The sequence below is a fragment of the Pseudomonas sp. J380 genome (assembly GCF_009827115.1).
Taxonomy (GTDB): Bacteria; Pseudomonadota; Gammaproteobacteria; order Pseudomonadales; family Pseudomonadaceae; genus Aquipseudomonas; species Aquipseudomonas paracarnis.
Genome location: NZ_CP043060.1, coordinates 2,061,302 through 2,118,972 on the forward strand (window position 1 = coordinate 2,061,302; position 57,671 = coordinate 2,118,972).

Here is a 57,671-nt window from a genome sequence, read left to right on the forward strand (position 1 = left end):
CCCCCCCCAGAAAATAGCGTTCGAGCTTTTTACGTAATACCGCGATATAGACCCGGGAGTGACCGGGTTCGGTCTCCTCATCCAGGCTATACACGAGAAAGTTGGACCCGGTTTGCGTGACAGCGAACCCACACAGCAACGCGCCGTTAACGGGCGCGTCTTCGTCGTTACGTTCAAGAACAAGAGTACGTAGAAGCATCATGGCAATCAGGCCTCATTACAAAAGAAAAAACCTTATATAAACACCAGATAAACATCCGAGCTTTAATAAGTCTTCCAAACAAAACAATTGTTTCAGCGAATTATCGAGCCGAACGTAGGATTCTTCTTATTAGTTACGCCTCGCGTTCCCAAGCCACTTTATTGAACGTACCCTTTTTAAAGCTCTCTCCCATACGGCCGGCACCTCTCACACGCCCTGCAAAACTTATTCGGTAAAAATATGATCGAGATAAGCAACTTGACAAAACAGCTGGGCAAAAAAAGCGTTATCACCAACCTCTCCTTCTGCGCCCAGCGCCAGGAGTGTGTGGCCCTGCTGGGAGAGAGTGGTGCAGGAAAAACAGCACTGCTGAGTTTGATTGCCGGGGCAATCAAACCTACTTCAGGACAAATCACTATCCAAGGCTTCAGTACCCAGACCCATTCACTCCAAGCCAAAAAAGTCGTTGGCTATCAACTCCAGGACGGCCTCAATCATCACAGGATGTCCGTCAGGCATATGCTCAATTTTATTGCCGCTATTCGCGGTTTGAGCGGTGTTGAAAAGCGCAGTCGAGTCGAGCAAGTAGTCACGCGACTGGAACTGCTGCCCGTGCTCAACTGCCCGATCGATGTGCTTCCACTTGGCTTGAAGCGCAGAGTCGCAATGGCCCAGGCACTCCTGCACTCCCCAAGCCTGCTTCTGCTGGATGAGCCTACGGAGGGACTATGTCCTGATCAACGGCTCAAGTTCAGGGCACTCATCCAATCCCTGACCGAGGAAATGACGATCATCATCGCCTCCCGCCGTTACCAAGAGTTAGCGGATACCTGCACCCGTGCCTTAGTCATCGCCGACGGCCGCCTGGTGGCCGACGCTTCACTGCCGGATCTGCAACGCAGCTCCCGGCATTTCCAAGCGGTGACCCTGGCGGCGGACACCCCGCTGGATTTGCTGGCGCTTGCCGTATTACCTGGCGTCGCAGGCATCGAAGAAGACCGGCATGCCCCCGGCAAGGTGACTGTTCTGGCCATGCCCGGGCACTCCATCTTCCCTTCAATCAACGCGCTCATTACCCACCGTGGCTGGAACATAACGTCAATGAATCTGGAGCCGGGTCGCCTGAACGATGTCGTTCACCATCTGAGCCATGAGGTAAATCCTTGAGACTGCTAGCCATCATTTTCAAACGACAACTCGCCAGCTTTGCCTCGTCACCGAGCACTTATCTGAGTGTGGCGGTTTTTCTCGTGCTGGGTGCGACGATGGGGTTGCACAGCCGTCACTGGCTGGAGCAAAACAGCAGCGATTTGCAGGCTTTCTTCGAACTGCATCCATGGCTCTATCTGCTACTGGTACCGATTTTATCGACGCAGTTATGGTCCGACGAATCCAATACCGGCTTTTGCGACACATTGAAATCCTTACCCGTCACTCCGACGCAGCGAGTGGTTGGAAAGTTTATGGCGGCATGGATCGTCTGTGGCCTCGCTTTGATGCTTAATTTCCCTTGGGTGATGGCTGTCAATTATCTTGGCACCCCCGACAATACCGTTATCGCATCACAGTTCTTCGCCAGTTGGTTGTTGGCGGGAAGCTATCTCTCTGTAGGTTGCTTTGCCTGTGTGCTGACGAACCAACGCGTTATGATTTCCCTCTTGACGCTGTGCTTGTTGCTGGCCGCCAGTGGGATATCTTCCATGTTGGATGCACTGGAACAGCAGACCCCCATATGGATTATCGACAGTTTGATATCCCTTGATCCGATTTCCCGCTTCAGCGCGATGGATAACGGCAAGTTGACATTGCATGACTGCCTGTACTTCATAAGCATGATCTTGGCTTTTCTGTTTGCGACCACCCTCACACTCAACTACAGAAACAGCTGACATAGGAACGCCACTGATGGGATCCGCTTTTCGCGCGGGTATGACATTGATCGTCATATCACTACTGTTTCTGGCATTCAATCTAGTCTGGGTACCCAAACTGCCAACTGTCCGTTGGGACTTTTCCCAAGAAACCACCCACACCCTATCGCCATCGGCGCGGCAATTACTCGTTTCACTTGAAAGCCAACTGGACTTATATTTCTTCAACACCCTCAACGCACCGCAAAAAAAACCGGTATTGAAACGTTATGGCCGGCGCGTGGAAGACTTGCTCAAGGAATTCGAAAAAGCTGCCAACGGCATGATCAACTTACATATTATCAACCCCACCCCGTTCTCTGAGGACGCCTATAAAGCCAGCTTGTTTGGCCTTGATGACACACAAGGATTCCTTGGCCTTATCGGTACGCGTGCCGGCCAGGGCGCCCAACGCATCCAAGCGTTCAGCCCTGAGCATGAATCATTGCTCGAGTATGAAATCAGCCACCTGATCTACAAGTTGATGCACCCTGATCGCCCCACTGTTGGCCTACTGTCGGGACTGCCCTTGGACAAATCGGCCGGTGGGTTACTGGAGTTGATGCGCGAGCAATTCAGTGTGGTGGAATTGGCAGCGAACATCACCCAAGTACCGCCCACCATGAACACACTGATGGTTGTACAGCCACACGCTCTATCTGGTCGAGCCCTATATGCCCTTGAGCAATGGGTACTCAAAGGCGGCAAGCTGATGATGTTCATCGACCCGGTGAGCGAGATAGGCGCCGACGCCATATCCACAAACGCCAGGCTGGATGCGCTGCTGACCGCATGGGGTATCCAGATGCCTGCGGACAAGTTGCTGGTCGATAATCTTTATGCCTCATCAGCAACGCCCGACACCGGAATGCCCGCGGTACTGCACCCGGCCAGGCTACATCTGCCAAGGCAGGCAATGACCAGGTCGGATATCAGCACCTGGGGACTGCATTCGGTCATCGTATCGAGCAGCGGCGCGCTCTCCTTGGCCCCCAAAAGCCGCTCGCTGTTGACCCCGCTTCTGCTGAGCTCACGCCAATCGGCATTGGTGGACGCAGAACGCTTTGCTTCCGCTACCACGTTCGACTCACTCATAGATGAATCAGCGACTTCAGGACAGCGCCATGTCATCGCCGCCCGCCTTGACGGGCCCGCTTATTCAGCGTTTCCCGACGGCCTGGAGGGCCAGCCGCCCGGGCTGCAGAGGGCAGAACAGATCCAGATGGTGATCGTGGCCGACACGGACTTGCTCGCGGACACGCTCAACAACGCCCTACCCAACGGCAACGCGCAGTTTGTATTGAACACGTTGGATAATCTGGCGGCGCCCGAGGCACTCAGAAATATTCAATCCCGTGTGATGCGCCAACCACTGCGCAGGCTAGAACACATGCGCGACGAAGCCGCACAGGCTTATCGCAAAAGTGCGACTGCGATGGAGCGACGACTTGAGCAGACAGAACAAGCATGGCGCAGGTTGAACCCACCCCACACCAGCCTCATGACCCAAGCCGTGGATACCACTACCCAGTTGCAGGCACTCAACAAAGAGCGCCTGCAATTGCCTATCGAGTTGCAGGCGCTCAAGACCCAGGCATACGCCCCGCTGCTGCGTTTCGAACGATATCTGCAATGGCTGATGGTCGCCACAATACCGCTGCTGCTGTGCCTGATTGCCTGGGTACTTTTCCTATACCAGCGAAGGCGTCGAACATCTACGTTGGCGGCCTATCACCACTCGCTCAGCGACGAGTAATCAGGCCTTGGCGGGCAATGCGTGTCAGTTGATGGATCACCTCAACGGCGTTGCTGGCATTCGGTGCCTGGATCACTGCCAGGTCGAAACTATCGCTGGCAAAACGGGCCAGGGAATCGCCGTCTTCAACAAACTGGATCAGGAACGCCGAAGGTCGACCGGAACGGCGTGGCCAGCCGTCCAGATAACGCAGCAGCGTCGGCTGGTGCTTACCGCCCAGAAGGATTTTCGGATTGCGTTGAGTCAGGTCCGCGGTGATCGGGGCCAGGCGTATGAGAGGGCGTAGTGCATTCATCGTGTCGTGTCTCTGCCTCAAAAGTCTGCGGGCAGGTGAGAGGCAACACCGAACCAGCGCTTTAGCGGTATTTCGAAGAACGCCCTGCGTGAGCAAGCGTGCTTCTGTCGGGCTGCATTGAGTCCCAGTGGCGCCCCGCAATTAGCTGTTTAAATCGGCGCATGAGCAGCATCCTAGAGAAGCCGGTGGGGCAGTGTCAAGAATCCCGGGCAACGAAAAGGCCCGCATCAGCGGGCCTTCTGTACAGCTTGCTAAACGATCAGTGAGTGATCGCGCGGTCGACAGACAATTTGCCCGCACCTTCCAACAACACCGCCAACGCGCCGCCGAGCAACGCCAGTGCGAACTCATAACCGTTGTTGGCCATGAACAGCCCGTTGTGGATGTGTACAGAGAAAATCGCCACCAGTGTCAGGAAGGTCAGGCCCAATGCGGCAGGGCGAACCAACAAACCGATGATTAGGGCCAGGCCGGCGAAGAACTCGGTACCGCCCGACAGCAGCGCCATCAGCGTGCCCGGCGCCAGGCCGATGCTTTCCATCCATTGTGCGGTGCCCGCCAGGCCACCACCGCCAAACCAGCCGAAGAGTTTTTGCGAACCGTGGGCAGCGAAGATGATGCCGACGAAAATTCGCAGAATAGTCAGGCCATAACCGGCGCGAGTGGACAGTACACGGGTAATCATTGGGCTCATGGGGGTAAATCCTTTTCCAGGTAGGGGTTGGTTGGCCGCTATATTAATCAGTTTAAACAATGATAAAAGCCAAAATATTGCCTAATTGACATCTAAAAATTCGATTATTTACGCGATGCAATTTTAGCCGCGGGCGGCTCCAAGGACTCCCGCTGCCGATCGAACGCCAAATAATACTTGTTGACGCTATTAACATAGCTGACGCCGCCCATCCCTACCTGCTCCATGGCAATGCGTTCAACCTGGAAGAACCACTGATTGGGGTTAAGCCCACGGCGCTTGGCCTCGGTGCGCATGCCCTGTACTCGCTCCGGCCCCATGTTGTACGCCGCTAGCATAAAGGCCATGCGCTCACGCTCATTGAGCTTGGGGCTGGCGAAAAACTTGCGGCGGATCATCGCCAGGTAACGTGCCCCCGCTTGCACATTATTGTCGAGCGTCTCGATATTGTTGACCCCCACCCGTTGGGCCGCCGACGGCGTGATCTGCATCAGGCCGGTAGGGCCGCCGCTGTTGCGTGCGCCTGGGTCCAGGGAAGACTCCTTGAACGCCAACGCCGCCAGGTTCAGCCAGTCCATACCTTGCTCACGTGCATGTTTTTGCAGGACCGGGCGCAGTTTTTCCAGGCGCTGGCGGTCAGCCCGCGCCAACGGGTTACGGACCTGGTAGAGGCGTCGATAGATACGCTGGAATGCCACATCCTGGTCGGAAGGCGTGTGATAGGTCTTGAGAAACCGATCAATGCTGGCGCGCAGCATCGAGGCATCCTGGCGCACAAACCAGAACTCGTCGCCCGGCTCGCTGATCACCACCTGCTTGTCAAAGCGCAACTTGGGCAGAATTTTCGACCAGCGTTGGGCAATGGGTTTTTCCACGATCGTCAGGTGAAAAATCCCGGCCTGCACCATCTCCAGGACGTCTTCCACCGCCAGGCTGGGGTCAACCCATTCGACTTTCACGGGGGGGCGCTTGTGCAGAGCCAGTTTTTGATTGACCTGACTGATGGCATCCGCCGCCGCACTGCCCGTGGTCAGCGTCAGCGTGCGACCTGACAGTTGCTCCAGCCTGGTAAAGCGTCGTTCACCCTTGACGCCCACCAGCCACAACGGCACATCGCTGACAATCGGGTCGCTGGCGCTGACCTTGTGCACGCCCTTCACGTCCAGCAACTCACCGGGCGCCACCAGGTCGCCCTCGCCACGGGCCAGCGCGCCGAGTAACTGGTCCTTGGCCTTGGGGATGATCTTGAGATTGATGGCCTGCCCATCACGGGCATGGCCATTGAGGTACTGCTCGAAGGCACGCAACCGATGGTATTCGACACCGATGGCCTGGCCCTGCACTTCACCGGAACTGTTGCGGCTCTGGTTGACCAATACGCGCAGAGTGCGGCTGGAGCGAATTTGCGCGAGGTCGCGGACCTTGCCGGGCTTGGCCACTTGCAGCGGCCCATCCAGACGTGCGACCGCCGCCATGGGCAGCAGCAACGTCAGGCACAACATAAGCAACGCCGAGGGTCGGATCATCCGCTCTCCGAAAAGAAAACTGGCCAGCACCTTCGCGAATAACGACGTGCTGGTGGTCAGAAACAGAGCGCTTTATGCGCTGGCAAGGCGTGCAACGGCGCCACGGTGGTAGGCAATCGGCCCACCACAATGTCGCTTGCGACGTTCAAAGACAGCGTTAACGCGTTGTAGTTCTTGGTTTTTCTTATCAATCTACAGCTCTGATATGCTTTCCGGCCGCAGGCGGAGATAGCACCATGCAACTCATTGATATTGGCGTCAACCTGACCAACCCCAGTTTCGACGAGAGGCACACGGCCGTTCTCGAACGCGCTTACGCCGCTGGCGTGCAGCAATTGGTACTCACCGGCACCAGCGTCGAGGGCAGCGAACAGGCCCTGCAACTGTGTGTAAAGCTCGACGAAAGCGGCCAGCGCCTGTTCAGCACCGCCGGTATTCACCCTCACTCTGCCAGCGACTGGAACAGCGACAGCGCCCAACGCCTGCGCAGCTTGCTGGGCGACAGCCGAGTGCGCGCCGTGGGTGAATGCGGGCTGGATTTCAACCGGGACTTCTCCCCTCGCCCCCAGCAGGAAAAAGTCCTCGAAGAACACCTCGCCCTGGCCGTCGAGCTGCAACTGCCGGTGTTTCTCCATGAGCGCGATGCCAACCAGCGTCTGCTGGAGATCCTCAAGGACTACCGCGACCACCTGCCAGCCGCCGTGGTGCACTGCTTCACTGGCGAACAGGCAGCACTGTTCAGCTACCTGGACCTGGATTTGCACATTGGCATCACGGGTTGGATCTGCGACGAACGCCGTGGCACCCACCTGCATTCACTGGTCAGGGATATTCCCCGAGGCCGTCTGATGCTGGAAAGCGATGCGCCCTATCTGCTACCACGCACCCTGCGCCCCAAGCCGAAGAATGGTCGCAATGAACCGGCTTACCTGCCCGAAGTACTGCGCGAAGTGGCCTTGCACCGTAACGAAACAATGGAAGACCTGGCGCTGCACAGCACCGCGTGCGCCCGGCGCTTTTTCGGCTTGCCTGCCATCGATTGATGCGGCGCATTGACCCATATCAAAAGCGCTGTTCTGAATAGCGGCACAATAATGGCACCTTGCCAATACCGTTTCCGCTATCAGAGAAAACCTTCCATGGGTGCCTGGCTTAGCAATATCTCGCTCAAATACAAATTCTGGGCCGTCAATGCGGTCGCCTTCATCACCACCCTGCTGCTGGTGCTGTACGCGGTACAGCTGGAACAACAGGCGCGTAGCCAGGCGTCACAGGCATCGGCCCAGGCTCAGGGACGCTTGCTAAGCGCCTGGCCAGCCGACAGAACCTTGCCCACTGGTGAGCACTGGCTCGCATTTTCCAAAGGCCAGATCCCCCAGGACCTGCCCGCCCTGAACACTGCCAACGGCTGGACTGAACTCAACCCTATGCCGTTGTTCGGTGAAAACCCGCTGATCGGCGCCGAGGTGATCAGCCGGGCCGACGGCCAGCAGGTCGCAGTCCTCGCCTACGCGCCGAGCCTGAGCCAGGTGTTCAGTGAACGCTTCGCCAATTACGCCGTTGCCGTGGCAGTCCTGATGCTGGCCATGCTCGGCGCCTCGCAGTTGTTGATCCGCTTCCTGCTCAGTCAGCTCAACACCCTCAAGGATGTAATGCTGCACGTTGAAAAAACTGGTGACCTGTCGGCGCGGGTGCCGTTGGCCTGCAAGGATGAAGTCGGCCAGATGGCCAGCGCCTTCAACGCCATGCAAGCCGGTTACCAGCGCGTGGTCAATACCGTGGCACGCACCGCCCGGCAACTGGACGACGGCGCCGCACGCCTGGCCAGCAGCATGAACGAGGTGCAACACGGCATGCTGGGCCAGCAAAGCGAAACCGACCAGGCCGCCACCGCCATCAACGAAATGACCGCCACCGTCTACCACATCGCCCAGCACGCGGGCGCCACCCGTGACTTGTCGCAGTCCGCCGACACCCTCGCCGGCAGCGGCCAGGCAGTGGTCACCCGGGTACAGCATTCGATCGCCGGGCTGTCCAGTGGGGTACAGCAGACCGCCGAAATGATCCAGAAACTGGCCGAAGACAGCCAGAAAATCAACGGCGTGGTCGGTGTGATCCACAGCATCGCCGAACAGACCAACCTGCTTGCCCTCAATGCCGCCATCGAAGCCGCCCGCGCCGGGGAAATGGGTCGCGGTTTCGCGGTAGTCGCCGACGAAGTGCGCAACCTGGCCAAGCGTGTGCAAAGCTCCACCGACGAAATCACTCGCATGGTCTCGGCGCTGCAAGCCGGCACCCGCGACGCCGTGGACTTCATGCAGGAAAGCTCATTCAAGGCCGATGACTGCGTCCAGCAGGCCCAGGAAGCTGGTGTGGCCTTGGCTGAAATCACCGGGGCCGTGGCACAGATGCGCGAAAGCAACACCCAGATCGCCGTGGCCGCCGAGCAGCAAAGCCATGTTGCCGAAGAGATGAACCGCGCCGTGGTGAGCATTCGCGATGTGACCGAAAACACCGTACATCAAACCGTGGCATCGGCGACTACCAGCAATGAACTGGCGACGTTGGCCGGGGAGTTGAGCAAGGCGATTGGGCAGTTGAAGTTGTAAGACTGTTCCAGCTGTAATCCGACTCCTACGACCAAGCCTCGGTTTAACTGAAGTTAAGACGAAATTTCCTCGCTATTTTCGCGCATAACGCCGACTTCTTTTACCTGACAACCGCTGCAAAGTCCCTCGCCTGATCAAACAGTGCGAGGGATTGCAGATGCTGGTGTTCGTTAGAGCCCTGATGAATGGGACTGTCTCTTGATCTCGGTGCTGGCCAACCTGATGCTGGTGCCGATGGATCCCGAAGCGCCGAAGGTTGAGCGCGTATTCGCGGACTTCCGCACCTGCCTGAATACCTTTGATAAGTGGACCGACAGCTTTTTAAGTGGTTCGGCACTTAGCGTGGAGCAGGTGTTCAAGGTTGGGGAAGACGTCGCACTGGTCGCGCCGATCTCTTCCGACAAACCCAGCCGCACCGTCGCTCAATGCAAAGCCCAGGGTGGGCTGACGCTGGTGCATCTGTTCGAAAGCACGCAGTTCGTGCCTATCGGCAACACGCCCGTGAGGCTGCAAGCCGTTGCACAGGACGGCAGCCCGGTAGGCGCGCCACTGCATCGGACCATTGGCCCCAGCGGCATTCTTGAAGTCAGCGACTGTAGCCGCGACCAACAGTACGAAATCACCTTTTATCCCACTGTTTCCAAGGTTCACGTCCAGGCGCTGTATGCGTCCTATGAGTCTGTGATCGCCGGGCTGGAAACGGATTTGCGCACGGCATGGGCCGAGCACTTCAAGCCTCGATGGGCAGACTTTGCCAAAGCGCCGGCTTACAAGCGCAGTGCCTTACAGGGCGTGGCCTTTGCTGCCGGGCTGGGCAACGCGCTTTATAACCTGTGGGACAACATCACCGAGCTGTACGACCTGCTCGCCAACCTCAAGACCAACAGCGAAACGTTGCTGAAATACCTGTCCGAGGCCGAGCTGAATGCGCTGCTCAAGCTGGGCAAAGACACGCTGTCCAAGGGGTTGCTGGTACTCAGTGATGAGCCGCTGTTGTTCATCTATCTATCGGCACTGGTGGCCTGGATACGCATGCTGCCGCCGCCCGACATATATGAACTGCTGGGTGAAATCACCGGCGAAGTGCTGATCAACTTGCTGCTGATCTGGGCCACGCGAGGCATTGGGGTGCAGCTGCGCCTGGGTGCTCAGATGCTTAGTGGCGTCAAGTCCGGGCGGGCGCGGGCGTTGTTGGAATTGCTGGCCAAGCAGGTGGCGGGGCCTCGGCTGGAGCCCCATGTGGAGGCCGCAAAGCCGGTGTTGCTGAGCAGTGCGGCGACGCCGGTCAAGGCGGTGCCAGTGGTGCCGTTGAAGGCAGGCGACACGCTGGTTTCGAACCCGGTGTCGATGGTGCGCGGCAAGACCCAGCGCACCACGTTGGTTCGTCAGGAGCCTGTCGATGATGTGCCGGCTGTGGCGTCGAACCCGAAGGGGGATGCGGCGGCGCCAGCGGATAAAACCGTCACCCACGGTTGCCCGGTGTCGATGGTCACCGGCGAGGAATTGCTGACCCTTACCGACGGCGCGCTGGATGGGATCTTGCCGTTTGAGTGGACGCGGCTGTACCGCACCAGTGCGGTGGAAGTCGAGTGTGGGTTGGGGTTTGGCTGGAGCCATGCGCTGGCTCATCGGCTGGTGGTGTCGGGCGATTCGGTGGTGTGGACCGACCATGAGAACCGCTCGACTACCCTGCCCTTGCCCACCGTTTCTCGGCCGGCGATCACCAATAGCCTGGCCGAAGCGGCGATCTATTTGGGAGCCTCGCCTGATGAACTGGTGCTGGCCCAAGCCTCGCGTTTCTACCACTTCCGCGACGGTGTGCTGACAACCATCAGCGATGCGTATGACAACCGGCTGCGCCTTTGCCGGGATCGTTCTGGGCGGATTGAACGGCTGGATAACGGCGCGGGGCGCTCGTTGCTGTTGCGTTATGAGCTGGATCGCATTGTCGCGGTGGACTACCAGGTGCATCGCGCCAAAGGGCGTGAGCCCTACGTTTGGGAAACCGAGCAGAACATCGTTTCCTACGCCTATGACGAAGCTGGCCGACTGGTGTGTGCGACCAATGCCGTCGGTGAAAGCGAGCGTTATCGGTACGACGATCAGCACGTCATTCTCGAGCGGCAGTTGGCCGGAGGCGCGAGTTTCTATTGGGAATGGGAACACGCGGGCAAGGCGGCGCGCTGCGTTCGGCATTGGGCGAGTTTTTCGCAGATGGACACGCGCTATGCCTGGGGCGATGACGGGCGTGTCACGGTGCATAACGCCGATGGTAGCCAGGAGGTGTATGTCCATGACCAGCGGGCGCGGCTGGTGCAGAGGATTGATCCGGACGGCGCCACGCACTTTAAATCCTACGACGACCAGGGCCGGCTGACCGTCGAGCAAGACCCGATGGGCGCGGTGACGGCCTATCAGTACGACGATGCCGGGCGCTTGGTCGCGCTGTTTCCGGGGGATGATGAGCCAACGTCCTACGAGCATGACAACGGTTTTGTACGGGTTGTCAGGCGTGGGGAGGCGGTCTGGAAGTATGAGCGTAATGAGCAAGGCGATGTTACGCGTAGGACCGATCCCGATGGAGAGGTTACTGACTACAGCTACAACAAGCACGGGCAACTGACTGGAGTTTGGTACCCGGATCACAGTTGCCATCGACTGGTGTGGAACGAACGTGGGCAGTTGCTTGAGGAGCAATTGCCCAATGGTGGGATCAAGCGTTATCGCTATGACGATCTGGGGCGGCAAGTTGCCTGTGAGGATGAGCATGGTGCGCTGACGCAATATCACTGGGACTGCGTCGGCAGGTTGATTCGTCTTGTATTGCCAGGCGGTGGTTGTAGGGAATTCAGCTACAACCCCTACGGCAAAATCATCGCCGAACGCGACGAACTCGGCCACGTCACCCGCTACGAATACGCCGATGGCCTGCACCTGATCAGCCGCCGCCTCAACGCCGACGGCACCCAGGTCAAGTACCGCTACGACAACGCTCGGCTATTGCTCACCGAGATCGAAAACGAAGCCGGCGAAACCTACCAACTCGACTACCACCCCAACGGCCTGATCCGCCAGGAAACCGGCTTCGACGGCCAGCGCACCGCCTACGCCTACGACCTCAACGGCAACCTGCTGGAGAAGACCGAATACGGCGACGATAACAGTCAGCTAATCACCCGCTACGAGCGCGACCACGCCGGGCGCCTCGTCCGAAAAACCCTGCCCGATGCCAGCGTTGTCGACTATGCCTACGACCGCCAGGGCAACCTCCTTAGCGTCGAGGACGGCCACTGGGCGCTGGCCTACGAATACGACCGCCAAAACCGCCTCACCGCCGAACACCAGGGCTGGGGCACCCTGCGCTACGGCTACGACGCCTGCGGGCAACTGAAAAACCTGTGTCTGCCGGACAACAACCGCCTCACCTTCACCCACGAAAAAGGCGGCCACCTCGCTACCGTCGAGCTCAACGGTGAAGTACTCACCTCACATCTATTCAAGAGCGGCCGAGAACATCAGCGCCAGCAAGGCCAACTGCTCAGCCACTACCACTACGACGACCAGAATCGTCTGCACGCCCACGCCGTTACGCAGCAGCAAAACTACCTCTACCAACGCCAATACGACTACGACAAAAGCGGCAACCTCACCCGCCTGCTCGACACTCGCAAAGGCGAACACCTTTACCGCTACGACCCGCTAAACCGCCTGACCCGCGCCGACCACTCCCAGGACGTACAGGAACGCTTCGCCCACAACCCGGCCGGCAACCTGCTGATGCAAGACCGCCCCGGCCCGGACATCGTCGCGGCGAATCGTCTGATGATCCAAGGCGACCGCCATTACGACTACGACGCCTTCGGCAACCTCATCCGCGAACGACGCGGCAAGGGCCAGCAACTCGTTACTGAGTACCGCTACGACTGCCAGCATCGGTTAATCGGCATCACAAAACCGAACGGCGAAACCGCCAGCTATCGCTATGACCCGTTTGGGCGGCGTGTCAGCAAAACCGTGGAGGGCAAAACCACGGAATTTTTCTGGCAAGGCGACAAGCTGATAGCCGAACACCATGCAGAGCGCCATCGCAGCTATCTCTACGAGCCCGACAGCTTCCGCCCCTTGGCCCTGTTGGAAGGTTTCGGCCCAAAAGAAACCAAGCCCTACCACTACCAACTCGACCACCTCGGCACCCCGCAGGAACTGACCGACACCGAAGGCGAAATCGTCTGGTCCGCCCACTACCGCGCCTACGGCCAGATCGCCCGGCTCGACGTGGGCAAAGTCGACAATCCACTGCGGTTTCAAGGGCAGTATTTCGATGCGGAAAGCGGACTGCACTACAACCGCCATCGCTACTACAATCCGGATATTGGTCGCTACCTGACGCCGGATCCGGTGAAGTTGGCGGGTGGGATCAACGGGTACCAATATGTGCCCAACCCTACGGGGTGGGTTGATCCTCTAGGGTTGAGCGCAAATTGTCCTGGCTCAGGAAAGAAAAAACCGATCTGCTCTTTGCCTGCAGAACCGGATATACCTGATGTCTCTCGTAAAGGGGCGTTCAGGCAAGCAAAAAGGGATGCCAATGTACCTATGACTCAAAACCCCGATGTGATGACACACCCGAACTCAGGAAGAACGACACAGTACAAAATAGAAAAAATGACTGATTTGAATGATGACAATATATTGGATGAAAGCGGTAGAACCATAAATTCAAGGGTTTATCAATTCACGAGAGCAGACGGCTCGAAGGTTCTTATTCAGGACCATTCTGCCGGGCATAAATTCGGCAGACCAGACGGCATAGGTGACCAAAAAGCGCATTTCAATTTGCGACCAATAGACAAGCCTCGAAACGGAACCGTAGACGGCGGCAAGGACCATTACAACTTTAGGAGAAGTCGATGAAATACTGGAACGAACTTGATCATAATATTTTTTTTGAAAAAATTTTTAGCACGCCTGTAGAAATCGGCCAAATTGCTCTTTTTTCTTTGCAAATAGAAAATGATCGACCTTCTGTGGGATTAGGATTCGACATACCCGAATTTCCAGATACTTTGCCAAAAAAATGGGAAGGGAAAGGCTATAACACCTGCAGAATGGGCATCGATTGCCATGGCATTCGCGAATTAAAAATACACAACATCCCCATTAAAGAGGTGTTTCTTGTTGATATCACTAAGCAAAATGATCTTTTTCATTTCCAAGCAAAGAATGAAAATTCTCTAATTGAATTCAAGGCTAAATTCATTTCACTTTGCGATCCGAATGTATACATAAATGGTCCAGACGATTATTTTTTCTAGATAGAGCAAAAATCGCATAATTACTATGAGCCCCATAGCCAGCCCCAATTCGCCACCTCGCCCACCTCAACCTAAACTCTGTTCAAGTTGTTTCAACGGACAGAGGATTCTCCACCATGGGCAAACGTCACCCCAATCTCCCCGCCTGGCAATGGCGTCAGTACCCACAGAACCATCAGCACCCAACCAACCTGGCGTTGCACCTGATTGCCGTGCCGCTGTTTATCGTCGGTTTCCTGCTGATCGTGTCGGGCGTGTTCAGCCTTAGCCTGGCCAGCTTCGCGGTCGGTGTCATTGGCATTGTCGCGGGCCTGGCGTTGCAGGGTCACGGCCATAGCCTGGAAGCCCAGGCCAGTGAGCCGTTCAGTGATCGCAAAGATGCGGTGCAGCGCCTGGTGGTCGAGCAGTTCGTGACCTTCCCGCGCTTTGTGCTCAGCGGTGGCTGGTGGCGCGCCTGGCGGCAGCGGCACCACCACTGACCGGCGGGTTCAGGCGAACACCACCACGGTCTGACGGCTGAGGGCGATCAACTCGCCGGTCGGGCTCCACAAGGCAGCGGCAGCGTGGCCATAGCCGTCGCGGGCGTGTTCGATATTGACGTGATACTGGCACCAGTCGAGCGTAGTCAGGTCTTGCAACGGCTGGATGAACTCGATGGTCCAGGTCAGGGTGCTGCCCGGCGCGGGCTTTTTCAGGTGTGGCAGCAACGCCGGTGGCCAGGCGTCGACCAGGGCGAGGATATGCGCCTCGGTCAGTGGCTCCTCTTTCACATCCCCCCGCAACCGTACCCAGCCGCCCATGTCGCGGGATTTATTGCCGGTAAACGGCAGGCCACCGACACTCCAGCGCATCGCCAGATGCCGCATGAATTCGGGGGTAACACCCTTGATATAGGGCAGTTCCTGGCACTCATCCCAATGTTTGAATACCGGTGGCGGCTCACTTGCCACGTCAATTTCGGAGGGGCGAGAGGCGCCAAAACTGGCCTGGACCAGGGTCGCCACTTCACCGTTCTGCACCACGCGCCCCAGCAACTGGCTGACCGCCTTGCCTTCGCGCAGCACTTCGACTTGATAGCTGGCAGTTACATCCGGCGCTACCGGGCCGACAAAGGTGATGGCCAGCGAGCGCAGCGGTCGGTCCGCCGGCACCTGGGCGCGCAGCGCCTCGTACTGCAAGGCAGCGACCAGCCCGCCAAAGGTGGCCCGGCCCTGGGCCCATTCGGCAGGGATGGTGACATCCAGCGGATTGCTACGGGCAGCGTCGAGCAAATCACTAAAGCGCATGGCGACCTCACATCAAGAAAATCGTGGAGGAATCTTAACCATCGAATTGCACAGGCACAGCGCCCATTCCGGCCAAAAACCGGACCGGTTTAAAAACACTCGGCGCTGAGCGTGTCCAGCACACGGTCGGCCTTGCCTTGCGCCTTGAGCATGGTGCGCTGCCACACTGCTACGCAGGGTTGCAGGTCTGGCTCATGGCCGGCCTGGGCCAGCCACTGCCAACAGTCATGCCAGTTACCCAGCGCACTCTGGGCCTTCTTCAAGTGCGACAGGGCGTTGGTGGGTAATTTGTCCAGCTCGGGATACGCCTCGGCGGCATAGCGCACACGTTTGATCAGCAACCGTAGCCGGTGGCGGTCATGATCGGGGTCCTTCAAGGCGCCATCGAGTGCCTGCCATTGCTTGGCCAGGCGTTTCTGGATGCGCGGGCGCAAGCCCTTGAGCAGTTTCTGATGCTGGGACGCGCGGATAAACCGTGGGAACGCATCCAGAATCAGCAGCAAGTGCGCCAACTCCGGGCTTTGCGCCACCTGGCGATAAGCCTCGGGCTGCAGACGCAGGCGTCGATCAGCCGCGTCGTGATGACCGTGCTGATGCAAATACGCCGCCAGCACCTCTCGGTCGCGTAGCGGCGTAGTCAGTTGGCCAACCGTGCTGGCGGCCAATTCAAGCTGTTCGACACCGGGCAGCCCGCGCAAAGGGCGCAACAGGCTGCGCAGGCGGCGTACCGTTGTGCGCAAATCATGCAAGGCTTCATCGTCAGTGACGGCGGCGAGGCGAGCCTGGCAGCTCAGTAACCCTACTTCCAGGCCAATGACCTGAGCGACTAACTGATTGACCAACGCTGACATCCTGCCCTCACTTTCCGATGAAAAATCCTATCCGCCCTGGGTTATCGCCCGGCGCGAGACTCACGAATGTAGAACCGCGCCTTTTCGGCCTTGTTGGAGCAACCCTCGAACGCTTCAAACTGCTGCTGAGTCTTGGCGCCAGTCAACAGCGACAAAGCCTTGGAGTAGCTGACAGTGCCAGCAAAACCTTCGGCCTTGGCCAGGTCCAGCTCTTTCCAGGCGGCGTCCAATTGCGAGCCACAGCTGTCGCGATACGCGGTTTTCCCGGCACAGCCAGCCAAGGCCAACACGATCACAGGCACACAGATCCAGGCTTTCATTGATGACACCTCAAATATACAAATTCAGTCGTAGCCTGTAGACGTTGCCTACAGGGAAAAGTGCCTTGTCCTTAGCCTGAAATCAGTAGTACCTATTGCCAGAGCATACCCGAGGCTGATCGCCAGCCTGGAAAAATATTGCGCGCTGTCAGCAAGGATTGAAGCAGGCCCCTTGATGGGTGCATTGTGGGCCCCTGTTTTGCGAAGGATCTGGCCATGAAGAAACGTGTTGCCTTAGTGCTGGGCTCCGGTGGGGCCAGGGGCTACGCCCATATCGGGGTGATCGAAGAAATCGAACGACGCGGCTATGACATCGCCTGTATCGCCGGCTGTTCCATGGGCGCCGTGGTGGGTGGAATCTACGCCGCCGGCAAGCTCGACGAGTACCGCAACTGGATCGAAAGCCTGGACTACCTCGACGTATTGCGCCTGGTAGATGTGAGCTTTCGCCTGGGAGCGATTCGCGGTGAGAAGGTGTTCGGGCAAATCCGCAAGATTGTCGGCGATATCAATATCGAGGAGCTGCGCATCCCCTACACTGCCGTCGCCACCGACCTCACCAACCAACAGGAGATCTGGTTCCAGGAAGGCTGCCTGCACCAGGCGATGCGCGCCTCGGCGGCCATCCCCAGCCTGTTCACACCGGTGATGCAGGGCAACCGCATGCTGGTGGACGGCGGCCTGCTCAACCCTCTGCCCATCGTTCCGGTGGTGTCGAGCCATTGCGACTTGATCATTGCGGTCAACCTCAATGCCACCAACCAGAAACACTACCAATTGCCGGTGATTCCGCGCCCGCCGGCGTTCAAGAGCCGCTTCAACAGCCTGGCCAAGTCACTGGGCTCCCACCTGCCATTTCGCCGCAAGCAGGCCGAGCAGTTGATGAAGCTGGAACAAGAAGCCTTGCAGGCCCAGGCCGCCGAAATCAACCCGTGGCTGGAGTCTGCCGAACCCGAAGCCCAGCAACCTGCCGCGGCGCCCGAGAAAGCCGGTGCACCGAAGTCGGCCACCGGCTCGTTCATCATCGACAACGTCGGGCCTGCCTCGTTGCTGGACCTGATCAACCAGAGTTTCGAGGTGATGCAAACCTCATTGGCACAGTACAAGATCGCTGGGTATCCGCCCGATGTGCTGATCAACGTGCCAAAGCGGGTGTGCCGCTTTTTCGAGTTCTATAAAGCGCCGGAATTGATCGCTTTGGGGCGGGAGATTGCCAGTGATACGTTGGATCGGTATGAGAGTGAGCAGAGTTGAGCGTGTAAGTGTTGCGGATGGCCTCATCGCGGGCAAGCCTGAACTGGCCTAATGCTCCCGGACACCTCTTAAGGGCGATATGATTCGCCCAATCAGGAGGTTTCCATGCAAGAGCGAAAGACCTACACCCGCGAGTTCAAGCAACGTGCTGCAAGCATGGTTCTTGATGATAATTGCTCAGTTCCCGACGTATGTGCATCGATGGAAGTTGGCCCTACGGCTCTGCGCCGCTGGGTTGATCAGGTTCGTAAAGAACGCCTGAAAGGGCAGCCAGTGGTTGGTACCAAGGCAATCAGCGAAGAACAGCGAGAGCTGCAGCAGCTGCGAGCCAAGATCAAGCGTCTGGAGACCGAGGCTGAAATCTTAAAAAAGGCTACGGCTCTCTTGATGTCGGATCCCGATCGTTTTTCCTGATCGAGGAACTGAGAGAGTCGAGTTCATATCCGACCTGCCTGCTTTGCAGTGCGCTGGGCGTTTCCCGTAGCGCGTTTTATGACTGGCTTAAGCGTCGCTCAGCGCCGAATACCAAGCGTGACGCACTCAGAGCAAAAGTCGTGCAACTGCATGACGAAAGCCGGGGAAGTTCAGGCGCGCGGATGATCTCTCAGCACTTGAAGGCCCAGCAGATCAAGGTGGGACGGCATCTGGCCGGAAAACTCATGGCGGAGGCAAATCTGGCCAGCAGGCAGCGCCGCCGCCATCAGTATCGCTCTAGAGGAGTCGAAGCATTTGTGGCCAAGAACTTGCTCGAGCGTAACTTCGAGCCAGCCGCAATTAATCAGGTCTGGTGCGGCGACGTTACCAGCCTGATGGTTGGTAAACGCTGGTATCACTTGGCAGCGGTCATTGATCTGTTCGCCCGCCGAATCATTGGCTGGGCGTTTTCCCTGATCAATGACGCCGACCTGGTTAGCAAGGCGCTGAGAATGGCGGTGGAGGTTCGAGGCAAACATGCAGGCTTGATCTTTCATTCGGATCAAGGCTGCCAATACACCAGCCAGCGCTTTCAGTCTGAGCTGCTGGAACATGGGATAACGCAAAGCATGAGCCGCAGGGGGCAGTGCTGGGACAACGCGCCAACAGAGCGTTTCTTCGGGACGCTCAAGTCAGAGTGGGTGCCCACCAAGGGTTATACGACAGTTGAAGAAGCCAGGCAGGATATGACCAGCTTCTTCATGCGATACAATCGAATCAGGCTCCACAGCTACAACAACTACCTGTCGCCAATAGCCATGGAGCAAAAAGCGGCATAAACACCGTAATCGGTGTCCGGGATTACTTGACCAGTTCAGCCCGGCTCCCACAGGGAAATGCATTTCAGCTGTGGGAGCTGGCTTGCCTGCGATGGCGCCAGCACAGGCACCAAACGCTCAGGCACTTAGCAACCGATACCCCACCCCCGCCTCAGTCACGATAAACCGTGGCTGGGTCGGGTCATCCGCCAGCTTCTGGCGCAAGTGCCCCACCACGATCCGCAGGTAGTGGCTGTCCTCGGTATGGGTTGGCCCCCAGATGTCCTTGAGCAGTTGCTGTTGGGTAATCACCCGCCCCGGGTGGCGTGCCAACTGCGCCAGCACTGCGTATTCCTTGCGGGTCAGCGCCACTTCGGCACCGTCCAGCAAAACGCGGCGATAGGCCAGGTCGACCGTCAGCGGGCCAAAACTCAAGGCGGCTTCCTGAGCCTCTCCGGCCGGTGCCTGGCGCAACAGCGCACGCACCCGGGCAAGAAACTCCTGGATGCCGAACGGTTTGGTCACGTAGTCATTGGCGCCACCGTCGAGGGCCTCGACCTTCTGACCTTCGCTGGCCCGCACCGACAGCACCAGCACCGGCACGCTCGACCACTCGCGAAACTCGCGCAGCACCTGTTGGCCGTCCATGTCGGGCAGGCCCAGGTCGAGTACCAGCAGATCCGGTTTGCTCAAGGCCGCCTGCGCCAGGCCTTCGTTGCCGGTGCCGGCTTCGATTACCTTATAGCCTTGGGAAGCCAGGCTGATGCGCAGGAATTTGCGGATCTGCGGTTCGTCATCAATGACAAGAATCGTCGCGGTCTGGCTCATGGTGTCTCATTAAAACCCATTAAAAAAATCACCCTCTGTAGGAGTGAGCCTGCTCGCGAAAAACCTCTAGGCAACGCGTGCATTCAGGAAGCCATCATTATCGTTAACGACCTTCGCGAGCAAGCTCGCTCCTACGAGGTTTACTCCAGGGCAGGTTGTGTGGGCAGCGGTAAAAACAAGGTGATGCAGGTGCCCCGCCCGTCAATGCCATCGGCTACGCTGATATGCCCACCGTGCGCACCGACCATGCCCTGGCAGATCGCCAAGCCGAGGCCGGTGCCCTGCCCGCCTCGATCACCGCGGGCAGCGGTGTAGAACATGTCGAAGATCTTCGCACGCTCCTCCTCGGGAATGCCTGGCCCTTCATCCGCTACGGCAAAAAACAACTGCTCATCCTGCACGCCCGCGCGCAACTGCAAGCGGCCCTGGGGCGGCGAAAACCGTGCGGCGTTTTCCAACACATTGACCAGGGCCTGCTCAATCAGCGCCGCATGCACATACAACAAGGGCAGTTCCGGCGGCACATCGGTGCTCATCTGCAACGGCGCCAGCACGGCGCGCAATCGCCCAAGGGCACTGCCGACAATATCGCCGGGCGACACCCAATCGCGTGCCAGTTTCAGCGCACCGTGGCCCAGGCGTGTCATGTCCAGCAGATTCTGGATATAACGGTCGAGGCGCTCGGCCTCGTCGCGAGTGCCTTCGAGCAATTCGCGGCGATCCTCCAGGGGGATGGCTTCACCCAGGGCCAGCAGGCTGTCGATGCTGCCGCGCATGGAGGTCAATGGCGTGCGCAAGTCGTGGGACACCGACGCGAGCAAAGCGCTGCGCAGTTGTTCGGTTTCGCCGTGCAGGCGCGCCGATTCCAACTCCTGCCCCAATTGTGCCCGCGCCAGTGCCTGGGCCAGCGGTTGGCTCAACGCGGTGAGCAAGCGTCGACGTTGCCCGCTCAATTCCAGGCCAGGCTTGGCACTGACACCCAGCAACCCCAAGGGCCCCTCTTCACCCGACAGCGGCCACCACCACCAACGCCCAAACGGCAAGGTGCCGGTGCCCATGCCGGCCGGCTGATCATGCTGCCAGGCCCAATCGGCGGCGGCGCGTTCAGCTTCGGTGAGGGTCAACGGGCCACCGGTCTCGACCTTCCAGCCGCCCTGTCCATCGCGATTGACCAGGCACAGATCGAGCTCGTTCCAACCTTGCAGATGGTGGGCGGCGGCACTGATGACAGCTTGGCGGTCGGTGGCAGCGGTGAGCTTGCGCGACAGGTCGAGCAGTTCGCTGGTTTCTTCCTGGGTATCGCGCAACGCCTGCAGCTGGCGGCGCTGGCGTGCGGCGAGGTTGCCGGTCAACGCTGCCATCAGCAGGAAGAACAACAGGGTCAACACGTCTTCTTCGCGCTGGATGGCGAAGGAAAAATTCGGCGGAATAAACAGAAAATCGTAAGTCAAAAACGACAGTGCCGCACACACCAGGGACGGCCCCAGGCTGCTGCGCACCGCCACCAACAGCACGGCGGCAAGAAACACCAGCGAGATGTTCGGCAGCGCCAACGCACTGGACACGGCCCAGGCCACTGCGGCAGCGGCGAGGGTCGCCACCACCGCCAAGGCGTAATCGAACCACACCAACCCGCGCATCTCCGGCAGGCGTGGCGGTGCAGGCATGTCATCGCTGTCGAGGACGTTGATTTCCAAGCCGCGGGCATTGCGCAACAGGCGTGCCGCCAAGCCGCCACCGAACAGGCGCCGCCGCCAGCGCATCCGTGACTGCCCCACCAGCACTAAACTGGCACGGCGTTCGGCGGCGTGCTGGATCAGGGTCTTGGCCACTTCCCCGGCGCGCAGCAACACCACTTCCCCGCCCAGCCGCTCTGCCAGTTGCTGGGCGTTTTGCAGGCGCAGGCGCGATTGCTCATCCCGCGCACGGCCGTTGTCGATGTGCACCAGGCTCCAGGGCAAATGCCGACGCTGGGCCACGCGGCAGGCATGGCGCACCAGTCGTTCGGCTTGCGCATCGCCATCCACACCGACCAACAGGCGCCCACGCACTGCCGGCGCGGCCTGACCGAGTTGGCGGTAGCCCTGGGCCAGGTCATCGTCGACGTGGGCGGCGGCAGTTTGCATGGCCAGCTCGCGCAGGGCCATGAGGTTGGTCTGGGTGAAAAACGCATCGATGGCCGCACGCGCCTGCTCCGGCACATACACCTTGCCGTCACGCAGACGCTCAAGCAGCTCGCGGGATGGCAAGTCGATCAGCAGCAGTTCGTCGGCCTCTTGCAGCACCCAGTCCGGCAAGGTTTCGCGCACTTGCACGCCAGTGATGCCACGCACCTGGTCATTGAGGCTTTCCAGGTGCTGGACGTTGACCGTGGTGAATACGTTGATGCCGGCCGCGAGCAGTTCCTGGATGTCTTGCCAGCGTTTTTCATGACGGCTGCCAGGGGCGTTGCTGTGGGCCAGTTCATCGACCAGCACCAGTTTTGGCTTGGCGGCGAGCAGGCCGTCGAGGTCCATTTCTTCGAGCATCACGCCACGGTATTCGCTGCGCAACAACGGTTGTTGCGGCAGGCCGCTGAGCAAGGCTTCGGTCTCGGCGCGGCCATGGGTTTCGACCACCCCAGCGATCAGGCGCACGCCTTGGCGCAGTTGGGTATGGGCCGCCTGGAGCATGGCGTAGGTCTTGCCGACACCGGGCGCGGCGCCGAGGAAAACTTTGAGCCGGCCACGGCCGTCCCGGGGCAGATCGGCTAACAGGGCATCGGCGCGGCCGGCGTCGCTCATGCTCGGGGGTTCCTTCAGGTATTGATAGAGAGTCTTCAAGGCCGCCATCGCGGGCAAGCCCGGCTCCCACAGTGGAATGCATTCCAAATGTGGGAGCCGGGCTTGCCCGCGATGGCGATCGCCTGGCTTACAAAGCTTCCAAAGCCATGTTCAAGGCCAGTACGTTTACTACAGGCGGGCCTACCAGAGGGCTTTCGATGTGCTCATCCAGCAACCTCTGCAAGGTCGACACCGGCATATTTCGCGCCGCCGCCACTCGCGCCAGTTGATAGGCAATCGCCTGCGGTGGCAAGTGTGGATCAAGGCCGCTGCCGGAGGTTGTCAGCGAGGCCAGTGGCACCGGGCCCTGGCCAGGCACTGACTGTTTGCCGGCATCCTCGAATATGCGTGTCGCCAAGGCCGGATTGCTCGGGCCCAGGTTACTGGCACTGCTGGACACTGTGGCAAAAGCACCGGCTGACGGGCGTGGGTGAAACCAGCTGTCGCCGGTAAAGTCCTGGGCGATCAGACTGGAGCCGCGCACCTTGCCGCTGGCGTCGCGCACCAGGCTGCCATTGGCTTGATCGGGGAAGGCCACTTGGGCCACGCCAGTGACTACCAGCGGGTAGGCCACGCCGGTGATCAGGGTCATGAGTACCAGCAGGCTCAGGGCTGGGCGGATGATGTTGGACATTTCAGACTCCTCAATTCAGTGGTGCGGTGGGACGCGGAGCGTCCGGGGCGGCGGCGTTCCCACGCGGAGCGTGGGAACGATCAGCGGAGCGTGGGAACGATCAGGTCAGACCAAGTGCAGCGCGGTCAGCAGCATGTCAATGGCCTTGATCCCCACGAACGGCACCAACAATCCGCCCAGCCCGTAGATCAGCAGATTGCGCCGCAACAACGCCGCCGCACTCGCGGCCTGCACGCGCACGCCGCGCAGGGCCAACGGGATCAGCACCACGATAATCAGCGCGTTGAACACGATGGCCGAGAGGATCGCGCTCTGCGGGCTCTGCAAGTGCATGATGTTGAGCACGCCCAGTTGCGGGTAGATCGAGGCGAACAACGCCGGCAGGATCGCAAAGTACTTGGCCACGTCATTGGCGATGGAAAAGGTCGTCAGCGCGCCGCGAGTCACCAGCAACTCCTTGCCGATCTGCACCACGTCCAGCAGCTTGGTCGGGTCGCTGTCGAGGTCGACCATGTTGGCGGCTTCGCGCGCGGCCTGGGTGCCGTCGTTCATCGCCATGCCGACGTCAGCCTGGGCCAGCGCCGGGGCGTCGTTGGCGCCGTCGCCGCACATGGCAACCAGGCGACCATCGTTCTGCTCATGGCGAATACGCGCGAGTTTCTTCTCTGGCGTGGCTTCGGCCAGCACATCGTCCACACCCGCTTCAGCGGCAATCGCGGCGGCGGTCAACGGGTTGTCGCCAGTGACCATCACGGTGCGAATCCCCAACTTGCGCAACTCGGCAAAACGCTCACGGATACCTGGCTTGACCACGTCTTTGAGATGGACCGCCCCCAGCAACTTGCCATCGGCGCACACCAGCAAGGGCGTGCCGCCGCTTTGGGCGATCTTGTCGATTTCCCGCGACAACGCAGGCAGCAGGTCGCTGCGTTGCTGGCCGATAAACGCCAGCAGCGAGTCCACCGCGCCTTTACGGAACACACGGCCCTGATAGTCGACACCGGACAAACGGGTCTCGGCGCTGAAGGGTACGGCGGTCAACTCATCCAGGCTCGGCTCGGCCTGCGGGTGCAAGGCACGCAGGTATTCAACGATGGACTTGCCTTCCGCCGTGTCATCGGCCAGGGACGCCAGCAACGCGCCTTCGGCCAATTCGCGGCCACTGACGCCAGGCGCCGCGACCACAGCCGAACAGCGACGGTTACCAAAGGTGATGGTGCCAGTCTTGTCCAGCAGCAACACATGCACGTCCCCCGCCGCTTCCACCGCGCGGCCGGACTTGGCAATCACGTTGAGGCGTACCAGGCGGTCCATGCCGGCAATCCCGATGGCCGACAACAGGCCGCCAATGGTGGTGGGAATCAGCGTCACCAGCAGTGCGACCAGGAACACCAGCGGCAAGCTGCCATTGGCAAAGTGGGCGAACGGCTGCAGGGTCACGACCACCAGCAGAAAGATCAGGGTCAGGCCGATCAGCAGGATATCCAGCGCGACTTCGTTGGGGGTTTTCTGGCGTTTGGCGCCTTCCACCAGGGCGATCATGCGGTCCAGGGTGGACTCGCCCGGGTTGGCGGTGATGCGGATGAGCAGCCAGTCCGACACCAGCCGCGTGTTGCCGGTGACGGCCGAGCGGTCGCCGCCAGACTCGCGGATCACCGGGGCGGATTCGCCGGTGATCGCTGCTTCGTTGACTGCCGCAATACCTTCGACGACCTCGCCGTCACCGGGGATCATTTCCCCGGCGGCAACACGAACTACATCGCCTTTGCGCAGGCTGGTGGCCGGCACCACCTTGAAGCTGCCATCGGCTTCCTGGCGTCGGGCGCTCAAGCCTTCGCTGCCAGCCTTGAGGCTGTCGGCGCGGGCCTTTCCGCGGCCTTCGGCCAGGGCTTCGGCGAAGTTGGCGAACAGCACGGTGAACCACAGCCACACGGCGATTTGCACCGCTACAAAAGTGGGCACGGTGGTGTCGGGCACAAAGCACAACACGGTGGTGAGGATGGCGGTCAGCTCCACCACCAGCATCACTGGCGAGCGTTGCAGTTGACGTGGGTCCAGCTTGACGAACGCCTGGACCAGCGCCGGGCGCCACAGCGCCGAGATGGCGGTTTTGGCAGGCTCCAGGGGTTTGACCGGGGCCGCGTTTTTTGCAGGCATATTCATTTTCATATCCCTTAACTAGAAGCCCATGCTCAAGTGTTCAGCGATGGGGCCCAACGCCAGCGTCGGCAGGAAAGTCAGGCCGCCCACCAGCAAAATGGTCACGGTCAACAAGGTCACGAACAGCGCGCCATGGGTGGGGAAGCTGTTCTGGCCAATCGGTGCGGTCTTCTTCATCGCCAGGCTGCCGGCCAGGGCCAGTACCGGGAGGATGTAGCCAAAGCGGCCGATCAACATGCCCAGGCCGAGCATCAGGTTATGGAATGGGGTATTGGCGCCGAGGCCGGCAAACGCCGAACCGTTGTTGGCACTGGCCGAGGTATAGGCGTAGAGCAACTGGCTGAAGCCATGGGGGCCAGGGTTGCTGATGGCACCTGCCGGGCCGGGCAGGCTGGCGGCGATGGCACTCAAGACCAATACGCCGACCGGCATAACCAGCAGAGTCACCACCAGCAATTGCACTTCCTTGGCCTGGAGTTTCTTGCCCAGGTATTCGGGGGTGCGGCCGATCATCAAGCCGGCGAGGAACACCGCGATCAACACGTTGAGCAACATGCCGTACATACCGGCACCCACGCCGCCGAAGATCACTTCGCCGACCATCATGTTGACCAGCGCGACCATCCCACTCAGGGGGCTGAGGCTGTCCTGCATGCCATTGACCGAACCGTTGGACGCCGCAGTGGTGGTCACCGACCACAGCACGGTACCGGTGGTGCCGAAGCGTGTTTCCTTGCCTTCCAACGGTGCGGTTTGCTCCACCGCCGGGTTGTTCAGGGTTGGATTGGGCTGGTACTCGGACCACAGCGACGTCGCGCCGCCGATCAGGAACAACGCCAGCATGCACGCGAGGATCGCCCGGCTCTGACGCAGGTCTTTGACGTAATGGCCGAAGGTAAACACCAACGCTACCGGGATCAGGATGATCGAGGCCACTTCAAACAGGTTGGCCCAGGCTGTCGGGTCTTCAAACGGATGCGCCGAGTTCACGCCGAAGAAGCCACCGCCGTTGGTGCCCAGTTGCTTGATCGCAATCTGGCTGGCGGCCGGCCCCAGGGGAATCACCTGATCCACGCCTTGCAGCGTGACCGCATCAACATAGTGGGCGAAGGTTTGCGGTACGCCCTGCCACACCAGAAACAGCGCGAGCACCAGGCACAACGGCAGCAGGCCGTAGAGGGTGGCGCGGGTCATGTCGACCCAGAAGTTGCCCAGGGTCTGGGCAGATTTGCGTCCGATCCCACGGCACAAGGCGACCAGGACGGCGAGACCGGTCGCCGCACTGACGAAGTTCTGCACCGTGAGGCCGGCCATCTGACTTAGATAACTTAGGGACGCTTCGCCGCTATAGTTCTGCCAGTTGGTATTGGTCATGAAGCTGACGGCGGTGTTGAACGCCAGGGTCCATTCCTGGCCCGGCAGTTTTTGCGGGTTCAGTGGCAGGGAGCCCTGGAATAACAGGATCGAGAACAACAAAAAGAAGCCCGCCAGATTGAATGCGAGCAAGGCCAGCATGTATTTCTGCCAGCTCTGCTCCTGCTGCGCATCCACACCCGAGAGGCGATAACAGGCTTTCTCGACAGGCCCCAGTACCGGGGTGAGCCAAGTGCGCTGGCCTTCCATCACCTTGTAGTAGAACCGCCCCAAAAAGGGTGCCGGCACCAGTACCACGGCAAAGAAGGCGATGATCAGCCAATAGTCATAACTGTGCATAGCCCGCTCCTAGTTCCGATCCGCGCGTAACAGCGCAACCAGCAGATAAATGAACAGCGCCACGGCCAATAGCAGTGACACTCCGTCCAGAACGCTCATGGAAATTTCCCCGTCTTGCGGCGATTGCCGCGTGTGGGGGCATTGTCCGCAGGAGCGGTGTAAAGGAACGAGAGCGAGGCGCAGGGTGGGGCGTAAAGATGGCGTAAAGAGTGGGTTTATGCGGGGTTTACAGCGGGGTTTGCCGTGGCTGGGGGGGCCTCTTCGCGGGCAAGCCCGGCTCCCACATTCGACTGCGTTCTTTCAGTTAAAACTCGGTCAAGTGTGGGAGCGGGCTTGCCCGCGAAAGCGCCCGCCATGTCACCACCGCACTTATGTGGTGCAGCTCATGCCGCATTCAAACGCCCAACCGTCCCTTCGGCGACATAGGCATTGCTTTACGACATAGTTCTGAGGCTTGGCATAGCCACTGCAACACCTTGAATCATTCCAAACAGTTCAAGGAGCGCAGCACAATGAACACACAACTCAAACCCACCTTGGGCACCTTGCATCTATGGGGCATTGCCGTGGGGCTGGTGATCTCCGGCGAGTATTTCGGATGGAGCTACGGCTGGGGCGTCGCCGGTACCTTGGGCTTTCTGGTGACCTCGTTGATGGTCGCCGCGATGTACACCTGCTTTATCTTCAGCTTCACCGAACTGACTACTGCGATTCCCCACGCAGGAGGCCCCTTTGCCTACAGCCGTCGCGCCTTCGGTGAGAAAGGCGGCTTGATTGCCGGCCTGGCCACCTTGATCGAGTTCGTCTTCGCCCCGCCCGCGATAGCCCTGGCCATTGGTGCGTACCTGAACGTGCAGTTCCCGGCACTCGACCCCAAACACGCCGCCGTCGGCGCCTACATCGTGTTCATGGGCCTGAATATCCTCGGGGTGAAACTTGCCGCCACCTTCGAGTTGGTGGTCTGCGTACTTGCCGTCGCCGAACTGCTGGTGTTCATGGGCGTGGTCGCACCGGCGTTCAGCTTCAGCCACTTCGCCCTCAACGGCTGGGCCGGATCCGACACATTCGGTGCCCCGGCGATTGCCGGGATGTTTGCAGCCATCCCCTTCGCCATCTGGTTCTTCCTCGCCATCGAAGGCGCTGCCATGGCAGCCGAAGAAGCCAAGGACCCCAAGCGCACCATTCCAAAAGCCTACATCAGCGGCATCCTCACCCTGGTGATCCTGGCCATGGGCGTGATGTTCTTCGCAGGCGGCGTAGGCGACTGGCGCGCGCTGTCGAACATCAACGACCCACTGCCCCAAGCGATGAAAACCGTGGTGGGTGACAGCTCCGGCTGGTTGCACATGCTGGTATGGATTGGCCTGTTCGGCCTGGTGGCAAGCTTCCACGGCATCATCCTCGGCTACTCGCGCCAGTTCTTCGCCCTGGCCCGTGCCGGTTACCTGCCGTCTTTCCTGGCCAAACTCTCACGTTTCCATACACCGCACCGGGCCATCCTCGCCGGCGGCGTGGTGGGTATCGCCGCCATCTACAGCGACGGCCTGATCAACCTGGGCGGCATGACCCTGACCGCCGCGATGATTACCATGGCGGTGTTCGGTGCCATCGTCATGTACATCATGAGCATGCTCAGCCTGTTCAAACTGCGTAAGACCGAGCCGTTGCTGGAACGCACCTTCCGCGCGCCGGGCTACCCCATCGTGCCGGGTATTGCGCTGGTGCTGGCGGTGGTATGCCTGGTGGCAATGGCCTGGTTCAATGCCTTGATCGGGCTGATCTTCCTGGGCTTCATGGCGGTGGGCTTCATCTACTTCCAGCTGACCGCACAAGACCGTGTCGATGCGCCGGCAGATGCGATGTTGACCGGACAATAGCGCCTATGAGGCAGAACGGGCCTACACTGAACTACTCAGAAAGCCCATGACTCAAAGCAGTCATTACCGTGGGAAGCTTTCCCACGGACATCTGCCTCAAGGAGAGCCTTATGCCGTGGTATGCGTGGTTGATTATGGTAGTCGCGATCGGGTCGATCGTCGGAGGGCTGATGATGCTGCGCGACAGCGCCAACAAAGTCGAACTCACCGACGAACAACGCAAACGCGTGGCCGAGCGAAATGCGCAGGCGGACGCCAAGGATGCGCAAGACAGATAAAACGCGTGTAACCCCGTGGCGAGGGAGCTTGCTCCCGCTGGGCTGCGAAGCAGCCCCCCCTACTCCCAATCCGCCTTGGCAATATGCAACCCATGTTGCCCCTTATAGGCAGCACGCTCCGGCTGGCTCCAGCCACTGAGCAACTCATCCTCCAGCCTATAGATCTCAACCCCTAACGGACGACACACCGTCAGCGGGTCCTGCGCCTCCGGCCCCCACATCGGCAGCGACAGATCCCCGCCAGGGCACGTCGACAATGCACACAACAAATCAATCTCGGCAAAGAACTCCAGGTAATCGCCCTTCTGCGCCGGACAGGCCTTCATAAAGTACATGTCATCGTGATTGAGCCCGGTGCACTGGAAAATATTCAACACGTCATGCACATCGAACTCCGTCAGTCCGTGGGGCAATACCGCACGGGTCAGGTTCGAGTGGCAATGGTGATGAAAGTCCTCACCGGTCAACATACGGTTCACATAGGGGTCGCACCGCGTGCCCAACAAATCATGCAAACGCCCACCGTGCTCATCAATGCCGTAGCTGGCCAGGCTGTCATCGGTGATCGTGACCAAGGGCCTTAAAAAGGGCAGGTTCGACCACAACCGATCATGGGTGCTGACATGAGCGCCTTGCAGCTGACGAGTGCGCGCAGCCCACAAACGTTCGCGCGGATCGTTGGCGTTCCAGACATTAAAGTCCCCCACCTGCGGCCCCACCGGCGTGGTCACACGAAACACATGCCCGGCCGGCACCTTCCACGCCCTCCCCGTGCGGATCGGCACCTCGAACTGCTCGATCAACGTGCGCTGGGTTTTCTGATCACGAATACGCTCATAGAACGCCCTATCCACCTGCAATGCTGAGCCTTTGCTGACCTGGTACGCGGCCGGGTAGTCTTTGTACATGGGGCAATCCTCTATCAAGGGTGATCAAACAGGGCGAGGGAAAGGTGTTCTGAATCGTCCAGGTACAGGCTCATCGCCTCGCTGGCGGCCTGGGTTTGGTTGCGGGTTAGTAATGTGTATATCTCATGGTCACGCTCCAGCCAGGGCGACTGGAAACGCTGCTCGTCAGGCGCGGCGCAGAACACCAGACGCAACTGAGCAATCACCTGAGCGAAAAACTCGTCGAACAATGGGCTGCCCATCAAGGCGACGATCTGCTGGTGGAACATAAGACTGTGGGTGGCCACGGCTCGCCAATCTTCGCGCTCCCGGGCCAAGTGGGTGGCGTCAATGGCGCTTTGCATACGCGTCGATTGGACGTCCGTCAGCGGCCCGCTCTGGGCAATCGCCTGCAACTCCAGGGTGCGGCGGACGACAAAGAGGTCACGCACTTCCGCCCGCACCAAGCGCCGAACCATCACGCCCTTGTTGCGGACATAGCGAGTAAGGCCCTCCTGGCCCAGACGATGCAGCGCCTCGCGAATCGTATTGCGGGATGCGTTGTAGGCTTTGACCAGGTCCACCTCGATCAGCGGCATGCCTGGTAACAGCCGGCCGCCTATGATGTCGGCGCGGAGTTCCAGGGCGATTTGGTCGGCTAAAGATAAAGTGAGTGTCATCGTTACCTCAAGATTGTTGAACAATCACTAAGTAAGAGGTAACCACGTTTCGTGCCAATGCTGCCTGCGAATTACCAGGCGCTAGGTCCGATAAAGAAAAGGCCGGTCAATGACCGGCCTTCTGCGCTTTTATTACATCTTCAATCAATAACCAACCTGTCGCGATTCTTCTCCAGCAGTGCCTTGCCGATGCCTTTTACTTCCAGTAACTCATCCACCGCTGTAAACGGGCCGTTGCTTTCGCGATAGGCGATAATTGCCTTCGCCTTGGAAGCACCAATGCCGAATAGATCGCGACGCAGGGTCTCGGCGTCGGCGGCGTTGAGGTTGACCTTGGTGGATTGCTCGGTCTTGGTCATTTGGGTGGAGATGGAGGTTGGAGGTTCCGGCTTGATGGACGGCGCGGCAGTGGTGGCGACGGAGAGGCTGGTGAGGAAGGCGAAGATGAGGGACGAGATGTACAGGTTTTGCATTGGTGACGCTCCATGATATCGGTAAGAGAGAAAAGCAGCTTTCCAAAGCTGCTTTTCTAACTTAGGCGATGGGTGGAGGGTGTCAAAATTGGGGGTATTACAAAGTGTTAGAGAGCCGATTGAAGTCGCGTGCGGTTACGAATATCTAGCAACTTTCAAAATGGCCATTGATAACATCAAGGTCAGCAGAGAGCCCTACAGACCGATCATTACCGATGGACGTCGAGCGGAACAAAGAAGCACGACGCCGGAGCGCCGCACACTTCATATCGCGGCTTTTGTCTGTTCGGAGTAGGCAACCGGCGGGGCGTCGGTTTGCTCCTCCCGCTTTTTGCGCATGAATCTTTTTTCTACATGAACAAAAGTAAAGGTCGACAACGCAACGATGATCGGAATGGTCATGAAATTCACAGCCCAAAAGGTTACTTTATCAAGAGCAGCAAGATCGAGGAATACAGATAATAGCTTGAAGGACAAAAACAACACTGGCAAGTGGAGCAAATAAACACTGTAGCTAATATCGCTGAGCCTGTTCAGGAACTGATAATGCAAAAAACGCGGGTTGGAAATAGTAATACTTATGAAAAATATTGTGGCCAGAGTAAATCTCAACGCTCCGTAGCCAGGAACTTCAACCAGTCCGCACATCCAAACAAATATAGATATAGCAATTATCATGAATGAAAGTTTTATAGCTTTATTTGTAATACTTTTTTTATGAATAACTGCTGCACCCATGCCTGACAGAAAGTATGCCCAGCACACCACGGCAGAAGTACCCAGGTCAATGGCAGCAATCAGCATGGCTACCGTCATGATAACGGACCGATAGGGAGATCGGTAAAAAATTGCCACCATGGGTAGCACTGCATAAAAACGCCACTCATGAACCAACGTCCATGTAACGGAACTCAGAGGAACAAGAGATACGCCTCCAATTTTCATTGGATTATCTATAAAATTAAACGTTACTAACCCTGCGATAGTGGTAATGGACTCTTTATTCAGAAACTCAAACCCTGAAAACGAAGCCGCAATAATAAACACTAAGAGTGATGTCAGATAGTAAAGCGGAGCCACCCTTCTGATTCTGGATACAAAAAAATCGCCCCAATCAATATCTTTACTCTTGATAATCTTGTCAAAAAAAAGAAAACCCGTTATGCAGAAAAAAATCTGCACACCAAAAGATCCGAGGTTTGGGTAAATTTGTCCCCACGCAGAAAAAACAGTATTTTTTACACCCAGATTTATTAGCACAAACGGGGCATGATTAACAAAAACAAATATAGCCGCTAGACCACGCAAGCCATTAATAAACTTGTACTCATGCTTAACTTCTGCACTTTCGATTTTCGACCTAAATATCGAAGAAAAAGCAACAAACAATAGTATTATTGACAGCGTGAGCGTGATGACTTCAAGTGAATATTCAGTTTTCATTTATAAAGTTACTCATGCAATATCTTCCTGTTCGGGCTACGTCGGAGAAGCTCCATGGATGTTCAGGCGCGCGGGCTCTCCGTTCGCTTATCACGAGGTAGCGCGCATGGGAATATCACGATGCGTTACCCCGAGAGATTGTATTCTGTAAGCGTCATGCATGGGAAGAAAATGTAGAGCACTAAGGCTGTTGAATAGGCCCAGTTTCTGCCGTTTTCAGTAAACGCACGTTGTGGCCGACGGTGACGTGTCGACGAGTCGGCCCTTTAACAGACGTTGGTTAATGCAAATAAGCCATACACTTATTTATGTCATATAAAAGCACGAATATCTATAAGGCAGAGATAACAGCACAGCCGTACTATTATCTCCGACCAACATCTAAATCACAGCTCCAACCTTCTCTGCTGATAAGACCAGTCAACAATTTCGCCATCGGGAGTATAGCCGCTCACCGTTTCGCGCAACAATTGACGCACTTTACTGTAATCATGATTTTCAATAGCGCACAACAACTCCGTCAATCTCGGCCTCAATATGCCCCAAGACAAATAATCTTCGTTAGCGCTCATGATCATTGGGTGTTGCGTGGCATCGACATTATCGCCGATGAGTAATTCTTCGTAGAGCTTTTCCCCAGGCCGAAGCCCTGTAAACTCAATAGCGATATCGCCGAGCGGTTTTTTTTCTGAACGAACACTCAGGCCTGACAGGTGAATCATTTTCTCCGCCAATTCTGTGATTTTAACCGGCTCCCCCATATCTAATACAAAAACATCTCCTCCCTGGCCCATTGAGCCTGCCTGAATAACAAGTTGAGCCGCCTCAGGGATGGTCATGAAGTATCGAGTGATTTTCGGGTGAGTAACTGTTAACGGACCACCTGATTTAATTTGCTTGTGAAATAGCGGAATTACGGAACCAGAAGACCCCAAAACATTTCCAAACCGAACCATTGTGAAGCGAGTGTGATTTAGAGTAGGAACTGCATCATTGAAAAGCGCAGGTTCCAATTCACGACTGAGCGCCTGCAGCGTCATCTCCGCAAGCCGCTTGGTGCTTCCCATCACATTGGTAGGGCGTACCGCCTTATCAGTCGAAATAAGTACAAAATTAGCAACCTGTGAAATAATAGCTGCTTGAGCAGTATTTAACGTGCCAATAACATTATTCAGAAAACCTTCCGAAATATTATGCTCTACCATCGGCACATGTTTATAAGCAGCCGCATGATAGACTGTATTTACGTGCCAGGTTTTCATTACATCAACTAATTTATCCTGATGACGTATAGAACCCAGGATCGGAAGCAGTTTCACCCCTAACGAATCCCTTAATACTCGTGCCTCCAGCTCAGACATAATGCTGTATAAATTGTATTCACTATGCTCAAAGAGAATCAGGGTCGTTGGTTGCAACTCGAGGATCTGGCGACACAGCTCAGATCCAATTGATCCCCCTGCGCCGGTAACCAGCACCACTTGGCCCCGTATGCAATGTTCCAGCAGATCTTCTTGTGCCGGTACAGGATCGCGCCCTAATAGATCGGCAATATCCACCTCTTGGATATCATCCACTTTGACCCGCCCACTGGCCAGGTCCATGAAGCCGGGAACACTACGTACATGTAAAGGAAAACCTTCTAGAAATCCAAGAATTTCCCGACGACGTCCACGCGTCGATGAAGGTATCGCTAATAGAATTTCTTGAGCTCCTGTGGCATCGATCATTCGTTGGATATGTTTGGGCTTATAAACTTGAAGACCCGAGATCACCCGATCTGAAATAGTTGAGTCATCGTCAATAAACGCTACAGGCCTCATCAAGCGGCCCATGCGTAATGCGGCGACTAGCTGATTTCCCGCAGACCCGGCACCGTAGATAGCCACGCGTGGCAAACCATCGTCACGGTTAGTGAAAGGCACATGTTGAGCAGCGGTAAACCAGTCTCCCAAGAAGAATTGACGCAGTGCTAATCTCAATCCTCCTATCATGATGAGACTTAGCCACCAATAGTTAAAGATGATAGAACGCGGAACGACATTTTGGTGATTACTGTACCAATAAACAACCACACCAATAATTAGCGAAGAAAGGCTCACGGCCTTGACTATAGCGATTAACGCATCATTTCCAAAATAACGTAAAACTGCACGGTACATACCAAAATGTATAAACAGCGGTATAGTCACGATTGGCGCTGTCAAAAACAGCCAGGTGTGCAGCACAAACGGATTGATCATTTCATCGAGACCTATTCGCACGACAAAAGCCAACCAAAGCGCAAACCAGACTAGGAAAACATCAGTAACCACTTGTAAAATACGTTTATACCTGCGCGGGAGGCTTAATAAGCGCGCTCTCAGTGAGTTCATATTTTCCAAACCTCTCGCAGTTCTAACAATCCAAAATCCAAATATAAGCCCATCACTATTACGCTCTCGCCACTCCTAACTCTAACAACTTACCTCTTTGACTCCGGCCTTGAACTTCAGAGCTAGGGTAACGAGCGGGACATAGGCGATCAACATACCAACAGCACCATCAACTCTGTCAAATGCGACGAGCCACGCTATCGGTGCGAGCCAGACTAAGTTTATCAAAATCACACATAGCGTGACGGGGATGTGGGCATTAAAGGTACGCGAGGCGTATTGATAAGCGTGGCTGCGATGTGCCTCATATACTTTTTCACCACGTACTAGCCTACGCAGCAATGTGAATGTGGCGTCAACGATAAATACGCCTAGCAGGATCAGCCAGACCCATAGGAGCGTAGAGGAAAAAGAAACAGCTTTAAGCGAAATGATGGCCAGCGTAATACCCAGAAAGCCACTCCCCGCGTCGCCCATGAAAATTCGCGCCTTTGGAAAGTTCCAATAAAAAAAGCCTGCCGTCGCCAACGCTAAAAAGATAGGTGGCCATAACAACTCCTCATACCCCAACAACCAATAGATTAGAGCAGCAGAAGAGCACGCGCAGATAGCTTCAGCACTCGCCAAGCCGTCTATACCGTCCATGAAGTTGTAAAGATTCAACATCCACACAGCATATAAAACAGCTAACGCAGCGCCAACCCAGCCTAGGTTGACTTGTAATCCAAAAATCGTAACCGACGGTAACCCGCCAATCCAATATAACGCCCATACCGCTGCGAGGAAATGTCCTAACAAGCGCCAGCGAGCAGGTATGTGCCCATGGTCATCTAAAAATCCCAAAGCGGCTACCGTTAAACCCGCCAGGAATGATGCGAGAAAAAAAGCGTTATCAATCAAATCAAAAGAACGCATTAAACCAAGGGATATCAGAAACCCCACCACAATTGCGAGCCCGCCGCCGCGCGGGGTCGGTACCGAGTGTGAACTTCTGCTGTTAGGAATATCTAATACATTGCGCTGGAGGGCATAACGACGTAATAATCCTGTAAAAAAAATAGAACTTCCTATTGAAACAATCGCTATCCAGAACGTCATGTGCCAATCCCTACCTGCAATAATTTCGAAGTGAATCACTTTAATAAATGGAATTTTTGGCCTGCTTCGACCAAAGCTTCATCGGTCTTTTTCGCAGGAACCCAATTCAATAGTGTTTTAGATTTGGCAGTATCGACAACCAATGATCTACACAGCTGCGTGTATAACGAACGCTTCCCGAGCGCGCTGGCGACTGAACGCAATACAGGGTCAGGAAGGCTAAACAACCTTTCTTTTCGTTTCATGCCCGACGCGAGGAGCTTGATAATTTCGCTAATGGAAAAATCATCTCCATCAGAAACTAAAAACAGTTCGTTTGCAGCCAATGGATGCTCAATACAAAGCTCAACGAAATCCACCAGATTATCCAGCGCTATCATACTGCGCTTATTTTTCACGGCGGCGAAGGGCAACGGTAATCCCGACGCGATCAGCTTCAGAAGACGATTAAAATTGCCCGGTGCTTCCGCGGCATACACTAAAGGGGGTCGGATGACTGTCAACTCCATCGACTCTCCAGCAAGTAATTCTGCCAGCTCGCGCTCTGCCTTTAATTTCGAGCGCGCATAGTCTGCATGCGGCCGGGGCTCATCATTTTCCGTAAAAGCGGACTTATGCGTTTCTGCACCATTTACGCCAATAGAGCTAATGAATATAAACCGACGGACACCTGCTTTTATCGATTGCTTTGCTAAATTAATGGCACCTTCGACATTTATCCGTTCAAACTCCGTAACTGGATCCTCGCTTCCCGCATTCAACACGTGCGCGCGCGCAGCCAGATGGATAACGGTATCAACGCCTTGCAGGGCACGATTCCAATCAGTATTACCGTCTACCTCACCAGTCGAAAACATCTGAATATCAGATGGCACATCAGTAGAGGGCCTGCGGTAAGTGCCGACAACTGAATATTTGGCTGAACTGACGAGGTGCCCGGATAACGCCCGCCCAATAAAGCCATTCGCACCAGTAATAAGGATTTTCATTTAGTCCTGTCTAACACTTTCTGGTAAATTTTCAGAATTTTATCCAACATAATATCGAAAGTAAAATTTGTGCGATATCTGTATTGACCTGAAATGCCCTGCTTTTTTCGAAGCTCTGCGGATTTAATCAGTTGCGTCAATGCGTCGACCAGCCCTTGCTGATCCCCACGGTCTACCACGAAACCGTTATCACCATTCGCAACCAACTCAGACACCCCCCCTACGTTAGAGGCGATGACCGCAAGTCCACTGCGCATAGCTTCCAATATAGTCAGCGGTAACCCTTCCCAATCAGAAATCAAGATGAAAACGTCAGATCGCGAAAGCCTGATCGGAACGTCGTCACAAGCCCCTGAAAAAACTACTTTTTCAGCAATTCCCAGCTGTGCTGCCAATTTCCGGGCGCTTTCCAGTGTGGGGCCGTCGCCCACCAATTCGAGCTCCCAATTTTTGGTTTCCACTTTAGCAAGTGCTTCCAATAGGAATTTTTGGTTTTTAGGTACTTCGAACCTTGCAACCATGATCAAGCGTATTTGATCAGATTGTGTAAAGCTGACTCTATTGGAGCCCACCTCAGGCATGCCATTGTGGATGGTCAGAACAGTCTCTTCATCGCCCACTTTAGCCTTCAGAGCAAGTTGCCTGTCAAACTCAGAAACCGTAAGGATCTGGTCTGAAAAACGAGCCATTACTCTCTCAATATTACGGTACACGAAACGACGTTTCTCAGATACTCCTTCCGTAAAAGCCCAACCATGTGCTGTAAAGACCGCTGGCAAACCCAGACTTTTAGCGGCCAGCCGGCCTAGAATGCCAGCCTTGGAAGAATGCACATGGACGAGATCAGGTTTTAGCTTGGAAAGCATTGCTCGCAACTCAAAAAAGGCGCGAATATCTTTTCCAGGGCTGATTTCACGAACAAGATATTTCAATGAGTGGCACGACAGCCCCAAGTCCCGCGCTCGAGTATTAAAGACGCCCTCCCCGCCCACGAGGACATCGACGCTATGACCTGCTTTTGATGAGCCAAGCGCTAAATCAAGAAGATGCACACTGGCGCCGCCAATAACGTCCGAACGGGTGATGACATAAACAATTTTCACACTGCGCACCTTTTCAAAATCATTACCCAGGACCAACTTTCCGGCTCAACCGAGTGACTATTTCTTGTCGATATACACATGCTAAAAAATACCGTTCAAGAATTGCCCGTGATCAAAATCATCAGGTCCGTGGTTGGGCATACAACTCCTCCCATCTACTAACCACAGACTCTAAGGAGAAGTTATCAACCACTCTTGATCTTGCAGAGATGACGAGTGACCTTTTCTGCTCGGGGGACAGACTAAGTGCTGAGATAATACCTTGACGTAGCGCTTCGGGGTTGAATGGCTCTACAAGATAGCCGCTGTCACCCAATACTTCTTTCACCCCACCGCAGTCTGTTGCGACCACTAACGTTTCGCATGACATCGCTTCGGCCACGACAAGCCCAAAGCCTTCCCATGCAGAAGACAAAATATACACGTCAGCAGCACAGTAGAATGAAGGAACGTCGTCACGACTCCCGAAAAATTTTATTTTCCCGTTTAAATTGGCCTTGTTAACATATAGCGCGAGATCAGCAGCCAAAGGGCCATCGCCTACTATCCACAAACATATATTTTCGTGATCATTTAAAACCAGCTTGAACGCATCTAACAGGCAAGGATAGTTTTTTGCTTCAACAAGACGTCCAACAGCCAAGAGAACTCTGGCAGAAGGGTCCACAGACTCTCTGGCACGAACTTCATTACGTACATGCTTATCAAATACAAAACGCCCGGTATCTATTCCATTGGGTACAAAGACCATACGCCCAGCAGATGAAGCGCCTTTTGCAATGAGTATATCAACCGCCTCTTGGCTTACATTCGTTGTAAGATCAGCTAAAAAATCCGTCAACCGGTAGGCCAGCATCTTCAGCTTGCCTCCTTCATTGGAACTATGTGCCGTACAAATCAGCTTGGGAATTTTGATAAATAAACGAATCATCCGCGCTATTAAGTTCGCGTGCACCATGTGGCTATGTATTACCCCGGGTTTAAATCGTCTAATCAATTTAACCAGATTATTAACCGCACGCATCATTCCGAATATGGTTTTATTACCATTTAGAGCAACCACCGTAACATTCGGATCTTCAGGAAGCACATCCGCGTCGCCCGTCAAATAAGCAATTACAACGTTATGCCCTCGTGCGCTCATCCGATCAGCAAGATTAACGACTTGCCTCTCGGCCCCGCCCATGCCCAACCCAGTAATAAAATATATAATATTCATCTAGGCCTTCCTAGAAACATATACAAAACGCACTGCACAGATCTGATTAAATTTTTAAACTTATAAAATACGGTCTTCTCACGCAAAAATTGCGACCAATAATAAATAAAAAACCCTTTAGGATTAGCCCTTAGATGGCGCGAAAAATTACGACTGTATCCATCCTCAAGGTAATCGCACAGATAAATAATTTTTCGTGTAAAAAATACGATATCGCCCGCATCTCCTATTTTATTCCAAATATATAGCTCGGGAACAAATTTCTCGCCCTTAAATATCGGAAAAGGAAATTTCGACATTACATCAGTTCTAAATATATAAGCCAAGTCACCTGCGAACAATTTTCCGGCCTCCGTCGGCGTAGAGACCAAGCTTTGCTCGGCTGTCTTTAAATCATTACCGAGTAACTCACCGCTGAAATACGCCTTACGATAGCACAAGCCCACTGTGCTATCCGTCGCTTTTGTGATGGACGCTATTATCGTTTCAACTGCGTCAGGCACCAGTGCATCATCGCTGTCTACAATGAAGATCCAATTTTTTTTCGCTGCTGCTATCCCGCTATTAATAGCCGCGTGCTTTCCAGCATTATTCTGCCTGATGGATGTCAGGTTAAAACCCAAATTTTCTTCCTTTAATTTTTCAACGAAATCCTGAGTCCCATCTGAACTCCCATCGTCTATTAGCACCCATTCAAACTCTTTTGAGCTTTGTTCAAGCAAGCTCTTGAGCAAACGAGGCAGAGTGTTATAACGATTATATGTTGCCGTTAAAATTGTTATCACTCAGTACGCTCCTCAAGATAAGTGACTGGTTTATATCGATAAGATAATATAAGAAACGTAACACACAGCATGAGTTCCGCCAGAATAAATCCAAAAACGATGCCGTTGACGTAATAGCTAATCGATAACACACTTGCCAGAATAATTGACACTACCGAGAATAATAGCATTGCAGAGCTCGCCACCTTATCCATACCACGAGGTATAAGCATGCATAAACCCAACGCTTGATTAGCCATTCTGAAGGGGATTATCCATACAAAAATCTGCAAAGTTGTCGTCGCCTGCTCGAAATCCGCCCCCAGTATTTTATTTATTAGAAACCCTCCTGCCAAAGAAATAAACAATGCACTTACCCCCCCCAGCAAGAACATCAGCCCGACAATAATCCAAGAAAGTCTGGATGCGTTTTTTTCAGAGTGAAGGTACTGCCTATTCAAATAAGGAAAAAAACCTATAAGTACCGGATTTATAAAACCCACAAATCCTCGTATAATTTTTTCAGCAGGAACATATCCTGAAACAGCGACTTTTCCACAAAGCAGTCCTACAAGAGCAGGCCCAGCGCTAAGCAAGATATTATTTGAGCTCTTATAGATGAAAACATGAAATCCTTTTCGAATCTGAAGCCATCCACCTAACAAGCTGAACCGAACGCGGCATCCATTTCGATAACATAAATAGTTCCCCAGCAACGTATTTGCCAAAGCAAATGTCGCTAAAATAGACAACGCCACCAAAGCATCAGTTGAATCCCGAACAAAAATAAACAAACATGAAAGGCTTGCAACACGCAACGCCACCTCCAAAAAGACGACAAGCGCAATCTTCTCGAGCCCTTGAAAAAACCAAAAAGGGCTAAATCCAAACGCTACAAAATACAAAAAACCCAAGCCTATCACTTCAGGCTCAAAGGCTGGCGAATTGAAAGACAAGTAAAAAAGCAGCGCAACGAAACTTATAATCGACGTAATTATTAGCTTTGCAGATAGGACTTCGCCAAACACCCGGGACAGTAACGAAATGTCAGTCTTAGCTAAGGACACTTGTCTGGCGGCGCTTAACGAAAAACCGTACTCCACAACAAGCGAAGATAGCAGAGCGACCGATTGAATCAAAACTACCTTGCCGTATTCCTGCACACCCAACGAGCGCGCCAGCACGGGAATTTCCAAGATAGGCACCAAATAACCAAAGAGCTGTACAAAAAAAAGTAGGCCCATGTTTTTAAATACGGTAAACACTTTAACACCCTACCTTCTGGCCATACCCGACATTGATCAAACCGGCATCATCATACTTATAAATACGAGAAAGCCAAGACACCATCAAAATCCAATAGCCCCACTCTGACATTTCAGTACTCAGCGGGTGAAAGAGCATGATAAAAATATAACAAAGCACACCTAAAATTGCGGCAAACTTAAAGAAAACATTATTATTTAGATCGAAACCCTGCACCAGTGACAACAAGAAAAACACAAACGGCATCAACATTAGAAACAAGAGTGCCAACTCACCCAGAACTCCTACGTCACCAAGCATGCCTAAATATACATTATGGATAACAATATTTTCTCCATCCACCACGCTAAATGAACTGCCGAATCCGCACCCGAATGGAAAGCATTTTTGAACGTTCGATATTCCGTCCCGTATCATCGCCGCCCTAACGGGGTCACCCTCAAACAAACGATTCAAGACCAATAATGAATCATGATTCGTCAGATCAACATTTGAAGAGAGCAGTACACAAATTCCTGCAATCAAGCAAAGTATTGCGACCAGCAAAGTTCTGATGGGAAATACCAAAAAACGCAAAAGAAAAAAGGAAAAGATGACAATCGCAAACCATAGAAAACCGGTTCGACTGGAGTCAGCCAACAATATATACACCGACGCCATTAAAACGCAGCCCGCAAAAATTGCACCTCTCATACGAGCCGTGAGTAACTTTGCAATGATATAGGGTGCAAAGAAAGCACAGACTTTCCACATTACACCAGGGTAGGCAAACTCACTGCCTTGTCGGCCATCGCCCAATTGAACATAGAATCCATCAAAAAAGAATTTCGACATTACAAATACGACGAGACCCACCATAATCGAAATCGAAGCGATCTTATAAAAATCGTTCAATTCCAGCAAACCCGAACAACTGTATATCACCAGAAATAATATATAGATAGCTATAAACTTGACGCCTTGATAAGCTGTATAGGCATCCGAGTTAATTACAGCAGAGATCATAAAAGCAAGTGTTATCAAAGCAAAACCGAGAGTGATAGAACTTACTTCCGACGACAACTTCAATCTACCGCCACTGCCATAAACCCCAAATACTAATACCCCTCCCCACAACAACCAGTAATTAAGCGAGCCAATAATATTCCTAGTGTCACCCAAGGTCACGAGTACGCTGGCTGCCAGCACGGCCAGAAAGGCGTAGCGTTTATTAGTTTTCATATCGACCTCAGAATAAGCTCAGTTGGAGCATGCGCCAGTTGCCAATCGAGCCATTCTCAGGTACCGATTAGGTGAAAGGGGCCACTGGAAAGGCCATAGGCCCGGCAGCGATAAAAACAATTTTACACTGCAATCGACGCTTCTATCTAGAATCTTCTGCCAAGTCAATTCTCAGAACACAAATATCAGATGGCAATTTGCCTTGACGATAAGGATCTCGGCTTTCACGCCCGCCCACCACTGAAACTCACCGTGGTGAACAACTCTCTGTACTAGAAGTTGAAGAAATCACTAAAGTTTCGACTCACGCAACGTGTGCTTTATTACCCGGAAGAAAGCGATTGCGCATCCAATAACCAAGCCTAGCAATAAACCACCGATTATGAGCAAGGGGCGGTTAGGGCTTACTTGGGAAGTAGGCTCTAGCGCTTCTTTATCAATGGCTACAAGCCTAAGGTTACTCATATCCTTATTCACACTCAGCAATCGTGCTTTCTCTGCGCGCAATGGCTGCACATCAGTCAGAAATAACTCATCGTTCACACGACTCTTCAAGACTTCAATCTCTCGATTGGACTCCAGCAGCTTTAGCTCTTTGGCAATTTGAGAAATCCGTCGCTCAGTGAAGTCATTAGACTTCCGCTGTAGCAAGACAGTACGCTCAGCTTCAAGCGCATTGACCCCCATAAAATACAACGGAATTTGCTGATTGTTAATTTCTGTTCGCATGCTGACAGACCCAGAATGTGCATCGTCACCGACAGAGGTCGGTGAAGCAGGCATCATAATGTTCAATTTCTTAGCAATTGTTATGGCCTCATTGAGCTCTGCAATTCGATTCGAATTTAAACTATGAAGTTGCGTCCGGAGCCCTTGAAGCTCGTCTTGTAGCTGAGCTCGGCGAATTCTATCTGACTCAGAAAGTGATGCAATTCTTGCTTCCTTCCATGTGTCATAGCTTGAACGGGCTGCGGCCAACCTGCCGTCGATCTCCTTTAAACGGTTATTGATAATAACTGTCAAATCCGCCGATATATGATCACGCTCATTTTCTATTGCATAGTCCACAAATCCATTGAGTATTGAAACCCCATCGATCCCTTTGGGATAGTTCAGCTCAAGCTTCAAATAAGAACTGAGCGAATCAACTTTATCTTTATCAGACAACATCAAACTTATAGATTTTTTATTGAACTCTTCAAACGCCTGCTGAAGATTACGTCCAGGTCGCACAAATCCCTCGAAGAGCTTTTGATGGGATCTAAAAAACTCCATACGAATCTCGTACGACTCTAAGGCCATACCGACCCGCACCAAGGCCTCACCAGGAGGTAAAACGTAAACTTCCGAGCGATTAAGTGCATCCAATTCATTAATCGCAGCAGGCCGAAGCACACTGCTCACTTTGTATTCTGGCGTGACCGAAAATGCATATGCCGCAAAAATCGATGCAATCAGTGCACTCGCGGAGAAAATGATTGTTTTTTGACGCCAAATATTTGTTATAAGCGCCAACGAATCAATTTTTTTATGCTGGGGGATGAGGACGGAGCGTAAGCTACTACTCACAACAAAAACCTGCCTTCAGAGAGAAACTGCGGGCTCGTTATGCAAAACAGATTGTGTCTTTTCTTATTTTAATTGGATGACCGCTAAAACCCAGCTTCGTTGCTAAATTTTGAGCGCACAAAATGCCCGTTATCGAGAACAGATTCCATTCTGCCATCTCTTTGGCATATTACAAGTCTTGATATGTATGTAGGATGATTCTGGGTTTTCCGTGGGAACTGTCGCAACCCACCAGCCTAGGTCGCTACGCAGCTCAAAGCGCTTAACATAATTGGGTTTCTGACAAACGGTCACCAACACCGCTGATCCCCATCACAACTGCCAACCAAGACTTAAACCTTAAGCCACCGCCTTACCCCGACGCCTACGCACAACCATCCCCAACACCGGCCCAATCAACATCCCCAAAATCAAAGCCACCACCACAAACACCGCCACCGGCATCTGCGCAGTACTCCACCCCAGGAACGACAGTGCCACACCCTGCTGGTTCTCCAGCACAAACGCCAGAACCACCAAAGCCGCAAGCACCGCAATCAACACCGCAACAACGCGCTTAACCCCACGCATAACCTTCTCCTTCCCAAAAACACTCAGACGCCTTCTTCCTCTTCTTCGTTCACACGATCGCGCAATTCCTTGCCCGGTTTGAAGTGGGGAACGAATTTGCCGTCGAGGCTGACGGATTGGCCGGTTTTTGGGTTGCGGCCTACGCGCGGTGCGCGGTAGTGCAGGGAGAAGCTGCCGAAGCCGCGGATTTCGATGCGATCTCCGGTGGCCAGGCATTGGGACATTTGCTCAAGCATGGTCTTGATAGCCAGCTCCACATCCTTGGATGAGAGCAGCCCTTGATGGGTGACAATTCGTTCGATCAACTCCGACTTCGTCATATTTTTCCCTTCTTTTTCAAGCAGCTAGGAAAAGCGCTCCGAAGGTTTTAGCATGAGTTGATGAATTTGAACAGCCCATGTGTCAACTTATGTGGGGCTGAATAAACACGCTCAGCGAGCGGTCAACCCCTTACTTACAGATCACCAACATGGTCCGCGTCACCGCGCCAGCAGGGTTCCAGCCGAACAGGTAGTCGCCCTCTTCGTCCTCCGCATCACTGGAGCGGGTAATGACCTTATAGCCCTGCATCTTGCACTCACGGGCGGCGCGTTTTTCGCATTTTTCCCACTTGTTACCCAAGCCAGAGCAGTCGATCTCGATGCCGCTGACGCCACGCTTGGCGTGGGTCTTGGCGCTGGTAGAGGAGCAGCCTGCAAGCGCCAGCAAAGCGAATACTACGATAATTCTGTTCATTCAAACCCTTATTGAGTCAGCAACGCGAAATAGCCGTTTTTAAAACTATAGTCAGTTCTGACATTGGGCTGAACACCTTCGTTCGGTGCAGTTGCTTCATCAAATTTCAGGCACAAAAAAGGGCGACCGAGGTCGCCCTTTTTCTACAGCTTTACAGAACTTAGTTCTGCTTAGCCATTGCCTGGCGCAGCAGTGCCGCCATGGTGGTGTCAGCAGCAGCTTCCGGAGCAGCTTCTTTCAGGCTCTGGATAGCTTCTTTCTCTTCCACTTCGTCTTTCGACTTGATGGAGAGCTGAATCACGCGGCTCTTGCGGTCAACGCTGATGATCTTGGCTTCTACTTCCTGGCCTTCTTTCAGAACGTTGCGCGCGTCTTCAACGCGGTCACGGCTGATTTCGGAGGCTTTCAGAGTCGCTTCGATATCGTCGGCCAGAACGATGATGGCGCCTTTGGCGTCAACTTCTTTCACAGTGCCTTTAACGATGGCGCCTTTGTCGTTCTCTTGAACGTACTCGGAGAACGGATCGCTTTCCAGTTGCTTGATACCCAGGGAGATGCGCTCGCGCTCTGGGTCAACCGACAGGATAACGGTGTCCAGCTCGTCGCCCTTCTTGAAACGACGAACAGCTTCTTCGCCAACTTCGTTCCAGGAGATGTCGGACAGGTGAACCAGGCCGTCGATGCCGCCGTCCAGACCAATGAAGATACCGAAATCGGTGATCGACTTGATGGTGCCGGAGATTTTATCGCCCTTGTTGAACTGGCCAGAGAAATCTTCCCATGGGTTAGATTTGCACTGCTTGATGCCCAGGGAGATACGACGACGCTCTTCGTCGATGTCCAGAACCATAACTTCCACTTCGTCGCCGACTTGTACGACTTTCGAAGGGTGGATGTTCTTGTTGGTCCAGTCCATTTCGGAAACGTGTACCAGGCCTTCCACGCCTTCTTCCAGCTCTGCGAAGCAGCCGTAGTCGGTCAGGTTGGTAACACGCGCGGTTACGCGAGTGCTTTCTGGGTAACGAGCCTTGATAGCAACCCATGGATCTTCGCCCAGCTGCTTCAAGCCCAGGGAAACGCGGTTACGCTCACGATCGTACTTCAGGACCTTGACATCGATCTCGTCGCCAACGTTGACGATTTCGGAAGGATGCTTGATACGCTTCCAAGCCATGTCGGTAATGTGCAGCAGGCCATCGACGCCACCCAGATCGACGAATGCGCCGTAATCGGTGAGGTTCTTGACGATACCTTTGACTTGTTGGCCTTCCTGCAGGGATTCCAGCAGAGCTTCACGCTCGGCGGAGTTCTCTGCTTCCAGCACGCTGCGACGGGAAACGACAACGTTGTTGCGCTTCTGGTCGAGCTTGATGACTTTGAATTCGAGTTCTTTGCCTTCCAGGTGCGTGGTGTCGCGCACTGGACGAACGTCGACCAAAGAACCTGGCAGGAACGCACGGATGCCGTTAACGTCGACAGTGAAGCCGCCTTTAACCTTACCGTTGATAACGCCCTTGACCACTTCTTCAGCTGCGAAGGCTGCTTCGAGAACAATCCAGCATTCAGCGCGCTTGGCTTTTTCACGGGACAGCTTGGTTTCACCGAAACCGTCTTCAACCGAGTCCAGAGCAACGTGAACTTCGTCACCGACATTGATAGTCAGGTCACCAGCATCGTTGTAGAACTGTTCCAGCGGGATCAGAGCTTCAGACTTCAGACCAGCGTGAACGGTTACCCAGCGAGCTTGGTAATCGATATCAACGATAACACCGGTGATGATGGAGCCTGCCTGAAGGTTCAGGGTTTTTAGGCTTTCTTCAAAGAGTTCCGCAAAGCTTTCGCTCATTTTAATTCCTGTTGATAAGGGCGAAGAATACGCCCATCTCCACACCCCAGACGGTGTGGGTCAGTTTCAGTTAAAAGAAGCCACCGCAGGACTATGACTGGTCCCCTGCGGCCTTCTTGATCACCCGGCGATATCGCGAATGGCGATTTCACTCATGATGCGTTCCAGCACCTGCTCGATGGACAGCTCCGTGGAATCCAGCTGTATGGCGTCAGCCGCCGGTTTGAGCGGGGCTACCGCACGCTGGGTATCACGCTCATCGCGTGCACGGATCTCATCTAGCAGACTCGACAGACTAACACCATCGACTTTGCCCTTCAACTGCAAGTAACGGCGGCGTGCCCGCTCCTCGGCGCTGGCGGTCAGGAAAATCTTCAGCGGCGCCTCGGGAAACACCACCGTGCCCATGTCGCGGCCATCGGCCACCAGGCCCGGCGCCTCCTGGAATGCGCGCTGGCGCTGCAGCAGCGCCTCGCGCACGGCGGGCAGCGCAGCCACTTGGGAGGCGCCCGCGCCGATACTCTCGGTGCGAATCACATCGCTGACTTCATCACCTTCCAGAATGATGCGCTGCAACTGACCCTCGGTCGCCGCAATGAACTGCACATCCAGATGGGCGGCAAGCTTCGTCAGCAATTCTTCGTTGGTCAGGTCAACACCATGGTTGTGCGCAGCAAACGCCAGCAGGCGGTACAGCGCGCCAGAATCCAGCAGGCACCAACCCAGGCGCTTGGCCAGAATGCCAGCGATTGTGCCTTTGCCCGAGCCACTAGGCCCGTCGATGGTAATCACCGGTGCTTTGATATTCACAATTGAGCCTCTTGGGCAACACGGATGCCGACTTGGGCACACAGTGTCAGAAAGTTCGGAAAAGACGTAGCAACATTGGCGCAGTCAAGGATACGAATAGGCGCCATCGCCCGCAGGGAAGCCACACTGAACGCCATGGCAATCCGGTGATCGCCATGGGCATGCACTTCACCGCCGCCCATCGGGCCACCGTCAATGATAATCCCATCAGGCGTGGGTTCACACTTCACGCCCAGGGCCAACAGACCGTCGGCCATCACCTGGATACGATCGGACTCCTTGAGCCGCAACTCCTCGGCACCGCGCAAAACAGTGCGACCTTGAGCGCAGGCTGCGGCAATAAACAGCACAGGGAACTCATCAATCGCCAACGGCACCAGGGCCTCTGGAATTTCGATGCCCTTGAGCGCGGCGGCACGCACACGTAGATCCGCAACCGGCTCGCCGCCCACCTCGCGCTGATTTTCGAGGGCGATATCAGCCCCCATCAGCCGCAGGATATCGATTACCCCGGTGCGGGTCGGATTGATACCGACATGCTCCAGCAGCAGCTCGGAGCCCTCGGCAATCGAGGCCGCCACCAGGAAAAACGCCGAAGACGAAATATCCCCCGGCACTTCAATACGCGTAGCGGTCAACCCATGCCCCGACGCCAGCGACGCCGTCGCGCCCTGCACCGCCACCGGGTAACCAAAGCCGCGTAGCATGCGCTCGGTGTGGTCGCGGGTCGGTGCGGGCTCGGTCACCGAGGTTTTACCCTCCGCGTACAACCCCGCCAACAACAGGCAGGATTTCACCTGGGCACTGGCCATGGGCAGTACATAGTTCAAGCCTTTGAGCGACTGCCCACCACGAATGCTCAGTGGCGGACGCCCGTCCGGCCCCGTCTCGATGATTGCGCCCATTTCCCGCAGCGGCTTGGCTACGCGGTTCATCGGGCGCTTGGACAGCGAGGCATCGCCGGTCAGCACGCTGTCAAAGCTCTGCGCCGCCAATACACCGGCCAACAGGCGCATCGATGTGCCGGAATTACCCACATAGATCGGCCCCGGCGCAGCCTTCAGGCCATGCAGGCCGACACCATGAATGGTCACGCGCCCATGGTGCGGGCCCTCGATCACCACGCCCATGTCGCGAAAGGCCTGCAAGGTCGCCAGGGCATCTTCACCCTCAAGGAAGCCCTCCACCTCGGTCACACCTTCGGCCAACGACCCCAGCATGATCGAGCGATGAGAGATCGACTTGTCACCCGGCACGCGGATGCGCCCGCTCAAGCGGCCACCCGGGCTGGCGACGAAGGTCAAGTCATCGGTGCTCACTGCGGTTTCCATGTAGGCCCGGCGCGCGAGGATCTTGCTGAAATGTTCACGCGCCACCCGCGCACGGGTGAACACGCCCAGCAGTTGATGGCCGTCTCCCGCATCCACCGCATCGCGCAAGGCGTCGAGGTCACTGCGGAAGGTGTCCAGAGTGCGCAACACCGCTTCGCGATTGGCGAGGAAGATGTCGTGCCACATCACCGGATCGCTGCCGGCAATCCGCGTGAAATCGCGGAAGCCGCCGGCGGCGTAGCGGAAAATCTCGAGGTTCTCGTTGCGCTTGGCCAACGAATCCACCAAGCCAAATGCCAGCAGATGCGGCAAGTGGCTGGTCGCTGCCAACACTTCGTCGTGACGCTCGACCTGCATATGCTCTACATCCGCGCCCAGCTCGCGCCAGAGACGATCCACCACTGCCAACGCCGTGGGATCGGTTTGCGCAAGCGGCGTCAGGATGACCTTATGCCGACGGAACAGCTGCGCATTGGATGCCTCCACCCCGCTCTGCTCGGACCCAGCGATTGGATGGCCCGGCACAAAGCGCGGCGGCATCCCACCAAACGCCAATCGTGCCGCACGCACCACGTTGCCTTTGGCGCTGCCCACATCGGTAAGAATCGCTTGCCCGAGGTCCATACCAGCCAGTACCGCCAGCAATTTCTCCATGGCAAGGATCGGCACGGCGAGCTGGATCACATCCGCGCCCTGGCACGCAACGGCCAGGTCCGCTTCACAGCGGTCCACCACGCCCAGCTCCACCGCCAACTTGCGCGACTGCGGGTCGAGGTCCACGCCCACCACTTCGCCACACAGCCCGCTTTCACGCAGGCCCTTGGCGAAGGAGCCACCGATCAACCCCAGGCCGACCACCACCAGGCGACCGATCATAGGCACAGCAGGTTGCAATGCAGTGACATCAACCACGGGCCAGAACCTTGGCCAACGCCTCAAGGAAGCGGCTGTTCTCAGCCGGCAAACCGATGGTGATACGCAGATGGTTCGGCATACCATAGTTGGCCACCGGGCGCACGATCACGCCCTCGCGCAGCAAGCCCTGGAACACCGGCGCAGCCACCTGGCCGAGGTCGACGCAGATGAAGTTGCCCTTGGACGGAATCCAGCCCAGGCCCAGCTCACGAAAGCCTTCCTGCAATTGCAGCATGCCGCTTTCGTTGAGACGACGGCCTTCTTCCAGGTATTCGGCATCCTTCACCGCCGCACAGGCGGCCGCCAGGGCCAGGCTGTTGACGTTGAACGGTTGGCGCACGCGATTCAGCACATCGGCGACCACGGGGGTGGACAAGCCATAACCGACCCGCAACGACGCCAGGCCATAAGCCTTGGAGAACGTACGCGACACCAGCAGGTTCGGGTAGGCCGCGAGGAAATCCAGGCCATCGGGCAGGTCGCTGCCTTCGGCGTACTCGATGTAGGCTTCGTCCAGCACGACCAGCACATGCCCCGGCACGTCCTGCAGGAATTCGTTCAGTGCCTGCTCGTCAAACCAGGTGCCGGTCGGGTTGTTCGGGTTGGCGATAAACACCACGCGAGTCTGGGCATCGATGGCCGCCAGCATCGCCGGCAAGTCATGGCCCCAGTCCTTGGCAGGAATCACGCGAGCATCCGCCCCCACCGCCTGAGTCACGATCGGGTAGACCGCAAACGCGTGCTCGCTGAACACCGCATTCAAGCCTGGCGCCAGGTAAGCACGGGCGACCAGCTCAAGGATGTCGTTGGAGCCATTGCCCAGGGTCACCTGGTTGAGCTCGACCCGGCACTTGTCCGCCAGCAAAGACTTGAGCGCAAAACCGTTGCCATCGGGATAACGGGTCAGTTCGGCCAGCTCTTCACGAATCGCCGCCAACACTTTTGGGCTCGGGCCCAGCGGGTTTTCGTTACTCGCCAGCTTGACGATTTTGGACGGGTCCAGATTCAACTCGCGGGCCAGTTCGTCCACAGGCTTGCCTGGAACGTAAGGCGAGAGTTGTTGCACGCCCGGCTGCGCCAGGGCGAGGAAGTTGCCACTCATGTCAAAGCCTCACAAAACCGCTTTCGGGTAAGAGCCCAGCACCTTGAGTGCCACGGCTTCCTGACTGATTTTCTCCAGCACGCCCTTGACCAGAGGGTCGCGGTGATGGCCCATGAAGTCGATAAAGAATACGTAGGTCCACTTACCGCTGCGCGAAGGACGAGTCTCGATGCGCGTCAGGTCAATCCCGTTGTCGTGGAATGGCACCAGCAGCTCATGCAGCGCGCCGGGCTTGTTGCTCATGGAGACGATGATCGAGGTCTTGTCGTCGCCGGTCGGCGGCACTTCCTGGCTGCCGATCATCAAAAAGCGCGTGGAGTTATCCGGGCGATCTTCGATCTTTTCGGCCAGGCGCGTCAGGCCGTACAGGCCGGCAGCCATATCGCCGGCAATCGCCGCCGAGTTCCACTCACCCTTGACCCGCTTGGCCGCCTCGGCGTTGCTGGACACCGCAACGCGCTCTACATTCGGGTAATGGGCGTCCAACCACTTGCGGCACTGGGCCAGGGACTGGGCGTGGGAATAGATACGACTGATGCTGTCAGTCTTGGTGTTTTCACCCACCAGCAGGTGGTGGTGGATACGCAGCTCCACCTCACCGCAGATGACCATGTCGTGCTCAAGGAAGCTGTCCAGCGTGTGGTTGACCGCGCCTTCGGTGGAGTTTTCCACCGGCACCACGCCAAAATTCACCGCACCGGCCGCGACTTCACGGAAGACTTCGTCGATGGCCGCCATCGGCTTGCTGATCACCGCATGGCCGAAGTGCTTCATGGCTGCCGCCTGGGTGAAGGTGCCTTCAGGGCCGAGGTAAGCCACTTTCAGCGGCTGCTCCAGCGCCAGGCACGAGGACATGATTTCACGGAACAACCGCGCCATCTCTTCGTTGCCCAACGGGCCCTTGTTGCGTTCCATCACACGCTTGAGCACCTGGGCTTCACGCTCGGGCCGGTAGAACACCGGCACTTCGCCTTCCGCCAGGGATGCCATTTTCACCCGGGCCACTTCCTGGGCGCAGCGCGCGCGCTCACTGATCAGTTCAAGGACCTTCTCGTCCAGACTGTCAATGCGTACGCGCAGGGCCTTGAGTTCTTGCTCAGACATTAGCCGTGTTCCTTCTCGAACTCTGCCATGTAGGCAACCAGCGCATTGATGGCGTGGATGTCAACGGCGTTATAAATGGAGGCGCGCATGCCACCCACCGAGCGGTGGCCCTTGAGGTTCAGCAGGCCGCGCGCGTCGGCGCCGGCCAGGAACGGTTTGTCCAGGCGGTCGTCGGCCAGGCGGAACGGCACGTTCATCCACGAGCGGTCGCTGAGGTTGATCGGGTTGCTGTACAGGCCGCTGGCGTCGATAAAGTCGTACAGGACGCGCTTCTTCTCTTCATTGAGCTTGCCCATGGCCGCCACGCCGCCCTGCTCCTTGAGCCATTCGAACACCAGGCCCGACAGGTACCAGGCAAACGCCGGCGGGGTGTTGTACATCGAGCCGTTATCGGCCGCGACCTTGTAGTTGAGCATGGTCGGGCACACCGAGCGGGCGCGACCCAGCAGGTCTTCGCGGATGATATTGACCAGGATGCCGCTCGGGCCGATGTTCTTCTGCGCGCCGGCGTAGATCATGCCGTACTTGGACACGTCGATCGGGCGCGAGAGGATGTCCGAGGACATGTCGCACACCAGCGGAACGTCACCGACTTGCGGCACCCAATCAAATTCCAGGCCGCCGATGGTTTCGTTCGCGACGTAGTGAACGTAGGCCGCGTCCTTGGTCAGCTTCCACTCGTTCTGACCGGGAATGGCGAAGTAGTCGTAGGGCTTGGCGGTGCCCGCCACGTTGACATGGCCGTAGCGCGAGGCCTCCTCAATGGCCTTCTGCCCCCAGATACCGGTGTCGATATAGTCGGCAGTGCCGCCTTCGGGCAGCAGGTTCAGCGGTAACTGGGCGAACTGCTGGCTCGCACCACCCTGCAAGAACAGCACTTTGTAATTGGATGGGATGTCCAGCAGGTCGCGCAGGTCCTGCTCGGCCTTGTTGGCGATAGACACGAACTCATCGCTGCGATGGCTCATTTCCATCACGGAGAGGCCTTTTCCATGCCAGTCGAGGAGTTCACCCTGCGCACGCTGCAGGACTGCTTCAGGAAGCGCCGCGGGACCGGCACAGAAGTTATAGGCTCTCTTGCTCACATCCAATCTCACTCTGATCTGGTGGGGCTGCAATCATGTCAGCAACGCCCTCGTTCTGGAGCGGACATCTGTGGGAGCTGGCTTGCCTGCGATAGCAGCGCCGCGGTATCACTTAATGACCGAGGCGCCTGTATCGCAGGCAAGCCAGCTCCCACATGGACCGCGTCCAGGCAAAGGGCGCTGTATTTCATACGGGACAAACAACAAGGGGGCGAATCTTCATCCGCCCCCTGTGTGTCCGCTTATTCCTGCGGTTCTTCTTCGTCTGCGGCAGCGTCGAGGGTTGGCTCGTCAACGTTGTCATCGCCAGCTGCGATCACCTCGCCTTCAAATTCCTCACCTTCGAGCTCTTCACCTTCGACTTCCGAAGGCTCCTGCACACGCTCCAGGCCGACCAGTTTTTCGTCCTTGGCCAGCTTGATCAGGGTCACGCCCTGGGTGTTACGGCCCAGGCTCGACACTTCCGCCACACGGGTACGCACCAAGGTGCCCTGGTCGGAAATCAGCATGATCTCCTCGCCATCGAGCACCTGCACCGCGCCGACCAGACGGCCGTTGCGGTCGTTGCTGACCATGGCAATCACGCCCTGGCCGCCACGCTTGTACTCCGGGAACTCACTGATGGCGGTACGCTTGCCATAACCACGCTCGGACGCGGTGAGGATCTGGCTGCCTTCTTCCGGGATCAGCATCGAAATCAGCTTCTGCCCTTCCGGCAGGCGCATGCCGCGTACACCCCGGGCGGTACGGCCCATGGCACGCACGTCGGACTCCTTGAAACGTGTGACCTTGCCGCCGTCGGAGAACAGCATGACTTCGCGCTCGCCATCAGTGATGGCTGCGGAAATCAGCACGTCGCCTTCATCCAGCTCCAGGGCGATCAGGCCCACGCTGCGTTGACGGCTGAAGGATTCCAACGGGGTCTTCTTCACGGTGCCTTTGGCGGTGGCCATGAAGATGAAGTGGCCTTCGGTGTATTCCTCGACCGGCAGCATGGTAGTGATGTATTCATCACTGTCCAGGGGCAGTAGGTTGACCAACGGACGGCCACGGGCAGCGCGGGAGGCTTCCGGGATTTCGTAAGTCTTGAGCCAGTACACCTTGCCCTTGCTGGAGAACAGCAGCAGCGTGGTGTGGCTGTTGGCGACCAGCAGGTGAGCGATGTAGTCCTCATCCTTCACGCCGGTAGCCGATTTACCTTTACCGCCACGACGCTGGGCCTGGTAGGCCGCCAACGGTTGGGTCTTGGCATAGCCACCATGGGAGATGGTCACCACGCGCTCTTCTTCCGGGATCATGTCACCCAGGGTCAGGTCCAGGCGCGCATCGAGGATTTCGGTGCGGCGCACGTCGCCGTATTCGGCGCGGATCACTTCCAGTTCTTCGCGGATCACTTCCATCAGGCGCACGGCGCTGCTGAGGATGCGGATCAACTCGCCGATCTGGTTGAGGATCTCCTGGTACTCGGCCAGCAGCTTCTCGTGTTCAAGGCCGGTGAGGCGGTGTAGACGCAGTTCCAGGATGGCCTGGGCCTGCTCTGGCGACAGGAAGTACTTGCCTTCACGCAGACCGTATTGCGGGTCCAGGGTCTCCGGGCGGCACGAGTCGGCGCCAGCGCGCTCAACCATCGCGACCACGGCGCTGGATTCCCAAGGCGTGCTGATCAGCGCTTCCTTGGCTTCCGACGGGGTTGGCGAGGCCTTGATCAGGGCGATCACCGGATCGATGTTCGACAACGCAACCGCCTGGCCTTCCAGGATATGGCCGCGCTCGCGGGCCTTGCGCAGTTCGAACACGGTACGGCGGGTCACTACTTCGCGACGGTGACGCACGAAGGCTTCCAGCAGGTCCTTGAGGTTCAGGATGCGCGGGCGGCCGTCGATCAGGGCAACCACGTTGATACCAAACACGCTTTGCAGCTGGGTCTGAGCGTAGAGGTTGTTGAGGATCACCTCAGGCACTTCGCCGCGGCGCAGCTCGATGACCACGCGCATACCGTCCTTGTCGGACTCGTCGCGCAGCTCGGTGATGCCTTCCAGCTTCTTCTCTTTAACCAGCTCGGCGATCTTCTCGATCAGGCGTGCCTTGTTCAGTTGGTAAGGGAGCTCGGTGATGACGATCTGCTGGCGGCCACCGACCTTGTCGATATCTTCGATCATCGAGCGGGCACGCATGTAAATGCGCCCGCGGCCAGTGCGGTAGGCTTCGATGATGCCGGCGCGACCGTTGATGATCGCGGCGGTCGGGAAGTCCGGGCCGGGGATGTATTGCATCAGCTCATCGACGGTCAGCTCAGGGTTGTCGATAAGGGCCAGGCAACCGTCGATGACTTCACCGAGGTTGTGCGGCGGGATGTTGGTGGCCATGCCCACGGCGATACCGCTGGAACCGTTGACCAGCAGGTTGGGAATCTTGGTGGGCATGACAGCCGGGATCATTTCGGTGCCGTCGTAGTTCGGCACCCAGTCCACGGTTTCTTTATGCAGGTCGGCCAGCAGCTCGTGCGCCAGCTTGGTCATGCGCACTTCGGTGTATCGCATGGCTGCGGCGTTGTCGCCGTCCACCGAACCGAAGTTGCCCTGGCCGTCTACCAGCAGGTAGCGCAAGGAAAACGGCTGCGCCATCCGAACGATGGTGTCGTACACCGCAGTGTCGCCGTGAGGGTGATACTTACCGATCACGTCACCGACAACACGGGCAGATTTCTTGTACGGCTTGTTCCAGTCGTTACCCAGCTCGCTCATCGCGAACAGCACACGCCGGTGCACGGGCTTCAAGCCATCGCGCGCATCAGGCAGTGCCCGACCGACAATTACGCTCATCGCGTAGTCGAGGTAGGACTGTTTCAGCTCGTCTTCGATATTGACCGGGAGGATTTCTTTGGCCAGTTCGCCCATGAGAAGCCTGATTCCTTTTTCGGGTGAAACCTCGTCACATCCATTCGGGACGAACGAAGCTCGCCGCTGCCGGCACGGTGCCTGACAACGACTTACGACAAATCAACGAGTTATGACACGGATCTGCACGTTATAGGCAACCCCTCGGGGCAGCCCTGGAAACCGCCGGATGTTATCACAATCGCCGCCACGCACCTATCCCCCTGATGCGCATGGAGGCTAGTAATTTGACGGATGACAGGCTTGAAGGGGACGAGAGGGGCTCAGAGGCGCGATGGTGGTATTTTTTGAGGATGGATCCAGCAGTTTTATTGACCTTAACGGCCAATCGCAGGCAAGCCAGCTCCCACCTTTGATTTGTGAATACAGTTAAAGGTGGGAGCTGGCTTACCTGCGATGGCGCCCCCACAGGCACCCACACACTCAATGCAGCCGCTTACGACACATCAACTTGGCCAGTTTTGCGGTGTCTGGCCGCTCGACAATGCCTTTTTCGGTGACGATCACGTCAATCAGGTCCGCAGGCGTCACATCAAATACAGGGTTAAGCGCCGCGATATCCAACCGCTGCCCATCAACCTCAAGCAACTCACCCATATCGCGCTGCTCCAGCGCAACATCCTCCCC

At 56.1% G+C, this 57,671-nt stretch carries 50 protein-coding genes (2 of these 50 running past the window's edge); 13 read left to right on the forward strand and 37 right to left on the reverse strand.

The features are described from left to right. Positions 1-202 carry the beginning of a hypothetical protein gene (locus tag FXO12_RS09165; RefSeq protein WP_054897906.1) on the reverse strand. It extends 839 nt beyond the left edge of the window, so the window shows 202 of its 1,041 coding nt (coding positions 1-202); the start codon lies at positions 200-202; the stop codon falls past the left edge of the window. 240 nt (positions 203-442) lie between these two features. Here FXO12_RS09165 and FXO12_RS09170 point away from each other — a divergent pair, with 240 nt between their 5' ends. The 3 genes from FXO12_RS09170 to FXO12_RS09180 are packed head-to-tail and all read left to right on the forward strand — an operon-like array spanning position 443 to position 3,868. Continuing rightward, positions 443-1,369 carry an ABC transporter ATP-binding protein gene (locus tag FXO12_RS09170; RefSeq protein WP_057976642.1) on the forward strand — a complete coding sequence of 309 codons (927 nt, stop codon included), beginning with the start codon at positions 443-445 and terminating at the stop codon, positions 1,367-1,369. After that, positions 1,366-2,091, forward strand: coding sequence for an ABC transporter permease (locus tag FXO12_RS09175; protein WP_054897908.1), 726 nt, complete (start codon positions 1,366-1,368; stop codon positions 2,089-2,091). The genes FXO12_RS09170 and FXO12_RS09175 overlap by 4 nt, the downstream gene beginning before the upstream one ends. 16 nt (positions 2,092-2,107) lie before the next feature. Continuing rightward, a complete protein-coding gene (locus FXO12_RS09180) occupies positions 2,108-3,868 on the forward strand; it encodes a Gldg family protein (RefSeq protein ID WP_057976640.1) in 1,761 nt (586 codons plus the stop codon). Here the strand turns inward: FXO12_RS09180 and FXO12_RS09185 are convergent. The 3 genes from FXO12_RS09185 to FXO12_RS09195 all read right to left on the reverse strand — a co-directional run bounded on the left by FXO12_RS09185 (position 3,855) and on the right by FXO12_RS09195 (position 6,383). After that, positions 3,855-4,163 carry a hypothetical protein gene (locus FXO12_RS09185; RefSeq protein ID WP_034126721.1) on the reverse strand — a complete coding sequence of 103 codons (309 nt, stop codon included), beginning with the start codon at positions 4,161-4,163 and terminating at the stop codon, positions 3,855-3,857. The genes FXO12_RS09180 and FXO12_RS09185 overlap by 14 nt on opposite strands. A 259-nt stretch (positions 4,164-4,422) precedes the next feature. Further along, positions 4,423-4,857: a DoxX family protein gene (locus tag FXO12_RS09190; RefSeq protein ID WP_003189852.1), complete on the reverse strand. Its 435-nt coding sequence runs from the start codon at positions 4,855-4,857 to the stop codon at positions 4,423-4,425. Positions 4,858-4,961: 104 nt separating this feature from the next. Further along, on the reverse strand, positions 4,962-6,383 hold the full coding sequence (locus FXO12_RS09195) for a transglycosylase SLT domain-containing protein (RefSeq protein WP_034126720.1): 1,422 nt from the start codon (positions 6,381-6,383) through the stop codon (positions 4,962-4,964). A gap of 236 nt (positions 6,384-6,619) precedes the next feature. Between FXO12_RS09195 and FXO12_RS09200 the strand changes: the two genes are divergently transcribed. From FXO12_RS09200 to FXO12_RS09220, 5 genes are all read left to right on the forward strand, one after another. Continuing rightward, complete coding sequence (locus FXO12_RS09200) at positions 6,620-7,426, forward strand: TatD family hydrolase (RefSeq protein WP_054897912.1); 807 nt, start codon at positions 6,620-6,622, stop codon at positions 7,424-7,426. Between the two features lie 96 nt (positions 7,427-7,522). Next, positions 7,523-8,992: a methyl-accepting chemotaxis protein gene (locus tag FXO12_RS09205; RefSeq protein ID WP_054920166.1), complete on the forward strand. Its 1,470-nt coding sequence runs from the start codon at positions 7,523-7,525 to the stop codon at positions 8,990-8,992. Between the two features lie 222 nt (positions 8,993-9,214). After that, the gene (locus tag FXO12_RS09210; protein WP_372241994.1) at positions 9,215-13,906 is read left to right on the forward strand and encodes an RHS repeat-associated core domain-containing protein; all 4,692 of its coding nucleotides are present in this window, start codon (positions 9,215-9,217) and stop codon (positions 13,904-13,906) included. Beyond that, complete coding sequence (locus FXO12_RS09215; RefSeq protein WP_034126716.1) at positions 13,903-14,307, forward strand: Imm50 family immunity protein; 405 nt, start codon at positions 13,903-13,905, stop codon at positions 14,305-14,307. Before FXO12_RS09210 ends, FXO12_RS09215 begins: the two co-directional genes overlap by 4 nt. Before the next feature lie 116 nt (positions 14,308-14,423). Next, the gene (locus FXO12_RS09220) at positions 14,424-14,786 is read left to right on the forward strand and encodes an Mpo1-like protein (protein WP_054921817.1); all 363 of its coding nucleotides are present in this window, start codon (positions 14,424-14,426) and stop codon (positions 14,784-14,786) included. 9 nt (positions 14,787-14,795) lie between these two features. Here the strand turns inward: FXO12_RS09220 and FXO12_RS09225 are convergent, their stop codons facing one another. The 3 genes from FXO12_RS09225 to FXO12_RS09235 form a co-directional block, all read right to left on the reverse strand. After that, positions 14,796-15,593: an acyl-CoA thioesterase II gene (locus FXO12_RS09225; RefSeq protein WP_034126715.1), complete on the reverse strand. Its 798-nt coding sequence runs from the start codon at positions 15,591-15,593 to the stop codon at positions 14,796-14,798. Between the two features lie 89 nt (positions 15,594-15,682). Further along, positions 15,683-16,444, reverse strand: coding sequence for a CHAD domain-containing protein (locus FXO12_RS09230; RefSeq protein ID WP_054921818.1), 762 nt, complete (start codon positions 16,442-16,444; stop codon positions 15,683-15,685). A 41-nt stretch (positions 16,445-16,485) separates the two neighbouring features. Continuing rightward, positions 16,486-16,764: a hypothetical protein gene (locus FXO12_RS09235; RefSeq protein ID WP_003189839.1), complete on the reverse strand. Its 279-nt coding sequence runs from the start codon at positions 16,762-16,764 to the stop codon at positions 16,486-16,488. A gap of 216 nt (positions 16,765-16,980) precedes the next feature. Between FXO12_RS09235 and FXO12_RS09240 the strand changes: the two genes are divergently transcribed. The 3 genes from FXO12_RS09240 to FXO12_RS09245 all read left to right on the forward strand — a co-directional run bounded on the left by FXO12_RS09240 (position 16,981) and on the right by FXO12_RS09245 (position 19,271). After that, positions 16,981-18,018, forward strand: coding sequence for a patatin-like phospholipase family protein (locus FXO12_RS09240; RefSeq protein WP_054898472.1), 1,038 nt, complete (start codon positions 16,981-16,983; stop codon positions 18,016-18,018). A 105-nt stretch (positions 18,019-18,123) separates the two neighbouring features. Next, positions 18,124-18,432 carry a transposase gene (locus FXO12_RS28945; RefSeq protein ID WP_057978987.1) on the forward strand — a complete coding sequence of 103 codons (309 nt, stop codon included), beginning with the start codon at positions 18,124-18,126 and terminating at the stop codon, positions 18,430-18,432. Between the two features lie 8 nt (positions 18,433-18,440). Further along, complete coding sequence (locus FXO12_RS09245) at positions 18,441-19,271, forward strand: IS3 family transposase (RefSeq protein ID WP_232458742.1); 831 nt, start codon at positions 18,441-18,443, stop codon at positions 19,269-19,271. Between the two features lie 117 nt (positions 19,272-19,388). On the opposite strand, the gene FXO12_RS09250 is transcribed toward FXO12_RS09245, so the two are convergent. The 6 genes from FXO12_RS09250 to kdpF all read right to left on the reverse strand — a co-directional run bounded on the left by FXO12_RS09250 (position 19,389) and on the right by kdpF (position 27,506). Beyond that, the gene (locus FXO12_RS09250; RefSeq protein WP_034126713.1) at positions 19,389-20,078 is read right to left on the reverse strand and encodes a response regulator; all 690 of its coding nucleotides are present in this window, start codon (positions 20,076-20,078) and stop codon (positions 19,389-19,391) included. Positions 20,079-20,218: 140 nt separating this feature from the next. After that, positions 20,219-22,861: a sensor histidine kinase KdpD gene (locus FXO12_RS09255; protein WP_054921819.1), complete on the reverse strand. Its 2,643-nt coding sequence runs from the start codon at positions 22,859-22,861 to the stop codon at positions 20,219-20,221. Positions 22,862-22,988: 127 nt separating this feature from the next. After that, positions 22,989-23,534, reverse strand: coding sequence for a potassium-transporting ATPase subunit KdpC (gene kdpC, locus FXO12_RS09260; RefSeq protein WP_057975733.1), 546 nt, complete (start codon positions 23,532-23,534; stop codon positions 22,989-22,991). A 105-nt stretch (positions 23,535-23,639) separates the two neighbouring features. After that, the gene (kdpB, locus tag FXO12_RS09265) at positions 23,640-25,697 is read right to left on the reverse strand and encodes a potassium-transporting ATPase subunit KdpB (protein WP_172415455.1); all 2,058 of its coding nucleotides are present in this window, start codon (positions 25,695-25,697) and stop codon (positions 23,640-23,642) included. Positions 25,698-25,712: 15 nt separating this feature from the next. Beyond that, on the reverse strand, positions 25,713-27,407 hold the full coding sequence (gene kdpA / locus FXO12_RS09270) for a potassium-transporting ATPase subunit KdpA (RefSeq protein ID WP_057975731.1): 1,695 nt from the start codon (positions 27,405-27,407) through the stop codon (positions 25,713-25,715). Positions 27,408-27,416: 9 nt separating this feature from the next. After that, positions 27,417-27,506: a K(+)-transporting ATPase subunit F gene (gene kdpF, locus FXO12_RS09275; protein WP_003218754.1), complete on the reverse strand. Its 90-nt coding sequence runs from the start codon at positions 27,504-27,506 to the stop codon at positions 27,417-27,419. A gap of 413 nt (positions 27,507-27,919) precedes the next feature. Between kdpF and eat the strand changes: the two genes are divergently transcribed. Further along, on the forward strand, positions 27,920-29,284 hold the full coding sequence (gene eat / locus FXO12_RS09280; protein WP_057975730.1) for an ethanolamine permease: 1,365 nt from the start codon (positions 27,920-27,922) through the stop codon (positions 29,282-29,284). 110 nt (positions 29,285-29,394) lie between these two features. Then, the gene (locus FXO12_RS09285) at positions 29,395-29,562 is read left to right on the forward strand and encodes a DUF2897 family protein (protein ID WP_003172675.1); all 168 of its coding nucleotides are present in this window, start codon (positions 29,395-29,397) and stop codon (positions 29,560-29,562) included. Positions 29,563-29,621: 59 nt separating this feature from the next. On the opposite strand, the gene FXO12_RS09290 is transcribed toward FXO12_RS09285, so the two are convergent. From FXO12_RS09290 to mtnA, 24 genes are all read right to left on the reverse strand, one after another. Continuing rightward, entirely contained in the window at positions 29,622-30,470 is an 849-nt protein-coding gene (locus FXO12_RS09290) for a DUF1989 domain-containing protein (protein ID WP_057975729.1), read from the reverse strand. A gap of 14 nt (positions 30,471-30,484) precedes the next feature. Beyond that, positions 30,485-31,129 carry a GntR family transcriptional regulator gene (locus FXO12_RS09295; protein ID WP_057975728.1) on the reverse strand — a complete coding sequence of 215 codons (645 nt, stop codon included), beginning with the start codon at positions 31,127-31,129 and terminating at the stop codon, positions 30,485-30,487. A 140-nt stretch (positions 31,130-31,269) separates the two neighbouring features. Continuing rightward, the gene (locus FXO12_RS09300; RefSeq protein ID WP_057975727.1) at positions 31,270-31,602 is read right to left on the reverse strand and encodes a ComEA family DNA-binding protein; all 333 of its coding nucleotides are present in this window, start codon (positions 31,600-31,602) and stop codon (positions 31,270-31,272) included. Positions 31,603-31,866: 264 nt separating this feature from the next. Further along, the gene (locus FXO12_RS09305) at positions 31,867-33,045 is read right to left on the reverse strand and encodes an acyltransferase (protein WP_060773061.1); all 1,179 of its coding nucleotides are present in this window, start codon (positions 33,043-33,045) and stop codon (positions 31,867-31,869) included. A 386-nt stretch (positions 33,046-33,431) separates the two neighbouring features. After that, positions 33,432-35,420, reverse strand: a complete 1,989-nt coding sequence (locus FXO12_RS09310) for a nucleoside-diphosphate sugar epimerase/dehydratase (RefSeq protein WP_057975724.1) — start codon at positions 35,418-35,420, stop codon at positions 33,432-33,434. Between the two features lie 81 nt (positions 35,421-35,501). After that, the gene (locus FXO12_RS09315) at positions 35,502-36,518 is read right to left on the reverse strand and encodes a glycosyltransferase family 4 protein (protein ID WP_054898463.1); all 1,017 of its coding nucleotides are present in this window, start codon (positions 36,516-36,518) and stop codon (positions 35,502-35,504) included. A 35-nt stretch (positions 36,519-36,553) separates the two neighbouring features. Continuing rightward, positions 36,554-37,507 (reverse strand): NAD-dependent epimerase/dehydratase family protein, encoded by a 954-nt coding sequence (locus FXO12_RS09320; protein ID WP_054898462.1) that lies wholly within the window; start codon positions 37,505-37,507, stop codon positions 36,554-36,556. Next, positions 37,504-38,610, reverse strand: a complete 1,107-nt coding sequence (locus FXO12_RS09325; RefSeq protein ID WP_054898461.1) for a glycosyltransferase family 4 protein — start codon at positions 38,608-38,610, stop codon at positions 37,504-37,506. The genes FXO12_RS09320 and FXO12_RS09325 overlap by 4 nt, the downstream gene beginning before the upstream one ends. 121 nt (positions 38,611-38,731) lie before the next feature. Next, positions 38,732-39,829 (reverse strand): glycosyltransferase, encoded by a 1,098-nt coding sequence (locus tag FXO12_RS09330; protein WP_057975723.1) that lies wholly within the window; start codon positions 39,827-39,829, stop codon positions 38,732-38,734. Further along, complete coding sequence (locus FXO12_RS09335; RefSeq protein ID WP_054898459.1) at positions 39,826-40,614, reverse strand: glycosyltransferase family 2 protein; 789 nt, start codon at positions 40,612-40,614, stop codon at positions 39,826-39,828. The genes FXO12_RS09330 and FXO12_RS09335 overlap by 4 nt, the downstream gene beginning before the upstream one ends. Continuing rightward, positions 40,611-41,858 carry an oligosaccharide flippase family protein gene (locus FXO12_RS09340; protein ID WP_054898458.1) on the reverse strand — a complete coding sequence of 416 codons (1,248 nt, stop codon included), beginning with the start codon at positions 41,856-41,858 and terminating at the stop codon, positions 40,611-40,613. The genes FXO12_RS09335 and FXO12_RS09340 overlap by 4 nt, the downstream gene beginning before the upstream one ends. Position 41,859: 1 nt before the next feature. Further along, the gene (locus FXO12_RS09345) at positions 41,860-43,080 is read right to left on the reverse strand and encodes a hypothetical protein (RefSeq protein WP_057975722.1); all 1,221 of its coding nucleotides are present in this window, start codon (positions 43,078-43,080) and stop codon (positions 41,860-41,862) included. A 291-nt stretch (positions 43,081-43,371) separates the two neighbouring features. After that, entirely contained in the window at positions 43,372-44,649 is a 1,278-nt protein-coding gene (locus FXO12_RS09350) for a hypothetical protein (protein WP_054898456.1), read from the reverse strand. Positions 44,650-44,988: 339 nt separating this feature from the next. Continuing rightward, entirely contained in the window at positions 44,989-45,219 is a 231-nt protein-coding gene (locus tag FXO12_RS09355) for a LapA family protein (protein ID WP_054898455.1), read from the reverse strand. Between the two features lie 23 nt (positions 45,220-45,242). Continuing rightward, positions 45,243-45,539 (reverse strand): integration host factor subunit beta, encoded by a 297-nt coding sequence (gene ihfB, locus FXO12_RS09360; RefSeq protein ID WP_003189779.1) that lies wholly within the window; start codon positions 45,537-45,539, stop codon positions 45,243-45,245. 130 nt (positions 45,540-45,669) lie between these two features. Further along, on the reverse strand, positions 45,670-45,954 hold the full coding sequence (locus tag FXO12_RS09365; RefSeq protein WP_034126690.1) for a lipoprotein: 285 nt from the start codon (positions 45,952-45,954) through the stop codon (positions 45,670-45,672). A 160-nt stretch (positions 45,955-46,114) separates the two neighbouring features. Beyond that, positions 46,115-47,800, reverse strand: a complete 1,686-nt coding sequence (rpsA, locus tag FXO12_RS09370; RefSeq protein WP_003189774.1) for a 30S ribosomal protein S1 — start codon at positions 47,798-47,800, stop codon at positions 46,115-46,117. 120 nt (positions 47,801-47,920) lie between these two features. Beyond that, positions 47,921-48,610, reverse strand: a complete 690-nt coding sequence (gene cmk, locus FXO12_RS09375) for a (d)CMP kinase (RefSeq protein ID WP_003189772.1) — start codon at positions 48,608-48,610, stop codon at positions 47,921-47,923. Then, entirely contained in the window at positions 48,607-50,817 is a 2,211-nt protein-coding gene (locus tag FXO12_RS09380; RefSeq protein ID WP_057975735.1) for a bifunctional prephenate dehydrogenase/3-phosphoshikimate 1-carboxyvinyltransferase, read from the reverse strand. The genes cmk and FXO12_RS09380 overlap by 4 nt, the downstream gene beginning before the upstream one ends. 28 nt (positions 50,818-50,845) lie before the next feature. Beyond that, positions 50,846-51,958 carry a histidinol-phosphate transaminase gene (gene hisC, locus FXO12_RS09385; protein WP_057975720.1) on the reverse strand — a complete coding sequence of 371 codons (1,113 nt, stop codon included), beginning with the start codon at positions 51,956-51,958 and terminating at the stop codon, positions 50,846-50,848. Between the two features lie 9 nt (positions 51,959-51,967). After that, complete coding sequence (pheA, locus tag FXO12_RS09390; RefSeq protein ID WP_032902668.1) at positions 51,968-53,062, reverse strand: prephenate dehydratase; 1,095 nt, start codon at positions 53,060-53,062, stop codon at positions 51,968-51,970. After that, positions 53,062-54,147 carry a 3-phosphoserine/phosphohydroxythreonine transaminase gene (gene serC / locus FXO12_RS09395; protein ID WP_054921888.1) on the reverse strand — a complete coding sequence of 362 codons (1,086 nt, stop codon included), beginning with the start codon at positions 54,145-54,147 and terminating at the stop codon, positions 53,062-53,064. Before serC ends, pheA begins: the two co-directional genes overlap by 1 nt. A gap of 242 nt (positions 54,148-54,389) precedes the next feature. After that, positions 54,390-57,044 carry a DNA gyrase subunit A gene (gyrA, locus tag FXO12_RS09400; protein ID WP_032892792.1) on the reverse strand — a complete coding sequence of 885 codons (2,655 nt, stop codon included), beginning with the start codon at positions 57,042-57,044 and terminating at the stop codon, positions 54,390-54,392. A gap of 423 nt (positions 57,045-57,467) precedes the next feature. After that, positions 57,468-57,671, reverse strand: the end of a protein-coding gene (mtnA, locus tag FXO12_RS09405; protein ID WP_057975719.1) for an S-methyl-5-thioribose-1-phosphate isomerase. Its footprint extends 867 nt past the window's final position; the window shows 204 of its 1,071 coding nt (coding positions 868-1,071); its start codon lies beyond the right edge, outside the window; the stop codon is at positions 57,468-57,470.

Coding starts and splice junctions, on each gene's coding strand:
- FXO12_RS09170 (WP_057976642.1), top strand. CDS start 443: ATGATCGAGATAAGCAACTTGACAAAACAGCTGGGCAAAAAAAGCGTT.
- FXO12_RS09180 (WP_057976640.1), top strand. CDS start 2,108: ATGGGATCCGCTTTTCGCGCGGGTATGACATTGATCGTCATATCACTA.
- FXO12_RS09185 (WP_034126721.1), bottom strand. CDS start 4,163: ATGAATGCACTACGCCCTCTCATACGCCTGGCCCCGATCACCGCGGAC.
- FXO12_RS09190 (WP_003189852.1), bottom strand. CDS start 4,857: ATGAGCCCAATGATTACCCGTGTACTGTCCACTCGCGCCGGTTATGGC.
- FXO12_RS09195 (WP_034126720.1), bottom strand. CDS start 6,383: ATGATCCGACCCTCGGCGTTGCTTATGTTGTGCCTGACGTTGCTGCTG.
- FXO12_RS09200 (WP_054897912.1), top strand. CDS start 6,620: ATGCAACTCATTGATATTGGCGTCAACCTGACCAACCCCAGTTTCGAC.
- FXO12_RS09205 (WP_054920166.1), top strand. CDS start 7,523: ATGGGTGCCTGGCTTAGCAATATCTCGCTCAAATACAAATTCTGGGCC.
- FXO12_RS09210 (WP_372241994.1), top strand. CDS start 9,215: ATGCTGGTGCCGATGGATCCCGAAGCGCCGAAGGTTGAGCGCGTATTC.
- FXO12_RS09215 (WP_034126716.1), top strand. CDS start 13,903: ATGAAATACTGGAACGAACTTGATCATAATATTTTTTTTGAAAAAATT.
- FXO12_RS09220 (WP_054921817.1), top strand. CDS start 14,424: ATGGGCAAACGTCACCCCAATCTCCCCGCCTGGCAATGGCGTCAGTAC.
- FXO12_RS09225 (WP_034126715.1), bottom strand. CDS start 15,593: ATGCGCTTTAGTGATTTGCTCGACGCTGCCCGTAGCAATCCGCTGGAT.
- FXO12_RS09230 (WP_054921818.1), bottom strand. CDS start 16,444: ATGTCAGCGTTGGTCAATCAGTTAGTCGCTCAGGTCATTGGCCTGGAA.
- FXO12_RS09235 (WP_003189839.1), bottom strand. CDS start 16,764: ATGAAAGCCTGGATCTGTGTGCCTGTGATCGTGTTGGCCTTGGCTGGC.
- FXO12_RS09240 (WP_054898472.1), top strand. CDS start 16,981: ATGAAGAAACGTGTTGCCTTAGTGCTGGGCTCCGGTGGGGCCAGGGGC.
- FXO12_RS28945 (WP_057978987.1), top strand. CDS start 18,124: ATGCAAGAGCGAAAGACCTACACCCGCGAGTTCAAGCAACGTGCTGCA.
- FXO12_RS09250 (WP_034126713.1), bottom strand. CDS start 20,078: ATGAGCCAGACCGCGACGATTCTTGTCATTGATGACGAACCGCAGATC.
- FXO12_RS09255 (WP_054921819.1), bottom strand. CDS start 22,861: ATGAGCGACGCCGGCCGCGCCGATGCCCTGTTAGCCGATCTGCCCCGG.
- kdpC (WP_057975733.1), bottom strand. CDS start 23,534: ATGTCCAACATCATCCGCCCAGCCCTGAGCCTGCTGGTACTCATGACC.
- kdpB (WP_172415455.1), bottom strand. CDS start 25,697: ATGAATATGCCTGCAAAAAACGCGGCCCCGGTCAAACCCCTGGAGCCT.
- kdpA (WP_057975731.1), bottom strand. CDS start 27,407: ATGCACAGTTATGACTATTGGCTGATCATCGCCTTCTTTGCCGTGGTA.
- kdpF (WP_003218754.1), bottom strand. CDS start 27,506: ATGAGCGTTCTGGACGGAGTGTCACTGCTATTGGCCGTGGCGCTGTTC.
- eat (WP_057975730.1), top strand. CDS start 27,920: ATGAACACACAACTCAAACCCACCTTGGGCACCTTGCATCTATGGGGC.
- FXO12_RS09285 (WP_003172675.1), top strand. CDS start 29,395: ATGCCGTGGTATGCGTGGTTGATTATGGTAGTCGCGATCGGGTCGATC.
- FXO12_RS09290 (WP_057975729.1), bottom strand. CDS start 30,470: ATGTACAAAGACTACCCGGCCGCGTACCAGGTCAGCAAAGGCTCAGCA.
- FXO12_RS09295 (WP_057975728.1), bottom strand. CDS start 31,129: ATGACACTCACTTTATCTTTAGCCGACCAAATCGCCCTGGAACTCCGC.
- FXO12_RS09300 (WP_057975727.1), bottom strand. CDS start 31,602: ATGCAAAACCTGTACATCTCGTCCCTCATCTTCGCCTTCCTCACCAGC.
- FXO12_RS09305 (WP_060773061.1), bottom strand. CDS start 33,045: ATGAAAACTGAATATTCACTTGAAGTCATCACGCTCACGCTGTCAATA.
- FXO12_RS09310 (WP_057975724.1), bottom strand. CDS start 35,420: ATGAACTCACTGAGAGCGCGCTTATTAAGCCTCCCGCGCAGGTATAAA.
- FXO12_RS09315 (WP_054898463.1), bottom strand. CDS start 36,518: ATGACGTTCTGGATAGCGATTGTTTCAATAGGAAGTTCTATTTTTTTT.
- FXO12_RS09320 (WP_054898462.1), bottom strand. CDS start 37,507: ATGAAAATCCTTATTACTGGTGCGAATGGCTTTATTGGGCGGGCGTTA.
- FXO12_RS09330 (WP_057975723.1), bottom strand. CDS start 39,829: ATGAATATTATATATTTTATTACTGGGTTGGGCATGGGCGGGGCCGAG.
- FXO12_RS09345 (WP_057975722.1), bottom strand. CDS start 43,080: ATGAAAACTAATAAACGCTACGCCTTTCTGGCCGTGCTGGCAGCCAGC.
- FXO12_RS09355 (WP_054898455.1), bottom strand. CDS start 45,219: ATGCGTGGGGTTAAGCGCGTTGTTGCGGTGTTGATTGCGGTGCTTGCG.
- ihfB (WP_003189779.1), bottom strand. CDS start 45,539: ATGACGAAGTCGGAGTTGATCGAACGAATTGTCACCCATCAAGGGCTG.
- FXO12_RS09365 (WP_034126690.1), bottom strand. CDS start 45,954: ATGAACAGAATTATCGTAGTATTCGCTTTGCTGGCGCTTGCAGGCTGC.
- rpsA (WP_003189774.1), bottom strand. CDS start 47,800: ATGAGCGAAAGCTTTGCGGAACTCTTTGAAGAAAGCCTAAAAACCCTG.
- FXO12_RS09380 (WP_057975735.1), bottom strand. CDS start 50,817: ATGATCGGTCGCCTGGTGGTGGTCGGCCTGGGGTTGATCGGTGGCTCC.
- hisC (WP_057975720.1), bottom strand. CDS start 51,958: ATGAGTGGCAACTTCCTCGCCCTGGCGCAGCCGGGCGTGCAACAACTC.
- pheA (WP_032902668.1), bottom strand. CDS start 53,062: ATGTCTGAGCAAGAACTCAAGGCCCTGCGCGTACGCATTGACAGTCTG.
- gyrA (WP_032892792.1), bottom strand. CDS start 57,044: ATGGGCGAACTGGCCAAAGAAATCCTCCCGGTCAATATCGAAGACGAG.